Raw genomic sequence first — 44,780 nt, forward strand, 5'->3', positions numbered from 1 at the left:
GTTCACTCTAAGCCCACACGATGAGGAGCGCCTCTGGCGACTTGTGCAGGCGGGATTCCGTGAGCGACGGAAGAAGTTGCGCAATGCACTCCCTCGCGCACTGCCAATTCTTGAGAGCGACATTATCGCGGCGCTTGGGCGCGCCAACCTCAGTCCCGATCAGCGCGCGCAGACGCTCTCGGTGAAAGACTGGATCGCCCTCTTGTCCGAACTTCCTGAACTTGATGCGGGTGTGCCGACGAACGCCGCTCGTGCCGCAGTCGCTCGGCGAAGCACCAGCGGAGGATCGGAGGTGCGCGAGCGGAACGCGACACGCTCGCAGCCAGCACCAGATCCAACGGTTGAGATCGTCGCACACGGCAAGATCAATCTGACGCTCGCCATCGTCGGCAAGCGCTCAGATGGGTACCACGAGCTCCACTCCGTGGTGGCGCAGTTCGAAGCAGGCGACCGCCTCTATCTGCGTCGATCAACTGACGGGGTGGATTCGATTCGGCTCGCTGGTGTGCCGCTGAATCTCGATGGGGAGAACCTCTGCGCCGTGGCGCTCGCGGCGCTGCGCCGAGCCTGTGAGGTTCCGCCAGTGGAGATCGTTCTCGAGAAGCGCCTCCCCGTTGCCGCTGGGCTGGGGGGCGGCTCAAGCGATGCCGCGGCAACGCTACTCGGTGTCATCGAGCTCTTCGATCTGGACATTGATGACGAAACCTTGAACGCGGTCGCAGCCGAAGTGGGCTCCGACGTCCCACTCTTCCTCGTCGGCTCGCCAGCGCTGATGGAGGGGCGTGGGGAGTCGGTGACCCCGCTCGCCCCCTGGAAGGGCGAGCCCCTGGGGCTCCTCCTGATTACCGCCGGCCTGCCGCTGCGCACCCCAGAGGTGTTTGCCGCATTTGCCGCGGGGCTCCGCGGCTCGGCGCAGGGGGCGGCCCTGGTCAGCTCCCAGCACCTTGCGGCGGAACTCACGGTCGGCATGAGCGGGGAGGGGCTCCTGCAGCGGGCTGCCGCCCTGGCCTCGGCAAATGACCTTCTGGCCCCCGCCCGGGCTGTGGCGCCGTGGCTCCGCCCCTTCGATCACGCCCTTCGTCGCCTCCTCGATCGCCCACTCTCGCTCTCAGGTTCGGGGCCAACCCTCTTCCTCCTCTATCCTTCCCAGCGAGAGGCAGAGGAGGGGGCAACCCTGATCGCCAACGCCCTCGCGAGCGGGGAGCTCGTGGCGCCGGAAGGCCTCACGCCCTCCGTGATCGCAACGAGGCTAATCGGGCCAGGTTCTGGCGAAAGGGGAGCAGCGTGAAGCGTTCGATTACTGGGGCGGGTATTCCTGCCGCCATCGGACCGTACAGCCCGGCTGCTGCCATGGGCGACGAGCTCTACTGCTCTGGGCAGCTCGGACTCCATCCTGAAACTGGCGCACTCGCTGATGGCGTTGCTGCACAGGCAGAGCAGGCGGTGACGAACCTCGGTGCCCTGTTGGCCGCTGCTGGCTATGGCTACAACGACATCGTTAAGACGACCATCTTCCTTGTTGACCTCGCCGACTTTGCCACCGTCAACGAGATCTACGGTCGGGCCTTCACCCAGCCGTACCCAGCACGCTCAACCATTCAGGTTGCAGCGTTGCCGAAGGGTGGCTTGGTAGAGATCGAAGCGATCGCCAAGCGAGGCGGCGCCGCAGGATGAGCCCGTCAAGTCGCGGGCCGGAGCGCCTTGAGGGCGTGACGGCCATCATCCTTGCCGCTGGAGTGGGATCGCGGATGCAGTCCCAGGTTCCCAAGGTGCTGCACCAACTGCTCGGCCGCCCAATGGCTGGCTGGGTCGTGGCGGCTGCCACTGAGGCGTTCTCTGAGAAGTCTGTCGTTGTCCTCTCGCCCGCGACCGCCGGGCTCGCCGAACTGCTGGGTGGAAGCGTCTCAATTGCTGAGCAGCCAAAGCCGCTCGGCACCGCCGATGCTGTTCGCTGCGCGCTTGCCGCGCTACCAGCCTCTGCAAAGGAGCTGCTCATCGCCTGCGGCGATACACCACTCATCACCGCCGCGCTGATGCGCGAGGTTGTTGCGGCACGTCGCGAGACGAACGCGCCGCTCGCGTTGGCCGCCTTTGATGCCGATGACCCTACGGGCTACGGACGGGTGATTGAATCAAGCGACGGCACAGCGGAGTGCGTGATCGAGGAGCGTGATGCCAGCGAAGAGCAGCGCGCCATCGGCACCGTTAACGCTGGGCTCTACGCCGTTGACCGAGCGTGGCTCACCGAGGCACTCGGCGCCATCACCCCGTCGAAGGCGAGTGGCGAGCTCTATCTCACCGATCTAGTCGCCGCGGCACACGACGCAGGTACCCCTGCGCCAATCGTCTATGGCCCGGAGATTGAGCTTGAGGGGGTGAACGACCGACACCAGTTCGCCGATGTCGCAGCCGCACTCCGCGAGCGCATCAACGAGGGGCATCTAGATCGTGGCGTGGCGTTGATTGACCCAACGACCGCGTGGATTGACGTGCAGGTTGAGATCGCTGCGGATGCCGTGATTGAGCCGGGCGTGACGCTTCTTGGGAGAACGAGCATTGGCGCGCGAACTCAAATTGGGAGCGGTTCACGGATTGAGGCGACATCCATCGGCGAAGACTGCACAGTTCGCTCCTCAGCGATTGAGGGATCAACCATCGCGTCGCACGTTGATGTTGGGCCGTTTGCGCACATTCGACCAGGGTGCACCATTGCGGCAAACTGTCACGTTGGAAACTTTGCTGAAATGAAAGCAACGAGTCTCGCCGCTGGCGCGAAGGTCGGCCATCACTCATATCTTGGTGATGCCGAAGTGGGGGAGCGTGCGAACATCGGCGCGGGCACCATCACGGCGAACTACAATGGGGTAGAGAAGGTCAAGACGCTGATTGGCGCAGACGCCTTCACAGGTGTGGGGACTTTGATTGTTGCCCCGGCGGGCATCGGTATCGGAGCCAAGACAGGGGCTGGCACGGTGGTGCTTGCGGATATCCCTGATGGCTGTACGGCGGTCGGCGTTCCGGCTCGCATCATTCGGGAGGCGTAACGATGCTCGGCACCGACATCCTGATCATTCTTCTACTGATCCTGATCAACGGCTTCTTCGTTGGTGCCGAGATCGCCTTTGTCTCTGTTCGCCGTACGCGCCTCGATGAGCTCGCCGAGGCGGGCGATCGCCGTGCGAAGCGCGCCCAGAAGCTGATGCGCGATCCAGGGCGCTTCCTCGCCGTGATCCAGGTTGCGATCACCTTCCTCGGGGCACTCGCCTCCGCCGTTGCTGCCGTCAGCATCGTGACCGTAGTTGCGGAGCCGCTGCGTGGGATCGCGCCCCTTGCCGACTATGCCGACACGATTGCGCTGCTCCTCGTCACCTTCATCGTCTCTGTGGTCTCCATCGTGCTTGGGGAGTTGATACCGAAGGGGTTTGCCCTCGCCAATCCGGACCGCATTGCCCTCGCAGTCTCTGGGCCGATCACCCTCTTCGCCAAGATTGTGAGCCCACTGGTGGCGGTGCTCGTGCTCCTCACCAAGATCATCTCGAAACCATTCGGCATTGACCCAACTCGTACCCCAGAGCTCTCCGCAGCCGAGATCCGCCTGATCGTGGAGCAGGGGAGCCAGCAGGGCGTACTTGAGGCCGAAGAGGAGCAGATGATCAGCGCTGTAATGTCGCTCAGCGACTCCAAGTTGCATGAGGTGATGGTGCCGCGCATTGATATCGCGGCGATCGACCAAGAGGCGAGCTTTGATGACGCCGTCACGCTAGTGCTCACCGAGGGACACAGTCGTACGCCGCTCTACAAGGAGTCGGTCGACCATATCGTTGGCATCCTCTACGCGAAGGACCTGCTGCGCATCATTGCTGCGGGCGGGCCGCGTCCACGACTGCGCGACATCATGCGTCCGGCACTCTTTGTTCCTGAGTCACAGGCGGTCGATGACTTGCTCAACGAACTACAGCGTCGCCGCGTGCACATGGCGATCGTGCTTGACGAATACGGCGGTACTGCGGGCCTCGTGACCATTGAAGACCTGCTCGAAGAGATCGTCGGTGAGATTCAGGACGAGTTTGACGAAGAGGAGCCGATGAAGGTGATGGTTCGCGAGGGCGAGGCGATCCTTGACGGCCGAGCCGATATTGATGAGATGGGCGAACTTGTCGACCCTCCGCTAGAGCTTGAGGATGATGAGGAGTACGACACCGTGGGCGGATTCGTCTATCACCGTATCGGCCGCGTCCCCGTTGTGGGCGACACGGTGGCAGTGGACCCATTCAAAATCACAGTGATCAAGGTGATTGGTCGCCGCGTCGGCAAGGTACGCGTGACCTGGGATACGGGGGTTGCGAAGCCGATCGCTGATTAGGCGGAGATCACCCGGTCAATAATCTCTTCGAGTTTCGCCACGGCGCGCGGGTTGAGCTGCGAGAGAGTGCGAATCTCACTGATCGCCTTAGCGCGCCACTCCTGTGCCTTCATGCGTGTGTACTCACGTGACCCGGTGCGCTCAAGTACCTGCAATCCTGCGGCGACTGAGTCGGCGCCTGGGTTCGTTTCGGCGTAGAGTTTTGTCAGCACCGCGCGGTCGGCGGGGCTCGCCTGCTCCATGGCATGAAGGACGGGGAGCGTCTTCTTGTGACGGGCCAGATCAGAGGCCTCCTTCCCTGTAGCCGCCTCGTCGCCCCAGATGCCGAGGAGGTCGTCGTTGATCTGGAAGGCGAGCCCGAGGGCCCAGCCGAAGTTTCGGAAGTGGCGGATGACCTCCTCGTCGTCACTGGCAAGGATCGCGCCAGACTCTACGGAGCCCGAGATGAGGGCGGCGGTCTTACGACCGATCATTTCAAAGTAGTGTTCAACGCTCTGCATCTCTGTGCGTGCGCTTGCGGCGATGTCGATGAATTGCCCTTCGCAGAGGCGCAGGCACGTCTCGTCGTAGAGCTTCATCAGGCGAATCACCTTGGCATCAGAGAAGCCGAGGGTGGTGAGGTGGTGCAGTGCTACGCGGCTGATCGTGAAGAGTGCATCGCCGGTGTTGATGGCCTGGGGAATACCATCTCGAACCCAGAGTGTCGGCCGGCCGCGTCGCTCGGCATCACCGTCCTCAATGTCGTCGTGGACGAGTGAGAAGTTGTGTCCGAGCTCTACTGCCGCAGCACCGGGGAGTGCGCGATCCCAGTCTGGCGAGATCGAGGCATAGGCGAGGAGGCCGAGGAGGGGGCGCATGCGCTTTCCGGGCCGCGCTGCGGGATCGTTGTACCCGAGGTGGTAGCGAATCTGCTCGTACATGGGGGCCGTAATCGGCTCCTCCCATTCGGCGAGCAGATCAAGGATGGTGCGATCGGTTGCCGCAACCAGTTCGTCGAGGTTCAGGCTCAGGAGATCTCCCGCCGCCCCTTGCTGCTGCTCGCTCACGCGCCCCCCTCACCTCTTGCCCGGCGCGTTTGAACGCGGCGCGGTTGTAGGGCAATGCTACCCTGCGCATCATGCCTGCACGTCAAAGCACTACGTCGCTGGCCGTCGTCACCTCCCGCTTCCGCCTCGGCGAAGCCGATCGCGTGCTCACCCTCCTCTCCGCGACACGCGGCAAGTTCAAAGCGATCGCCAAGGGGGTCCGTAAGCCAACCAGCCGGCTCGGGGGCGGGGTAGAGCCCTTCGCCGAGTTAGACCTCGCCCTCATCGCGGGGAGAACCTTCGATACCGTGACCCAGGTTCGCAGCGTACGAGTCTGGCTCGGACTACGCGGTCGACTCGGCAGTGCGGCGGTCGCCTGGTACGTCGCCGAGTTGGTCGAACGTGGAACGAGCGATGAGCAGCCCGAACCAGAACTGTACGAGCTGCTCATTCGCGCCTGGGATCTTCTCGAGTCCGGCGCACCCGATGCGCTCGTGGCGCGCTGGGCTGAGCTGGCACTCCTTGACGCCTCTGGGCAGGGCCCAGAGCTCGACGTCTGCCTTGAGTGCGGGCGGGCGCCCGTTGCGGGCGAGGGCCTCCGCTGGGATGAGGAGGGTGCGGGCATTCGCTGTGCATCGCATGCACTTGGGGGAGCGTTCTCCAGTGATGCGTTGCGGCTCATGCGAGCACTGCGACGCTTTGCGCCAGAGGAGCTGGTTTCTCTCGTGCTGCCTCCCGCCCCCCAACGAGAGGTGAGCTGGGCCCTGCGCCTCGCTGTGCATCTCCTCTTCGGCACTGAGCCGAAGAGTCGCAGCTTCATGGACGAGGTGTTGGCACCGTAAGCGGCGGAGGGTTGCGGCTCCGAACTAGGCGGCGACGAAGCCGGTTGTGGTCGCGACGAACCAGATTGCGGCAAGCAGTACGAGCATCGCGCCGTACGTCAGCAAGATGCGGCGAAGGTCTCGTTGCACGACGGGCATCTCTGCGGCGATCTCGGCGGTGAGTCGCTGTGTCGATGCGACCCGGCTACCAATTGGCGCAGAGGTGCCCGTAATGATGGTGCTCTTCGGGGCGACGAGCGTCGCCTCATAGGCGGCCGCAGCGGCCTCCTCGGCGGGAGTGAGACCACGCTTGGGCGCGTCGGCATGCGACTTCAGCTTCGGGCGCTGGTCGGGGCGGAAGCGCTTCTCGCGTTTAGCCATGACTCCTCCTTACAGGATTGTTGCCAGAGGATACCTGACCCAGGTTGAGGGGGCGGCGAGGGCTGATAGGATGCAGCCGTGGATAGCCAAGTGCTCCTTGCAATCGGCGTCGCCGGGGTGCTCGTTGCCCTGCTCGCGCTCCTCGTCGCCCTGATCTCGATCCGTAACCTACGCCGTCTCCGCGCCGACTACGCGGCGCTGGTCTCTGGGAATGAGGCACTCACCGCCGAGCAGCGATTCGCCCAGGTGCTTGAGCGGGTTGCCGAGCAGGGGGTCTCGTCGCAGGTGGCGGGGACGCGCCTCACCGCCCTTGAAACGGCCGCCCCTGGCGCAATGAGTCGCATGGGCCTCATCCAGTTCCAGGCCTTCGAAGATGTCGGCGGCGGCCAAAGCTCTGCGCTGGCGCTGCTTGATGCGGTGGGGAGTGGCGTCGTGATCACCGCGCTGCATGCTCGAGTCGGCACACGCATCTATGTGAAGCGCGTCATTGAGGGTCGGGGCGAGGGGACCCTTGGCGCTGAAGAGTCAGCGGCAATCGCTGCCGCCTTGGCACAGCCCGCCTACAGCGCTCCACAACGGTGACGTCGCGCGCCTCGGGTGCGGGCGAGCGCGAAGGGGGATCACAACTTCCAGTCTGGTCAGGGATTACGCCGAAACGTCCTACGGCACCAACGCCAACGATCGCCCACCTTGTTGATGATTTAAACGACGAGCAGTACGCCGCCGTGACGCACGGTGAGGGCCCGCTCCTCGTTGTCGCCGGTGCGGGCACAGGGAAGACCCAGGTCATCACGCGTCGCGTGGCCTGGCTCATCGCCGAGAAGCGTGCCGAGTCGGAAGAGATTCTGGCGCTCACCTTTACTGAGCGTGCGGCGGAGGAGATGCAGGGGCGCGTCGACCGCCTCGTTCCCTACGGATACGCCACGACCCCAATCAAAACCTTCCACGCCTGGGGCGATGAACTACTCCGCGCCAATGCACATCGGCTCGGCCTCTCCGGCGAGTTGCGTGTTCTTGGGCGCGCCGAGGTGGTGCTCCTGCTTCGTGAGCACCTCTTTGAACTCGGCCTCAAGCGATTCTTGCCGCTCGGAGATCCGACGCGTTTTCTCAGCGACATCGCCGGCTACTTCTCGCGTGCCAAAGATGAGGCCCTCGGTCCCGATGAGATTCAGAAGTTTGCTGCAGATCTTCAGGAGCGGGCTGGCGAAGCACGAAGCGCCGCCACCTCAACCGCCGACCTTGAACTCCAGCGGAAGCTTTCCTCGTATGCCGATGCGGTGGACCTCCTCGCCACCGAGCATGGGGAGCTGAGCGCGGCGCTGCGCACCTATCGAACAATTCTGAATGAGCGCGGCCTGCTCGATTTTGGGGATCAGGTGTTGCGCGCCTATGATCTGCTGCGTGATGACCCCCTAGTTGCCGCACGAGCACGGGAACAGCACCGTTGGATCTTGGTCGACGAATACCAGGATACGAATCGACTGCAGGGGGCGCTAGTTGATCTCCTCTCCGATGGACGGCGCAATCTCACCGTCGTCGGCGATGACGACCAGTCGATCTATCGCTTCCGTGGGGCGGCGATCAGCAACATCCTGAACTTCACCGAGCGGTACCCCGATGCGAGCAAAGTGGTCTTGACCAAGAACTACCGCAGCACGGGTTCCGTGCTCACAGCCGCACGACGCCTCATTCGCTTCAATGATCCGCATCGGCTCGAAGTTCGTCTCGGCATCTCAAAGGAGCTCACCCCAGAGGGGATGCCCGGCGATGCGCCACCAGTGACCTTCCGCCGATTCCGTACGACGGCGAACGAGGCCGATTGGATCGCGTCAGAGATCCGCGACTCCATCGCGGGGGGTCGGCGAGCCCGCGATCATGCGGTGCTCGTGCGCGCGAACGTCGACAGTGTGGAGGTTGGGCGCAGCCTCAACATGCTCGGTATTCCGTGGCGCTCGAGCGGCGCCGCCGGACTCTACGATCGCCCCGAGGTGCGCCTCCTCTTGGCGGGCCTACGCCATGCGGCCGACCCAGATGCCGCGGCACCACTCTTCCTGATCGTCGCAGAGTCGCGCTTCAAGGTGCCACCCACGATCCTGGCCGCTGCGGTCGGGAAGTCGCGCCGCGATCATCTCTCGCTGCGGGAGAGCCTCGCAACGGTTGGGGCAGGGCATGAGGCCACCGAGCGACTCCTTGAACGCCTCGCTGGGGTGGTGCAAGAGAGTGTCGAGCGCACGAGTGGCGAGGTGCTCTATCGCTGGCTGCGTGAGTCGGGCCTGCTCGCCGAGCTCACCCGCGAAGCAACGCCAGAGTCCGATGAGCGCATTCGCAACATCGGACGCCTCTTTGATGTGGTGCGCTCCCGCAGCCGACTGCTGGAGCTCGATCGCGCCCCATTCTTGGTGCGCTACCTCGAGGAGCTCGGTGAGGCGGGGGATGATCCTTCGGCTGCCGATGTTGATCCCGACCTTGATGCGGTCGCGCTCCTCACGATTCACCAGGCGAAGGGGCTGGAGTTCCCCGTCGTCTTCACTGCGAACCTCGTTGAGGGGCGCTTCCCGGCCAAGGGTCGACCGCCGCGTCTCGCGCTCGCGGCGGAGCTTGGCGGCTCTGATGATGTGGTGCCGCGCGACCCTCGTGCCCCAGATGGACCAACCGAGGCGGACGAAGAGGCGCTACGCGAGGAGCGACGCCTCGCCTATGTCGCACTGACTAGGGCGTGCGAACGCTTGGCCCTCACCGCTGCAGAGCGGAGCAGTGGTGGCGTCCGTCCGCGCAAGGTCAGCCGATTTGTTGCCGAGGCACTCGACCTCAGTCGAGAGCAACTTGAGGAGTTTCCGTTAACCGGTGAGCCGACCTCCAAAATTGATGACCTCGCGATTGTCGCTCCGCCACTTCCGGTTCTCCCCATGCGCGAACCTGGGGCGGGGGAGAGTGCGCCGCTCACCCTGAGCTTTACGGCGATTGAGGCCTTCATCGCCTGCCCGCTTCGCTACCACTATCAGCAACGCCTTCGCATTCCGCTGCCGCCGCATCACTCTGCAACGTACGGCGCTGCGATGCATGTCGCCGTCGCCGAGTTCCATCGCGGACAGATGGTGGGAGCACCTCCGCAACTCGACGAGCTTTATGCCGCACTTGAGCGCAGTTGGCAGAGTGCGGGCTTCCTTTCGCGCAGCCACGAAGAGGCGCGCCATACGGCGGCGCAGGAGGCGATCGCACGATTCCGCAGTGAGGAGATCGCAACAGGCCACGCGCCGGCCTACGTTGAGAAAGACTTCTCGTTTGAACTTGGCGGGCACAAGATTCGCGGCCGTTGGGATCGCGTCGATGTGCAGGCGCTCCCACCCGAGGGTCGCAGTGCGCCGATTCCGACCATTGATGTGCCAGGTGACGTCCTGCGCCCAACCCTGCCGCTCGGTGACGATGAGTGGGTGGTGGTCAGCGATTACAAGACCGGCGGACGCGATGATGATGACGCGAGCCGCAAGCGGGCGAAAGAGTCACTCCAGCTGCAGCTCTACGCGCTGGCATGGCGCGCTGTAACGGGGCGCCTCCCCGACGAGGTGAGCCTGCGCTTCCTCGACACCGGCCGTGTTGCCACCGTGCCCGTAGAGCCGAAGCGCATCGTGAAGGCGCGCGAACTGATCGTGGTTGCAGCGGAGGGGATCCTGGCTGGCGTCATAGATCCAAAGCCAGAGTTGATGACCTGCACCTACTGCTCGTACCGTGAGCTCTGCCCAGCATCGAAGGCTCCGGCGGGGCGGCCCGCATGACGCTCCGTGATGGAGAGCGGCGCAACGCTGCAGAGCAGCTTGAGCTGCCGCTCGATCAACAGCCGGCTACGCCGTTTGCGGGGAAGGTGTTGCGCACCGCCGCCGCAGCTCGCACACCACCACGCATCCCCACCGGAGATCAGCGGCTCATCCGCCTCCTCGGCCTAGGCGCGCTGATTGCGGCGCTGGTCACTATTGGCGGAGCGCTCACGATTGATCCCGTTGACGAACCGACGCGCGCCCTGGCCGTTGCGGGTGCGCTGGCTCTCACCGTGACGCTCGGGCTCACGGGGCTTCTTCTGCTGCGCTCCTTTCAGGGGCATCCAGGTGTCTGGCGGGTACGACGGCGGCGGTGCGTGCGGCGCGGGTTGTTCGCGGGGGCCCTGATCGGTGGCTACCTCGCCCTGCGCATCATTGGCCTCGGCGGACCGACCGGGCTGCTGATCGGCGTCGCTCTCGTGGTCGTGGCCGAGGCGGCAATTTCACGGAGTGAGATCGACTCGGTCTAGGTCTCAAATCGCCCCTGGAGGGGTGTAGGATTGGCACGCGCCCTGCTGGACGTCGGCTCGCACCGGCGGCGCATCTGAGCAAGATGGTGATCAATATGAGCCCGAATACCCCACCCTTCGCCGCCTCCCTCGCCGCGCTCGGCTGGAGCGGCACCCCAGAGCAGCGCGACCCACTCGATCGCCCCTCGTATGCGGGGCCGGTCAGCTTCGCTCAACTCCCGTGGGTTGAGGATGTGGCTGAGATCCGTCGTCGCAAGGCTGACATCGCCATCATCGGCGCACCGTTTGATGATGCGGTCACACATCGTCCCGGCACACGCTTTGGCCCTCGCGCCATCCGTGAGGCGCAATACCAAACTGGCACCCTGCACTCACTGCAGGTGGGCGTGGAGCCGTTTACGGCCCTCACCGCCGTTGATGCCGGTGACGCCCTGGTTTACCCAGGACGACTCGAGCACGGACACGGCGCCATCTACCGCAAGGTTCGTGAGGTTGCTGAGACTGGTGCGATCCCGATCGTGCTCGGTGGCGACCACTCGATTACGTGGCCGAATGCAACGGCGATTGCCGAGATGCGCTGGCCGCAGCGCATCGGCATCCTGCACTTTGATGCCCACGCCGACGCCTCCATTGATGGCTACGGATCGCTCCACAGCCACGGTTCGCCAATGCGGCGCCTGATCGAGTCTGGCGCGGTGCTCGGCAAGAACTTTGTGCAGGTCGGCCTGCGCGGCTACTTTCCTGATAAAGAGACGCTCGGATGGATGCGCGAGCATGGCATGCGCAGTCACTTCATGACCGAGATCGAGGAGCGTGGCTCAGAGGCGGTCATCGCAACCGCCATCGCCGAAGCTCTCGACGGCCCAGATGCGATCTGGATTAGCCTTGATATTGATGTGGTCGATCCGGGCCTCGCGCCAGGAACGGGCACACCAGAGCCAGGCGGGATGCTCTCTCGCGAGTTGCTCCGTGGGCTCCGCCAGATTGCGGCACAGGTCCCGATCGCAGGAATGGACGTCGTTGAGGTCTCACCACCGTATGACTGGGCTGAGTCGACGGCGATGATCGCTAACCGTGCCGCACTTGAGGTGATTAGCGCGCTGGCGAAGCGTAAGGAGTCCGGCGAGACGATTCGTTGGGAACCCTCCCGCTGAGCGAAACCGCATCCAGCGAAACTGCGTCTGAGGTACGAAGCCGCCTGCTCGCCGACGAACGCGACCTCACCTCAGCCGCCGACGGTGATCTGGCGTATTGGCGGAGGGTAGCGGCGGAGTCAACTGGTCCCATCCTGGAGATCGGCTGCGGGGCAGGTCGCGTCTTGACCGCTCTTGACTCCAGCGAACGGCAGCTGATCGGCATTGATCTCGATCTGGCCGCCCTCGCCCTGGCCGCGGAGCGCGCCGCTGCCGCCGAATGGATCGCTGCCGATGGACGAACCTGGCGTCGCGAAGCGACTGCGGTCAGCCTCGTGATTCTTGGCGGCGATCTGCTCTCGCTGATCACCGCGCCCGCTGACCTTGAAGCGCTCTTACGAACAGCAGCGCTGCACTGTGCGCCTGGTGGACAGGTGGGGCTCGACGCCACACTGATGGATCCACAGCTGTTCGCGGATGAGGTCGAGGGTGTGTGGAGCGTTGATCTGGAGCGAGCAGATGCCGACCTCGGCACGGTGCGCCGCGAGAGCCGCATCGCCCCAGACCCTCAGGCGCGCAGCAATACGGTCCATTTGGAGATTCGGCATCGGGCGGTGGGGGCCGACGGGCGCATCACGCCGATCTATCCAGACCGCGCCCCCTTCGCAATTCGTGCTTGGCAGCCGGATGAGGTGCGAGCCCTTGCCGCTGCCGCTGGCCTAGGCGTAATGAGCGTTGGTGACGACGACCGTCTGCGCTGGCTGCTACGGTCAGCGCATGAGTGACCCACGCCCAATCGGGCTCTTCGATTCAGGGATCGGCGGCCTCACCGTTCTGCGTGAAGTGCAGGCGCGCCTTCCAGCCGAATCCACCATCTACATCGGCGATAGCGCCCGTCATCCATACGGCACCCGGAGTGACGTTGAAGTGCGCACCTTTGCCGAAGAGCTCAGCGACGAACTGGTGGCACGCGGCGTAAAGGCGATCATCATCGCCTGCAATACCGCGACCGCCGTCGCGCTCGAGCATCTTCGTGAGCGGCACCCATCAACGCCGATCATTGGCGTGGTCCGATCGGGAGCGGCGGCGGCGGCGCTGGCGACACGCACCGGCCGGGTCGGCGTGTTGGCTACCATTGCAACCGTTCGGTCGCGTGCCTACTTCGCCGCCATCAAAGACGAGAACCCTGGCACGCGGGTGACTGAGCGAGCCGCCTCCGAACTTGTTCCGCTCATTGAGTCAGGTCTCACGAACACGCAAGAAATGAGCGACGCCATCCACGCGGCGATTGACCCGTTTCTGGCTGGCGAGCCGAGCGAACGCATCGACACCCTGCTGCTTGGTTGCACCCACTTCCCGTTGATTCGCGGTGCAATTGATGCGGCGCTCGGTGCCCCAATTGCTGTGGTTGATTCCGCCGCAGCAACGGCAAGCTTCCTTCAAGAGATCATCGCGGTGAATGGGCTTGAGGCTCCAGGATCGAGCCGCGGGACGGCGGCCGACCCCGGCCACCTTGGACACTCCGCGCCAGCGTCAGCGCCAATAGCCCCTGAGCATCAGATCTTCACGACAGGGGATCCTTCGGTGGTGGATGCGCTTGCTACCCGACTCTTTGGTGAGACTGCACCGCGCGCGCAGCAGATGACGCTGGGGGCGAAGCGCAGCTAGCGGCGCTCGAGCGCTGGCAGGATGGCGCGCACAATCTCAGCGGCGTTCTTTGAGGCGAGCGCGAGATACTCCCAGAAGCTCAGCGTGGCCCCGCCATCACCAGAGTCGCTTACGCTCCGAATCACCAGCCAGGGGATGCCGTGCGTGCGTGCCGCATAGGCGATGGCCGCCCCCTCCATCTCGACGAGGTCGGCTGAGCTGCGGGCGGCAATCGCATCGCGAACCTTCTGGTCGGCGACAAACCAGTCGCCGGTGGCGATGCGGCCGCGGCGGAGGCTGATCCCAAGTCGCGTTGTCGTCGGTGCCGCGGCATTGAACGCCGCGGTGACGAGTTCGGGCTCGGCAACTAAAAGTGGGTCGCCCTTTGATGGAATATCCGCGCCGTAGCCGAAGAGTCGAAAGCCATCGGCCTCTGCTGCGGCAAAGTCATGCTGCAAGACACTATCGGCGAGTAGGACGTCGCCGACGCGATATCCCGCATGCAGGGCGCCGGCGGAGCCGACCGAGATCACGCAGCGGGGCTCAACTGCCAGGGCGGCGGTGACTGCAACCACCGAGGCGACCTTGCCGACTCCACAGCGCAGCAGGGCGACCGGGTGTGTGTCGATGTGGCCGATGAGCAGTGCACCCTCTACAAGTCCTGGCAGTGTGTGCGGCACCAGATCAGTGGCGAGCGCCTCAAGGGCGGCGCGCTCCTCGCTGAGCGCGGCAGCGATGAGCGTTGGGCCTGATGGGCGGAAGTGTTGCAGCATGGGGCTAGGATAGCGGTGTGCATCTGCCCACTGTGACCCAGGCCCCGTTGCCGCGACGGCGCAGCCTCTTTACGCTCGCGCTCGCACTCCTGCTTGCCGCCGCGTGTGGCACCTCTGCTGCGCCGTCGGGGGCGAGCGGAGATCCTTCGGCTAGCGCAAGCCCCTCATCGACCAGCGACACACGGAGCCCGCTGATCCCCGTTGCCGGATACCGCAGCACCCTCACCGCGCTCACGAGCGTTGGGGTCGCGCGCCTCACTGAGGTCGGGGGGAAGCTACCGATCACCAAACTGATCCTGATTGCGCCGGAGTCGAGCGCCATCCTTGCGGCACTCGGCCTCTCGCCCACCTCAATCACATCTCGCCTGACACTCGTCGCGGACCGCACCGCCCTCAAGGCGGCACTCGCCGCCGATGAGAAGGCGGCAGGATTCGTGCGGCTCGCCGCCCTTGAGCCCGCGCTGCGCACCCTTACGTGGGAGGGGGCCGCAATCGTTGGCGTGCAGCGCGTTGCATCGCTGGCCGATTGGCCGCTGCGCGCCGAGCTTCCCCTCGACGCATCGATTCCTGCAGATTGGCTCTCCGGTCCGCTCGCGTACGATCCTGCAACCGCATGGACTCTGGCAGCTGGTGGCGACATCCTGCTTGACCGTGGCGTTTCAGCCAACGCGAAGCGCTCAAAGCGTGGGGCAGATTCGCTCTTTGATGGCGGATTTGCCGATATCACTGGCACAACCTGTTGCAGCCAATTTGGCGTGCCACGTGTCGCCGCGCGCTACGTAAGCGGTGGCGGCATCAACGGCCTGATGCGCTCACTCTTCCAGCAGGCAGATCTCTCGATCGCGAACCTTGAATCGCCAACACCGAAGAAGTGGCGCCAACACAACTCAGGTACAACCTTCACGGGAAACCCCGCGCTTCTGCGGGTGGTGAAAGAGGCGGGCTTTGATTTCCTCTCGCTGGCAAACAATCACATCGGCGATGGGGGCGTCTATCGCATCCCCGAGACTATTGCCGCTGTAAAAGCTGCCGGCATGGGCAGCGGTGGTGCGGGGGCAAACCTTGCTGAGGCGCAGCGCCCGTGGCTCACCGACGTTGGTGGCATCACCGTGGGCATCGTTGCAGTCGACCAGGTAAACCCGAGCACGCACGCGCGGGCAAACCGGCCGGGGAGTGCGCCGATTGGGGTCCTTGAGATGCGCGCCTCCATTGCGGCGGCTCGCGCCGCTGGTGCAGACGTCGTCATCGTTTTCCCGCACTGGGGCTTGGAGTTCCAGGCGCAGCCGACCGCCTCACAGCGTAGGTTTGCCAAGCGGGCTATCGAGGCTGGTGCCGACATGATCCTTGGATCGCACTCGCACTGGGCGAGTGCCATGGAGATCATCAGCGACAAGCCGGTCTTCTACTCCATGGGCAACTTCGTCTTTGACCAGAACTGGTCCGTTGAAACGTCCGAGGGGCTCGTTATTGAATCAACATTCGTGGGATCACGGCTGGTCAGCACACGCATGTTGCCGACGGTCATCCTCAATCAGTCGCAGCCAAACTTCGTCGATGTCGCCACCGATGGCGTACCGATCATGAATCGAGTCTGGAAGGGCTCAAAGGGCCTGCCTCGCTGGTAGCCCGAGCTCTACGTCTCTAAGAGTCGAGCGACTCGTTCTTCTCTAGGTCCACGACAGCGGTGCGCAGGCCGATCGGCTCACGTCCTGAGAGCAGCGCCTCAGCGATGGCAAGGTCGGGATCCTCCTCCTCGCCTTCGTCAGCGGCGTGGGCACCCGCCCCCTCGTGCGTTAGAAGGCGGGTCTCGCCCTCCTCAGAAGAGATGCCCACTGCGGCCACCAGGCGGGAATCCAGTGAGGCGGCAAAGTCGTGCTCGCGCTCGAGCTCAGCGGCGATCGCCTCAATGAGGGTCTCCTCGGTAAAGGTTTCCATCACCCGACTCCGGGCGGTCTCCACCATTGCCAAGAACTCGCTCGGGGCGAAAGCCTCGTCGTGGGCGAGGGTCATGCCGATAGCGAGTTCGTCGTCCGCCTCGTGAAGTTCATAGAAGTACACGCCGCGCAGGCTAGCACCCCGCGCAGCGCCCCTGCTTGACGCCGATGGATATGGCGCGGAGACTGGGGTCATGAGGGTCATGATTCGCCGACGCACCAGCACCACGCGCGGCGCCCTGATCTTCCTCGGGCAGGCCCTGCTGGTGACGCTCTTCGTCGTGGAGTTTGGGCGAAATCTGATCGGCGTGATTCAGGTGAATACGCGGTTGGCGCAGCTGCGCGACGAGACGGCGGCGCTCCAAGCTCGGGCCGACGCACTTACTGCGGAGCGGGTGCTCCTCGAGGACGCCGCCTTCCTCGAGTTGGTTGCGCGCGGCTACAGCCTCGGCTCCACTGTGGAACGCCCGTTCGTCTTAGCGGCTGATGCGGCACCACTTCCAGAGGATGCTCCGGGGTCTGGCGCACGGCGGTTCAGCCCTGATGCGCCAACTCGCTCGCCGCTCGACGCGTGGCTCGACCTGCTCCTCGGGAGCTAAGCCGAACTACCTCTTCGGGTCTCCGAAGATCGTCCAGTGCCAGCCCTTCTCGGCCTCGCCAGTGATCTCAATTGCTACGTGCTTGATCTGCGTGTACTCCTCAAAGGAGTAGCGGCTGAGGTCCTTGCCGAATCCCGACTGCTTGAAGCCACCATGCGGCATCTCGCTCAGGAAGGGGAGATGGTCGTTGATCAGCACCGAACCGAAGTTGAGCGCCGCCGCCATGCGATGGGCGCGCGCCACATCACTCGTCCAGCAGCTGGAGGCGAGGCCATACGGCGTGTCGTTTGCGAGGGCGATCGCTTCGGCCTCGTCGCTGAATGGGAGAGCCACGAGCACCGGACCGAAGACCTCCTGCTGCACAATCTCGCTGAACTGCTGCGCGCCGACGATGAGCGTTGGCGCGAAGTAGGCACCCTCGGCTGGGACGCCCTTCGGCTGCGCACTGCCGCCCACCACGATCCGCGCCCCTGCGGCAACGGCGCGGTCAACGTAGCCAGCGACTCGATCGCGATGCGTGCGCGAGATGAGCGAGCCGAGATCTGTCGCCGGATCAAAAGGGTCACCGATGCGCACCTGCGCGGTGAGCTCAGCAATGCGGGCCACGAGGCGGTCGAAGATGTCGCTTTGCGCGTAGAGGCGCGTGGCTGCGGTGCAGTCCTGACCAGCGTTGACGAAGGCCCCAGCGATCGCTCCTCGCGCGGCGGCCTCAATGTCGGCGTCGGTAAAGACAACGAACGGCGCCTTACCACCAAGCTCTAGATGCAGACGCTTCAGCGTTGGCGCGCCGGCAGCCATCAGCTCTCGACCAGTTGCGCTATCGCCCGTGAGGGCGATGATGTCGATGCGCGGATCTGCGGCGAATTGCGCGCCGATTTCGGCACCTGGTCCGGTGATGACATTGACGACGCCCGCCGGGAAGCCGACTTCGCGCGCCAACTCTGCCAGCCGTAGTGCTGCGAGCGGTGTGGCGCTGGCTGGCTTCATGACGACGGTGTTGCCGGCGGCCAGCGCGGGCGCCGCCTGCCAGACCGCCATGGCGAGCGGATAGTTCCACGGCGCGATCAGTGCGGCAACGCCGATCGGCTCCCGCCGAATCATGGAGGTGTGGTTGCCGGTGTATTCACCTGCGGCGATCCCGTCGGGGGTACGCAGGACGCCAGCGAAGTAGCGCAAATGGTCAACGACGGCAGGAATGTCGCCGTCGCGTCGCAGTTTGCGCGCGGTGCCCGTCTGCCACACCTCAAGATCGGCAAAGTGATCCGCCTCGCGTTCAACCGCGTCGGCCAGTGCGAGAAGGAGTCGCGCGCGCTCGGCTGGGAGCGTCGTGCGCCAGCCTCCAGTATCAAACGCACGTCGAGCTGCAGCGATGGCGGCGTCAACGTCGGTGGCCGAAGCGTGTGGGATTTCGCCGATCGCTGCGCCCGTGGCGGGGTGGCGCAGGGTGAAGGTTCGCCCGCCGGCAGCCCCACATGAGGCGCCGTCAATCAGCATCGTTGGGGTGAACGGGGGAGTTGCCCCTGGTGCGCGACTTGTCATGAGCGAAGGGTAGGCGATACGCCGCGTCGCTGGAAGTGGTGGGCGCGCTAGGATGCACCTATGCCTAGCGATCAGTCACCGAAGGGCGCCGCACCTCGACGGACCCCTACGCGCGCCGTCAGCGTAACGACCCCCGCCCCCGCAGCGATCGTGGCCCCTGCAAGTTCAGGTCTCGCCGGCAACAGCCCGTGGGCCTACGCCCCCGCCCCAGAGTCCCGCGAGATCGTCACGATTCGCCAGCGCTACGGCCTCTTCATCGACGGGAAGGAGCGCGCCCCCTCAGGCGGCGAGGTCACCATCACCTACAACCCGGCCACAGAGGAGCCCCTCGCCGAGATCGCGAAGGGGACCCCCGCCGACGCCGACCGCGCCATTGAGGCCGCCGATCGCGCCTATCGCAAGGTCTGGTCGAAGTTGCACCCACGCGAACGGGCGAAGTACCTCTACCGCATCAGCCGGATCCTGCAGGAGCGCAGCCGCGAGTTCGCCGTCACCGAGACGATGGACTCAGGGAAGCCGATCCGCGAGTCGCGTGACGTGGATGTGCCTCTCGCCGCCGCACACTTCTGGTACTACGCCGGCTGGGCCGACAAGCTTCAGTACGCCGTTCCTGGCCGTCGACCCGAGGCGCACGGCGTCGTTGGGCAGGTGATCCCGTGGAACTTCCCACTCCTCATGCTGGCGTGGAAGATCGCCCCGGCTCTTGCCGCGGGTAACACCGTGGTCCTGAAGCCCGCCTCAACGACGCCACTCACCGCGCTCCTCTTCGCCGATGTCTGCCGCCAGGCGGAACTCCCAGATGGGGTCGTCAACATCATCACCGGCCCTGGCAGCACGGGAATGTCGATCGTCACCGACCCACGTGTCGCGAAGGTCGCCTTCACCGGCAGCACCTCAGTCGGCGTCACGATTGCGAAGGGGATCGCCGGACAGGGAAAGGGGCTCACCCTCGAACTCGGTGGCAAGGCGGCCAACATCGTCTTCGAAGATGCGGCGCTCGATCAGGCGGTCGAGGGCGTCGTCAACGGCATCTTCTTCAACCAGGGTGAGGTCTGCTGCGCCGGCAGCCGCCTCCTCGTTCAGGAGTCCATTGCCGAAGAGTTCCTTGCGCGGCTGCGCGACCGCATGTCGATGCTGCGCATCGGCGATCCGATGGATAAGAACACCGACGTCGGCGCGATCAACTCGAAGGCCCAGATGGAGAGCATCGGTGAGCTCGTTGCGAGTGGCGTCGCCGAGGGGGCCCAGATTTGGCAGCCGGCCTGCGACCTACCAACGCGCGGCTGGTTCTACCGCCCAACCCTCTTCACCAATGTGGCGCAAAGCCATCGCATCGCCCGCGAAGAGATCTTCGGACCCGTCTTGGCCACCATCACCTTCCGCACCGTGGATGAGGCGATTGAGAAGGCGAACAACACGGCGTACGGACTCTCCGCCGGCATCTGGACCGAGAAGGGGAGCCGCATCCTGCAGGTCGCCAGCGCCCTCAAGGCGGGCGTGGTCTGGGCGAATACCTTCAACCGCTTCGATCCAACTGCGCCGTTCGGTGGCTACAAAGAGTCTGGGTACGGACGCGAGGGCGGCATGCAGGGCTTGCACGCCTATCTGAGGAGCTCCTAGTCATGGGGAAGAAGTCGAAGCGCACTGAGAAGCTCAACCTCCCGCTGGCGATTGAGTCAGAGAGCTCCGAGCGTCTTGAGGTGCGCCGCACCGCCAAGCTCTATATCGGCGGCGCATTCCCACGGAGCGAATCTGGTCGAAGCCAAGAGGTTCAACTCGCAAAGGGCGGCGTCGCCAACATTGCACGCGGCTCGCGCAAGGACCTGCGTGAAGCGGTGCGCGTTGCGCGAATCGCCGCCGAGCCGTGGGCCGCACGCACCGCAATGGTGCGCGGGCAGATCCTCTATCGCGTTGCCGAACTGATGGAGGGTCGCGCGGCGCAGTTCCGCGATGACCTGATCAGTCACGGCGCATCGAAGTCTGACGCGGCAGCAGAGGTCTCCGCCGCTATCGATCGCATGGTCTGGTACGCAGGCTGGCCCGACAAGCTCTCTGCCGTACTTGGCGGCACCAATCCCGTCGCCTCATCGCACTTCGTCTTCACCCTGCCAGAGCCGACCGGCGTTATCGCCTCCATCGCCCCTGAGGCATCGCCGCTCCTCGGCCTCGTCTCGCGTCTCGGCGGCATCCTCGCTGGAGCGAACGTGGCGATTGTGTTGGCGAGCGAATCGGCGCCGCTCCCCGCCGTCACCCTGGCTGAAACACTCGCCGTGAGCGATGTGCCGGCGGGCGTGGTGAACATCATCACCGCACGCCGAGCCGAACTGCTGCCGCACCTGGTGCGTCACGCCGATATCGATGGGTTCGACCTGTGGGGCTGCCCCGACGCACTGCTCGTCGAGGCGGAGCAGGGTGCCGCCGAGCACGTCGCCCGCGTCGCGCGTCGCCCGCATGGGGCGAAGGATCGCGCCGACGCCTTTGATGGCGAGCGCGGCGAGCGCATCGACGGCATCACCGCCTTCCTTGAAATGAAGACCGTCTGGCACCCAATCGGCTCCTAGCCGACGCCCCCGCGCCGGTGAGGCGCGCCGATCAGTACGTGCTAGTCGAGGGTGAAGTCGTCCGGATCGGCGTAGGCGCCCGTCACCTCTTTTTCGAGCTGCATCAGCAGGTCGTTCACCAGGCTCGATGCGCCGAAACGGAAGCGGTCGGGGGTGAGCCAGTCAGGGCCGAGCGTCTCGTGGACGACCACCAAGTATTGAATCGCCTCTTTCGCCGTTCGAATCCCTCCGGCCGGCTTCATGCCCACCACCTTGCCGGTGCGGTTCCAATGTTCGCGAATGGTCTCCAGCATGACGAGGGTCACCGGGAGCGTCGCCGCCGGTGTGACCTTGCCCGTTGAGGTCTTGATGAAGTCGCCGCCGGCGGCGATGGCGAGTGCAGATGCGCGCCGAACATCGTCATAGGTGCCCAGCTCGCCCGTCTCGAGGATGACCTTCAGATGCGCAGGGCCGCAGGCCTCTTTTACGGCGACGATCTCGTCCCACACCTTGGCGTAATCACCGGCAAGGAAGGCGCCGCGGTCGATGACCATGTCAATCTCGTCGGCACCAGCGGCAACCGCGTACTTCGTTTCGGCAATCTTGAGGTCGATCCACGAGCGCCCGCTCGGGAAGGCGGTGGCGACAGCGGCAACCTTGACGCCGCTCCCCTTGAGCGCCTCTTTCGCTACGCCAACGAGGTCTGGGTAGCAGCAGAGTGCCGCGACCGAGGGCATTGACGTATCGCCAGGGAGCGGGCGCATCGCCTTGGTCGCCAGCTGGCGGATCTTCCCAGGCGTGTCTCTCCCTTCGAGGGTGGTGAGGTCGCACATGCTTAGCGCTAGGCGCAGCGCCCACACCTTGGAAGACTTCTTAATGGAGCGCGTCTTGAGGGTGGCGACACGCTCCTCAATGCCAACACGGTCAACGGGGGTCGCGTCACGGAGCCAGGCCCCGAGCGCTCGCGAATCTGTAGCAACCGGTAGTGATGAGGTCATAGTGGGAGTATCCTCTCTCTCGCGGAGATGCGCACGCGGGTGCGCAGCCTGCGAGACAACGCGAGGGGAGGGGAGCAGTGGAGTTCCAGCGTGCCGATGATGCGCGTCGCCTCTTCTTTGAGATGCCGAAGCCTGAGCTTCATCTCCACCTTGATGGCTCACTGGATCCGGCCTTGGCCCTTGAACTTGCCGCAACGCGCAACGTTGATGCCCCGCGGGATTGGGCAGGGATGCGCGCCGCCCTCGTCGCCCCGGAGCGCTGCGCCGATCAGGCCGATCTCTTGCGCGCATTCGACCTGCCAATCGCCCTCCTGCAAGATGCCGAGGCGCTCGATCGCGCCGCTGAGCAGTTGGTGCGCGTCAAAGCTGCAGAGCACGTCGCCTACCTTGAAATGCGCTGGGGGCCACACCTCCACACCGCGAAAGGGCTCACGCAGTCGCAAGTGATCGCCGCCGTTGCGGCGGGCGCGCGACGCGCCTCCGCAGAAACTGGCATCGAGGTGCGCTTGATCGTCACCGCCCTTCGCTCGCACTCGCTGGAAGAGAATCGCAGCCTCGCAACTGCAGCAGTTGCCGCTCAAGACATCGGCGTCGTGGGGTTCGATCTTGCTGGTCGTGAGGCCGCCTTCCCTGACCCTCTCACATTCAAAGAGTCATTCGACATCGCGCGCAGCGGTGGACTCGCTATCACCCTCCATGCAGGGGAGTGGGGCGGCGCGGCGCAGGTGCGTCGCGCCCTAGAGGTGCAGCCGGCGCGCATCGCCCATGGCGGCGTCGCCGTTGATGACCCATCGCTCTGCGCCGAGCTCGCCGCGCGCAACGTCTCTCTCGACCTCTGTCCTACCAGCAATACGCAGGCCGCCATCGTTCCGGGCTACGGAGATTTCCCAATCGCCGAGCTGCGCCACCACGGCGTGCCAATCACCCTCAATACCGACGACCTGGTGGTGAGCGACATCACCCTCTCAGAGGAGTACCTCCATGTGCATCGTCGGCTGGGGCTCCCCGCGTCAGACCTGATTGCCCTGGCGCGAACCGGCTACGACTTCGCCTTCGCCGAGCAGGGAACCAAAACCCGCCTCAGGAACGCCCTGGAGACGTGGCTATCGCAGCGGGGTATGTAACAGAGCCGCAACCTTCCTCGCTACCCAATTGCAATGCGTGCGCATATCCCGCCGTTATGAGGCACAATGCCGCCACGGTCAGCGAATGGCTGACCTGCTCGGCGCCGTGGGCGTCTGAGCAAAAGAAAATAGCGGAGGGCTACATACATATGAAGACGCGAATGTTCGCGCTCCTCACCGTTCTCGCTCTTCTCGCCGCAGCGTGCGGTAGCTCGACGGCTTCGCCGTCAGCTTCCGTCGATGCCGGGAAGGCCGATTACAAGGCATGCCTCTCGTTGGACACGGGTGGACCTGCCGACAAGAACTTCAACCAGTCAGCCTTCGAGGGCCTCGAGGCACTCAAGGCTGAAGGGTTCCAGACGGCCTTGACGACCGCTGTTGATGATTCGTCGTACGCGCCGAACATTCAGCAGTTGATCGACGAGGGCTGCAATACCGTGATCGCGGTCGGCTACAACCAGGGCACCGCCCTGCAGGCAGCCGCCGTCGACGTAGCCAATGCAGACATTGCATTCGGCTGGGTAGACGCAACCTGGGCACTTGAGGATGGCACGATTCCGGCGAACTTCACCGGTATCGACTTCCAGATCGACGAGGCTTCGATGCTCGCCGCCTACTTGGCAGCTGGCATTTCGAAGACCCACGTGATCGCCACCTACGGTGGAGCCCCATACCCAGGCGTAACCAAGTTCATGGATGGCTGGGTCGCCGGCGCCAAGTACTACGCCGACAAGAAGGGCGTTGCAACCGATGTCTTGGGCTGGGATCCAGTCGCAGCCACCGGCACGTTCAACCCAAGCACCGCGCCGTTCAACGACGTGGACTTTGGTAAGACGACCGCTGACGCCTTCATGGGCCAGAGCGCTGACGTTGTGCACGCAGTTGCGGGCACCACGGGTAACGGCACGTATCAGGCAATGCTTGATGCAGGCAAGTACTCAGTCGGTGTGGACCTTGACCAGTGCATCAGCCTTCCTGAGTATTGTGGAACGCTCCTGACCTCAGCACAGAAGAACATCGGTGCTGCAGTGATCACGGCAGTGAACGACAACTTCGCAGGCAAGAAGGGTGGCACCAACTACATCGGTACGCTCGAGAACGGTGGCGTTCAGATCGCCACGCTCGATCGCACCGAGTCGGCTTGGACAGCCACCTTCGGCACGCTCGTAACCGCTGAGCTCAAGGCAGAGGTCGATGCCCTTAAGGCCGCGATCATTGACGGCTCAGTTAATGTCCTTGAGTGGGCAAAGAAGTAAGTACTTCTCCATCGTTTCGGCGATGAAGTAGTAGCTCTCCGCCCGGGTGCTTCGGCATCCGGGCGGAAGAGTATCTCCAGCAAAGCAGTGACAGAGTAGGGAGGGCACGCGTCGCATGAGGCTTGAACTGCAGAAGATTACGAAGCAGTTCCCTGGCGTTCTGGCGAACGATCGCATCTCTATCTCTGTCGATAAGGGTCAGGTTCTCGGCCTTCTCGGTGAGAACGGCGCAGGGAAGACCACCCTCATGAACATCCTCTCGGGCCTCTATCGGCCTGATTCCGGCAAAATTCTGATTGATGGCAAGGAGCGCATCTTCCGCGATCCTGCCCAGGCCATTGATGCGGGCATCGGCATGGTGCACCAGCACTTCATGCTCGTCCCCGTCTTCGACGTCACTGAATCCGTCGTGCTCGGCAACGAGCCAACCAAGGGCCCTCTCGGCAGCTTTGATCGGGCCACTGCACGCGCGCAGGTTGTTGAGCTCTCAAAGAGGCACGGCCTCCACGTTGACCCAGACGCAAAGATCGAATCACTCCCCGTTGGTGTACGTCAGCGCGTTGAGATCCTCAAGGCGCTCTATCGCAAGAGTGACATTCTCGTCCTCGATGAGCCATCAGCCGTGCTCACTCCGCAGGAGACGGAGGAACTCTTCGAGATTATTCGTGGCCTTGCAAAGGGCGGTACCTCGGTCATCTTCATCACCCACAAGCTGAACGAGGTCATCGCCGTTGCCGACAAGATCACCGTGCTGCGCCGCGGTGCTATCGCAGGCGAGACGACGCCGAAGAAGGCGACCGCCGCCAAGCTCGCGGAGATGATGGTGGGGCGCGAGGTGCAGCTCACGGTCAGCCGTTCCAAGTCCAAGGTTGCCGAGCCGATCTTGCAGGTGAAAGGGTTGAATGTTTTGAACGACGCGGGCGGCATTGCCGTGAACAACGCGACCTTTGAGGTTCGGAGCGGAGAGATCCTCGCTGTTGCGGGCGTGCAGGGGAATGGCCAAACAGAGCTCGTGGAAGCCCTGACCGGCTTGCGGCTCGTTGACTCAGGCACCGTCACCCTGGAGAAGAAGTCGCTGCATGCTGGTTCGCCACGTGAGATCGCGATGGCAGGAGTTGCCCACATTCCTGAAGATCGCAACCGCGACGGCATGGTGAAGGGCATGACGATCGCGGAGAACTACATCTTGAACACGTACCACCTGCCGCAGTACAGCAAGAACGGCCTGCTGAACCGCAAGGCGATCGCCGCCGCAACGGAGCAGGCGGTGAAAGACTTTGACATTCGCACCCCATCAATTAGCACAGACATTGCGTCGCTCTCCGGCGGCAATCAGCAGAAGGTGATTGTTGCGCGCGAATTTAGCCGCAATGTTCGTTTGGTCATTGCTGCGCAGCCAACGCGTGGTCTGGACGTCGGCTCGATCGAATACATCCACCGCCGCATCGTGGAGCAGCGCGATGCAGGCGCTGCCGTGTTGATTGTGAGTACGGAGCTTGATGAGGTGTTGGCACTTGGCGATCGCGTTGCCGTTATGTACGAGGGTCGGATTGTGGGAATCCTGGATGCCAAAGAGGCGACGCGTGAGCGGGTCGGCCTCCTCATGGGGGGTATCATCAAGTGAGCAGGTTGAAGAGGTTCGGCTCGAAGATTCGGGTTCCAGCGCTCTCCATCTCAGTGGCGCTGCTCGTTGGCGCGATCTTCATCATCTTCACCGACGTCGAAGTGCTCGGCGGGCTGCTCTCTGATCCAATTGGAGCGTTGGGCCTTGGCATTGGGCGAGCAGCAGCCTCCTACAGCGCCCTATTCCGCGGAGCGTTCGGCGATCCAGAGAATATCGGCAAGGCACTCGCCTCTGATGGCGACATCAAGCTGTGGGCGCGCGCACTACGCCCGCTGGTTGAGAGCGTAGTTGCCTCCGTACCCCTGATCTTCGTCGGACTGGGCGTTTCCGTTGCCTTCCGCACCGGCATCTTCAACATTGGCGGTGCTGGCCAGTACACCATGGGCGCCGTGGGCGGCACCATTGCAGCGCTCGTATTCGGCGCAGGCGTTACGCCAGCACCTATTGCAATCCTCCTCGTGATGATCTTTGGAATCATTGGGGGAGCAGCCTGGGCATTCCTGCCAGGCTATTTGAAGGCACGCGTCGGCGCAAGTGAGGTGATCACGACGATCATGCTCAACTTCATCGCTGGGCAGTTTGTCTTCTTCCTCGTATCAAACTTCGAATTTATCCAGAAGCCACCACGCATTCAGCCAGTATCGAAGGAGCTCAGCCAGTTCGTGGACCTCCCAGGAATCTTGCCGATCGCAGCCCTGCGGATGGACATCAGCATCATCATCGCGCTCCTCACCGCCGCTGCGGTCAGCTGGTTCCTCTTCCGGTCCACTCGTGGCTTTGAGCTTCGTGCAGCCGGCTTGAACCTTGCTGCAGCGAAATATGCAGGCATTGGCGCAAGTACTTCGATCATCACCGCGATGCTGATTTCAGGAGCCATCTCCGGTCTTGGTGGTGCGCTTGTGGCTGTCGGTACGATCAAGCAGCTCTCGCCTGGTATCGCGGGGAGCGTTGGCTTCACTGCGATCGCTATCGCCCTCGTCGGTGGTACCCGGCCGAGCGGCGTGGTTGCGACCGCCCTCGTCTTCGGCCTACTGCAGCACGGCGGTAGCCTGATGCAGGTTGAGACAAGCATCCCAATTGAAATGCTTCTCTTTATTCAGGCACTCGTTATCGCCTTCATCGCAGCCCCTGAGTTGACGCTCGGCATCTTGAAAAATCCGTTCCGACGACGACAACGTTCGGTGGGCAAATGAGCACGAAGGGAGGCAACGTGAGCAATAAGAAGAGGCCAGTGGCAGCGGCTCGCGCGAAGACCACCACGTCTGCCCCGGCAAAGCGATCAGGCTCGGCAGTAGACGGCGCAGATGCGCAGCAACAGCTCATCGCCTCGCGCGTCCGCGCGGTGCTCTTTGCGCTTTTCGCGCTCCTATCCCTTGCGATTACATCTGGCTCATCGGAAGTTGAGGGGAATTTCGCATTCTGGGTGGACAAGGTCGGCGGCACAGATATCTCGTTCTCAGTGCCGGTAGTTCTACTCTGGGCCGCCGTCACGGCCGGTTTTGGTGCGATGGCTGCCTTGCAATTTGTGCGCCGCGCCTCATTCAGGTGGCGCATTGCAATCGGTCTCGTCTCGCCCGTCTTGGTGTTTGCCCTCCTGGCCCGCCTCCTTGACGGTACGACTGCGAATCTGACCGTCTTCCTCACCAGCACGTTGACGTACGCCATCCCCGTCGGGATTGGCGCTCTTGCCGGCATTATTGCGGAGCGCAGCGGGTTCCTGAACATTGCGATTGAAGGGAAGCTGTTGTTCGGCGCCATGGTTGGATCAATTGCTTCGAGCATTACGGGAGTCGCAATCGCGGGCCCTCTCGCAGGCGCAATCTTCGGCGCAGGTGTGAGCCTCTTCCTCGCATGGCTCGGGATTCGCTACAAGGTCGACCAGATTATTGCCGGCACAGTGATCAACATCGGCGCGCTCGGCATCACTAGCTTCGCGTACCTTCGTATCCTGGCGCCATACAGCGAATTCAACAGGCCGATCGGTATCATGCCGATTCAGATTCCTTTCCTTTCTGACATCCCTGTGATCGGACCGATCCTCTTCTCGCTGAGCCCCTACTTCTACATCTCCGTTGGGCTGGTGCTCCTCTTCACCTACATGATCTTCCGCACCCGTTGGGGACTGCGTCTGCGTGCGTCTGGTGAGCAGCCGAACGCCGCCGGAACAGTGGGCATTGACGTGGTGAAGCTGCGCTATCGCGCAATGCTGATCGCTGGTCTGCTTGCAGGCTTTGCTGGCAGTTACATCGCACTGAGCGGTACTGGCGGCTTCGGCATCAACACCAGCGCGGGTAAGGGCTTTATTGCACTCGCCGCGGTGATCTTTGGCGCGTGGAATCCCGTCTACGCTTTCGGAGCGTCGCTGATCTTCGGTATGACGAGTGCGGCAACAACGCTCCTCTCAGGGCTCGGCGTTTCGGTGCCACCGCAAATCCTGCTCTCGATGCCGTACATCGTCACGATCATCGTTGTGGCGGGCCTTATTGGTCGAGTGCGCGCTCCGGCTTCGGCTGGCCGTCCGTACGACCAGGGATAGGGCGCTGGCGCTGTGAGCAACCCGTCGGTGCTCGGTTCGCCGACCTTCCATCACGCGAAGCTCACTCCTCGAACGGCACCGTTTGGCACCGTCGCCAAGCCGCTGCCGCTGATCATCGATAGTGATCCAGGGCTTGATGACGCGTTAGCGATTGCGTGCGCGGTGGTGCGGCCCGAGATCAACCTGCTTGCGGTGACAAGCGTTGGCGGCAATGCCGACGTGCGGCACTGCACGGAGAACGCACTGCGCCTGCTGCAGCTCTACGGTGCTGGTGATGTGCCAGTTGCCGAAGGTGCGGTCGGACCGCTCTCTGGGCCCCTTGAGCGCGCCACCGAAGTCCATGGCGAGGGAGGCCTTGGCAACACCAAGCTGCCGAAGGCTCCGCGCACAGCCGAACCAGAAGGGGCTGTGGCACTGATGGCGCGCATCCTGGAGGCATCACCAGAGCCGGTGGCGATTGCCCCAGTGGGCCCACTCACCAATATCGCGCTGCTGATTCGTTCATACCCACATCTCGCACCAAAGATCTCGCACATCTGCCTGATGGGCGGCTCGGTAGGGGAGGGGAACTCCTCTGCATCGGCGGAGTTCAATATCTATGCAGATCCAACCGCGGCCGAGATTGTGTTCAACAGTGGCCTGCCAATCACGATGATTGGCCTCGACGTTACCCATCATGCAATCCTCGACCGAACGATCCTTGATCGATTCGCGGCACTCCCTGGTGCATCGGCGAAGGTTGCCGCAGAACTGCTGAAGTTCTCGTTTGACCGCTCCGCCGCCTGGGGCCAGGGCGAGAAGATGGCCATTCACGACGCCGTCGCCGTGCTGCACCTCGCGATTCCAGATCTCGTCGGCGTATCGCCTTATCACGTGGTGGTAGATGCAACGCAGGGACCGGCGCGCGGTCGCACGATTGGAGATGCGAATCCATACCGCCTCAAGCGTGACAAGTTGGAGCCGAATTGCGACGTGGGGCTCACCATCGACAGCAAGCGATTCGCAGACGAGATGGTAGATATCTACTCGAAGCTGCCATGAGCGAGCTGAGGCCGAACCCGCTCCCGCTCTCGACGCCGTTCCCGCCGTCGCCACGCCGCGCACCACTCGGCACCGTTGCGAAGCCACTGCCGATCATCATCGACTGTGATCCTGGCCATGACGATGCAATGGCGCTCGCCGTTGCCTTTGCCCGCCCAGAGCTGAAGGTGCTCGGCGTCACCGCTGTTGCTGGCAACGCATCGCTGCCAAAGACCTACGAGAACCTGCGCCGCACCCTAGCCCTGCTTGGCGCCAACGAGGTGCGTGTTGCCGCTGGCGCTGCTGTGCCACTCGTGCGACCACTCTGGGTTGCGCCGTATGTGCACGGTGACTCGGGGCTCGACGGCGCTGAGCTTCCAGAGCCAACAGGCCTTGAGCACGCAGCGGGCGCCGTCGACCTGATTGCGACGCTGCTGCGTGAGGCGAGCGAGCGGGTGACACTTGTACCGCTCGGCCCACTGACGAACATTGCGATCCTGCTCCGAGATCACCCAGAACTGAAGGCGAAGATCGCCCACATCTGCTGGATGGGCGGCGCAATCGCCGAGGGGAATGTGACCGCATCGGCGGAGTTCAATTCGTATGTTGATCCTGACGCTGCAGCGATCGTCTTTGCTTCCGGGATCCCGATCACGATGGTCTGCCTCGACGCAACGCACCGCGCCCTTACGGGCGAAGCGGCGATGAAGCGGCTTGATGCGGCGGGAACGCTGCCGGCAAAGATCTTTGCCGACCTGCTGCGCTTCTACGCCATCTTCCACAAGGACCGCTACGACTGGCCAGCATCCGCCGTACATGATGCCGTGGCGGTCGCGCACCTTGCGGTCCCGAACCTGCTGGCGCTGGTACATGCCGCCGTTGATGTTGAGCTCGGCGACCTTGCACGTGGGCGAACGATTACCGACTGGTATGGCGATCGCCTGAAGCAGCGCGGACGCACCCCCGACGTGGATGTGGCGGTTGGTGTTGATGCCGACGCCTTCGACCGTGTTCTCGTGGACGCGATCCTCTCGTTTAAGTAGCGCTAGATCCGGTCGCGGAGCTCCGCGAGTAGGCCTGGGATCGCCGCCGTAATCTCCGTGGCGGTACGTTCGTACTCTGTTGGCGGGTGCCCCCACGGGTCGTCGAGATCGCGACCAACGGCGGTTGGGTCAAAGTCCCTGAGCAGACGGATCTCTGGCTGCCGCTCTGCCATGCGGATGGTGCTGCGCCCGTATCGCAGGTTTGTCTGATCTGCGGCGAGCACCAGATCAAGGGTCGCAGCGAGGGCCGGCGTAAAGAGGCGCGCATGGTGGCTACTTCGCAGGCCGCGTGCGCTCAAGATGGCGGCGCTATTCGCATGCATCTCCTCGCCGGCATGCTCATCGGAAGTACCACCGCTTGAGACCACCACGCGCCCAGCGAGGAGCGGGTCGGCGCTGATCGCCGCCTCAATGAGCACCTCAGCGAGAGGGGAGCGGCAGATGTTGCCGTGGCAGAGGATAAGGATTCGCAACATCCTTGGAGCCTAGCCGATCACCTCCTTTGCAGGCTCCAGGCTCGTGGTGCGTGAGGGAGCCCCGTTCGGTATCCTATGGAAGGGCACGGCGGGGTAGCTCACCGGTAGAGCAGGGGATTCATAAGCCCTTGGTAGCAGGTTCGATTCCTGCCCTCGCTACCATGAACCTTTAGGGAAGACGGAGAATGGAGGGGACCTAATGATTCCAAAGGCTCTGCGAAACGGTGCAGTCATGCTGATCCTGCTTCTCGGCACCGTTGTGCTCCTCGGTAGCGTCCTCCTAACCCCTGTGCCAGCCGCAACGAAGGACTACTCGGCATTCCTGGCCGAAGTCCGTGGGGGCAGCGTCGCCACCGTTATGCAGCAGGAGCAGATCCTGACCATCACCAAGATCGGCACCCCACCAGAGAGCTACCAGGTGCAGGTCCCTACGCAGCTGACCGATGTTTACAACGATGTCCGCGCCGCCGCCGTTGCTGGTGGCCGCAACCCTGACAGCGTGACGTTCGGCGCCAAGAAGCCCGACGGCTCCGGCCAGCTCTTTACCTTACTGATCAGCGCCCTTCTGCCAGTCCTTCTGATCGGTGGCCTTTTCCTCTTCATGATGCGCAGCGCCCAAGGCCAGAACAACCAGGCGATGAGTTTCGGCAAGAGCAAGGCGAAGATGTTTATTGCGAACAAGACCCCCGTCACCTTTGCCGACGTCGCAGGCGTCGAGGAGGCGAAGGTTGAGCTGGAAGAAGTTGTTGAGTTCCTGAAGTTCCCTGAGCGCTTTGAAGCGCTCGGCGCAAAGATTCCGAAGGGCGTCCTCCTGATCGGCTCACCAGGCACCGGGAAGACCCTGCTTGCCCGTGCTGTCGCCGGCGAGGCTGGCGTGCCATTCTTCAGCATCTCTGGCTCCGAATTCGTTGAGATGTTTGTTGGCGTTGGCGCTTCACGCGTGCGCGACCTCTTCGATCAGGCGAAGCGCAACTCGCCGTGCATCGTCTTCATTGACGAGATTGATGCCGTCGGTCGCCAGCGCGGTGCTGGGATTGGTGGATCAAACGACGAGCGCGAGCAGACGCTGAACCAGATCCTCGTGGAGATGGACGGCTTCGAGACGGGCACCAACGTGATCATCATCGCGGCCACCAACCGCCCCGACGTGCTTGACCCGGCGCTGCTGCGCCCAGGCCGCTTCGATCGCCAGGTGATCCTTGACCGCCCCGACCTGAAGGGCCGCGTTGCGATCTTGAAGGTGCACGTGAAGGGGAAGCCGCTCGACAAGACGGTGAACCTTGAAGAGATTGGGCGACGCTCGGCAGGATTCTCGGGAGCTGATCTGGCTAACCTCATGAATGAAGCTGCGATCCTCGCCGCACGTCGCAGCAAGCGCACCATCGGCATGGATGAGTTTGCCGAAGCGCTTGATCGCGTGATGGCTGGCCCACAGCGTAAGAGCCGCCTCATCACCGATGCAGAGAAGCAGATCATCGCCTACCACGAGGGTGGTCACGCGGTGGTTGGGCGCATCCTTGCGAAGTGCGATCCGGTCAGCAAGGTAACCGTGATCAGCCGCGGCATGGCGCTCGGCTACACCATGAACCTGCCGACCGAAGACCGCTACCTGCAGAGCAAGAGCGAATTTGAAGACAAGATCGCCGCGATGCTCGGTGGCAACGTTGCCGAGCAGCTCGTCTTTGGTGATACGACGACCGGTGCATCGAACGACATTGAGAAGGCGACCGATCTTGCGCGCAAGATGGTGACGCGCTTCGGCATGTCCGAGAAGCTGGGCACCGTCACGCTCGGGCGACAAGACGAGATGATCTTCCTGGGCCGCGAGATGTCGGAGCAGAAGAACTACTCCGAGGCCGTCGCAAAGCAGATTGATGAAGAGGTTCGCGCGATCATCGACCGTGGCGCCGTGCGCGCACGCGAAGTGCTCACCAAGCATCGCGATCGCTTGGACGCGCTTGCTGCGAAGCTGATTGCCGAAGAGACGGTTGAGGGAGACGCCTTTGAGACGCTCTTCGCCGATCTCCCTGCGAAGCCAGCCGCATACGCGGGCCTCCTTGATCGCCTTCGCGCCGCGGGAGTTTCGATTCCAACCGCGAGCGTCGAGCCGAAGAGCGAACCGGTCGTAAAGCCAGGTCCTGGCGGCGCGGCGGCGGGGCAGCCAGCCTGATGGCCTACGCCCCAACGCTCGCCTGGAAGGGGCTTGAGGGGCCAGAGGAGGCGCATCTCGTCGTCACCGCCACCTCACGGATGGCGAAGTACGCGGAGTTCCTGAAGATCCCGAGCGTCTCTGCCCTCCCTGAGCATGCTCCGGATTGCCGGGCAGCCGCCGAGTGGCTCGCCACTGAGCTCCGTCGCATCGGCGCAGAGCGCGTTGAGGTGAGTGAGACGGGTGGTCACCCCATCGTTGTTGCCGAGAAGATCGTCAATAGCTCGCTACCGACCGTGGTGATCTACGGCCACTACGATGTACAGCCTGGGGATCCGCTCGACCTTTGGAAGACGAGCCCATTCGAGCCGATCGTTCGCGACGGCCGCATGCTCGGTCGCGGCTCTGCCGACGATAAGGGCCAGATCGTGATCCACCTCAGCGCACTTGAGGCGCTCGTCACCACGCGCGGCACTCTGCCAGTGAACGTGAAGTACGTGTTTGAAGGCGAAGAGGAGTCGAGCTCCGTGAACCTTGAGGCGTGGATGGCGGCGAACCCAGACCGCTGCAGCGGCGACGCCGTGATCATCAGCGACTCCGGCTTCTTTGACGGCAACCGCCCCGCACTGACGGTTGGGCTCCGTGGCATCACCTATCTTCAGATCAATGCGCGCGCCTCCGATGTGGACCTGCACTCGGGGAGTTACGGCGGCTCCGTCGTCAATCCCGCCAACGCTCTCGCCGCCATGATCGCCTCGCTGCATGACGCGAACGGCCACATCACCGTTCCCGGCTTCTACGACGATGTCGTTGCGCTCACACCAGCTGATCGCGCCGCATTTGCTGCGCTGCCATTCGATGAGCCCGGCTATCTTGCTGGGATCGGGGCCACCGCCACGGCGGGGGAGAGCGGCTACTCCACGGTCGAGCGACGCGGTGGGCGCCCAACACTCGACGTGAATGGGATCTGGGGCGGCTTTATGGGTGACGGCTCCAAGACGATCATCCCTGCGCATGCGCACGCCAAGATCTCGTGCCGCCTTGTGACCGCACAGGACCCCGCGAAGATCGGTCGACAGGTTGAGGCGGCACTGCGCGCTGCCGCCCCTGCCGGGCTGCAGGTCGAGGTGCAGAACCTTGGCAACGGTGACGCCTTCCTCACCCCACTTGGCGACCCGTACCTCAACGCAGCGGCGGGAGCCCTTGAGGCTACCTTTGGTGTGCCGCCGCTCTATATCCGCGAAGGCGGCTCCATTCCGATCGCCGCACTCTTCCAGAAGGAGCTTGGCCTGCCAGTGGTCTTGCTCGGCTTCACGCCACCAGACGACAATGCGCACGCGCCAAATGAATCGATGGACCTTGGCAATTTTGAGGGCGGCATCCGCGCCGTCATTCGCGCACTCGACGCTATCGCCGCCGTTGGCTGACCGCCTGTGAAGGTAGCGCTGCTCGGCCTCGGCCTCATCGGCGGCTCCATCGCGCGAGCACTGCGTGAAGATCCCGCTGGGGTTGGCCCCTTTGATGAGAGTGGCCTGGAGATTGCCGCATGGACACCAACGCAGACGGGCCCGCGAGAGGCGCTGGCGGCGGGAGTCATTGACACCGTTGGTCGCTCGATCGCCGAAACGGTTGATGGTGCAGCGCTCGTGGTTCTCTGCGCACCACCAATCGCCATGACCGCAATTCTCGACGAGCTGGTGATCTGTCGCCGCTCTGGTCGCCTCGCTGATGGGGCGATCGTGACCGACGTTGCCTCAACGAAGGTGTGGATCGCGCGAGAGGCGGCGGCGCGCAACATTCGCTTCTGCGGGGGCCATCCGATGGCGGGGAGCCACGAGACTGGTTTCACCGCGGCAGATGCCAATCTCTTCCTTGGTCGCCCTTGGGTGATTGTTCCCCGCTCCAATGGTGGTGGCGCGGCCGCACTCGTCGAGCGACTCGCAACCAGCTGCGGTGCGCGTCCAGTGATCCTTGAGGCGGAGCTGCACGACGCCGCCACCGCCGCGGTCAGCCACCTCCCACTCCTCCTGGCTGCAGCACTCGTGGAGACCGTGGCACTCGGTGAGGCTGCCGATGCCCCTGACGGCTGGAAGATCTCGCACCTGCTCGCCGGTACCGGTTGGCTCTCCGCCACGCGGCTTGCACGTGGCTCTGAGGCGATGGGCGCCGACATCTTGGCGACGAACGCACGCGAGGTTCGCCGCCAGCTGAAGAGGCTACGACTCGTCTTGGAGCAGTGGGATGCGCGCTTGGCCGCCGCAGAGAACGACCCAATTATTGGTCGCACGGACCTGGAGGGGCGCCTCGCCGCTGCGCGCGCGGTGCTCACGGAGAGCGAGTGAGCGTTGATCCGTTGGCAACGGGCGCCGACGAGGAGATCGTTGGCATCCCTCGCGACCTTGCGCTCCCTGCAGGCGCCTGGACTGGGATCCGCGCCTTTAGCAGCTCGGAGGAGGGGGAGCGTGAGATTAGACGCCTCGACGGGTTGGCCCAGGCGCGTCCGCGGCGCGAGCTCGAGTCGGATCCCTCCTGGAAGCAGCCGATCCCCTATGCGGTGGCCCTTTATCGCCCCGAGGGGACCCCTGCGGGCGACGTGCAGCTCTTCTGGATGGATCGCCTTGCTGGTGGCAGTGACAAGCGACTGCACGGTCGCGCCTCGTTCGGCGTGGGTGGCCACATCTCGCCCAGCGATGGCGGCATTCGTGCCGCGCTCGCTCGAGAGTGGGTCGAGGAGGTTGCCACGTCAACCCTCCCGCACTTCACGCCGCTCGGGTTGCTGAACGACGATGGTGACGATGTTGGTCGTGTGCACCTTGGCGTAGTCTTCATTGCCACGCTGACCACGCCCGCTATTCACATTCGTGAGACGCATAAGCTTGCAGGTTCTCTCGTGCCGGTGAGCGAGGCACTCCGCCGCAGGGACGAACTTGAGGGATGGTCGGCGCGCCTGATTGACACGATCGCAAAGGTTGCAGCAAGCCTCTAGACCTCGCTACGTGAGCGGTATGTTGCCGCTGTGATCGTCTCTCCATGCCAACCTCAGTCGCCTCTACCGCGCTCGTTGGCATTGAGGGGGTTCCCGTTGAGGTCGAGGTTGACGTTGCCCCTGGTATCCCTGCGACACGAATCGTGGGACTCCCCGATACCGCTGTAGGGGAGGCGCGCGAGCGAATACGCTCCGCCATCCGTGCGGCCGGTTACACCTGGCCCGCTCGTCGCATCACCATCAATCTAGCGCCAGCCGATCTACGCAAGAGTGGCGGCTCGTTTGATCTCGCCATCGCGATCGGCATTCTGCTTGCCAGCGGCCAGATTCGTCATCGTGGCAAAGGAACGCTGGCAGCGATCGGTGAGCTAGCGCTCGACGGCAGAGTGCGCAACGTTCCCGGTGCGCTGCCACTCGCCCTGCCACTCCTATCAGCTGGGCATCGCGTGCTACTACCAGCGAGCGTGGCGGCGCTGCTGGGGCCGTGCCGCGGCGAGGCGATTCCCGTTGCAACGCTCGCGGATGCTGCATCGGCGGTCGACGGCAGAGTCGCAGGTCCGCCCTCCTTGCCAGAGATCGCTCTGATGCCAGCACCGAGCGAAGAGGTGGCGTGCGAGCTCGCAAGCATTCGCGGCCAACCGATTGCATCGCGTGCAGTCTTGATTGCAGCATGCGGTCGTTTTCCAATTCTGCTCGAGGGTCCGCCAGGCGTGGGCAAGTCGATGCTCGCTCGGGCACTGCATGAGATCCTCCCAGACCTTGCTGTGGAGGAGCGCAGTGAGGTTGCATCCATCGCCTCTGCAGGTGGCCACGCTGTAGGGCTCTCCTTGAGACCGCCGTTACGGGCACCGCATCACGACATAACGGTGGCGGGGCTCATCGGCGGAGGCCCGCGCATGACTCCAGGCGAGCTGACGTGGGCACATCGCGGACTCCTGCTGCTCGATGAAATCGGTGAATTCCGGCGCGACGCGCTTGAGGCGTTGCGCGAACCACTTGAACGGGGGAGTGTTGACTTAGTTCGAGCGGGGCGCGCGGTGCGCTTTCCTGCGGATGCGATCGTGGCGGCCACGGGGAATCCCTGCGGCTGCGGCGAGTTGGAGCATCCGAGTGGCACCTGTCGCTGTCTCCTTAGCGCGCGGCGGCGAGGGAGCCTCTCGCTCTCCGCACCGATTCGTGATCGATTCCCGCTACGCGTGCGGCTTGCCCGACCGAGCACGCCTCTTGCTGCGCTCCCGCGCGGCGAACTCACCACGCTGGCGGCTCGCGAGCGCGCAACATCGGTCCGCGCCGCCCTACTGCAGCGATCCGACGGTGGCGACGTAATGACCCCTGCGACGCGCCGCACGATTGAGGGTCTCGGCGTACGCGCATGGAATCAGATTGAGCGGATCGCGATGGTGGTGGCCCTCCTTGATGGCCGCGAGGTTGTTGGCGACGCTGATGTGGCGGAGGCGATCCACCTGCACGGCGATCACTGGTGAGCGCCGTGATGTTGAACCCAGGCGACCCGCGAATCCCTGAGCGGCGCAGCGAGCCGCTCGGGCTCGCCCCCGATGCAGATCGGCGGCGCCCACTCTGGGCGCAGGGGCGGGTGGAGGTGCTGGGGAGGCCATCCATTGGGATCGTCGGCACGCGGCGCCCCTCGCCCCACGGCATATCGGCCGCTCGGCGCATCGCCTTTGAGGTTGCGCGATCGGGGTGGTGCGTCGTCTCAGGGCTCGCCCTGGGGATCGACGAAGCGGCCCATTTGGCAGCCGTAGAGGCGGGAGGGGAGACGATCGCCGTACTTCCTAGTCCCGCCCCGCTCGGGCTGCGCTACGGAGCGCGGCGCCTTGCTGAGCAGATCCAGCAGGCCGGCCTCCTTCTCTCTGATCGACCGGTCGGCACTCCGCCTGCCGCCTGGAGCTTTGCCGCCCGCAACCACCTCCTGGCGGCCCTCTGCGACGGGCTAATCGTCGTTGAAGCACCTGAGGGCTCTGGGGCGCTGATCACCGCAGAATCGGCGGCAGGGCTTGGGCTCCCGATCGCCATCGTCAGCGCCCCGTACGGTGCAGCGACAGCGGAGGGGGGCCTGCGCTGGCTGCAACGGGCACAAGAGTTGTCTTTGCGTCTCACAGAAGAGCGCTCGCCCGTGCTCATTTCAGGGGAGGCCGACCTCCGCGCGTGGCTTGCTGTCTGTGCGTTGTCCTTGCGTGGTCATTTCGCTGCGCCTCCGGAGGTGGCCTTCGTAGCAACGAGCGCCGGCGCGGGTGAGGCCTCCGGTTTGCAGCGTGAAATCCTTCAGAGAGTCGATGCAGCTGGTGCTGAGGGGGTCGTAGAGGGCGATCTAAGCGGCCTCTCGCGGGAGTTGCCAGGGGCACTCGTGGCGGCCCTGACCCTCTTGAGCCTGCGCGGGCTGATCGAGCAGCGCGGTGGCCGTTGGCGGCGCGTTCTGGGGTCGGTGCTACGCTCTCGCCCATGACGAAGGCAGCCACCAACCTCGTGATCGTCGAGTCGCCGGCCAAGGCCCAGACGATCGAGCGGTATCTCGGCCCCGATTACACCGTGCTCGCCTCCTATGGGCACATTCGAGATCTCCCCCAGAAGACGAAGAAGGGGAGCATGGCGGTGGACGTGGAGAACGGCTTCACCCCAGTCTACGAGATTATTGAAGATAAGCAGAAGCGCCTCGATGACATCACTCGTGCCGCCAAGAAGGCAACCTCCGTCTGGTTGGCAACCGACCTTGACCGTGAGGGGGAGGCGATTGCCTGGCATGTGGCGGAGGCCCTCGGTATCCCCGAGGCGGACCGACGCCGGGTTACCTTCAGCGAGATCACCAAGGGGGCCATCCTCGAGGCGTTTGCCCACCCCCGCGCGATCAACCTGGATCTTGTTAACGCTCAGCAGGCGCGCCGCATCCTGGATCGCCTCGTCGGCTATCGCCTTTCGCCGCTCCTCTCGCGACTCGTAAAGCCGAAGCTCTCGGCGGGGCGGGTGCAGTCGGTGGCACTCCGCCTCGTTGTGGAGCGCGAGCGCGTCATCCGCGCCTTTATCCCGCGTCATTACACCACCGTTGAAATTGGGATTCGCCCAGCCACCGCTGTCGACCTGATCGTCCCAGCCACCCTCATCGGCGAGAAGGGGGAGATCCTTGAGCTCGATCCAGAGGTAGCAGCAGCGGCGGTAGCTCGACTCGAGGGTGCCGACGCGGTCGTCGTGGATCGCAGTGAGGGGACGCGCAAGCAGCGCCCCGTTCCGCCATTCACCACATCGACACTGCAGCAAGAGGCGGGTCGCAAGCACGGCTTCCGCTCGCGCGTCACGATGCAGCTCGCCCAGAAGCTCTACGAGGGTGTGGAGATCGGCGGCGAGCGCACCGGCCTCATTACCTATATGCGCACCGATTCGCCAACGCTGAGCCAGCAGGCCATCAGCGACGCCTCGGCAGTGATCCGTGAACGATTCGGCCCAGAGATGATCGTTGAGGGCGGCCGCCAGTACGCCTCGAAGTCAAAGAACGCACAAGAGGCCCACGAAGCGATTCGCCCAACCAATCTCGCCCTCACCCCCGAACTCGCCGCGCCATACATTGACGAACGCGAACTGAAGGTCTACACGCTGATCTGGCGCCGCACGATTGCGTCGCAGATGCCCGACAAGCTCTCCGCCTCGACGACGTTGATTTGGAGCGCGGGGAGTGATCGCCTGAAGACTGTTGCGACGCGAACACTCGAGCCAGGCTTCACCGCGGTCTATCTCGAGGGTCGCGATGACGAAGACGAAGATGCTGAGGCGAAGGTTCCCGATCTGCCAGAGGGTTCGAAGGGGAGCGTTGCAACCGTGGAAGGTGTGGCGCATGCCACAAAGTCCGAGCCACGCTTTACCGAGCCGACGCTCGTCAAGGAGCTCGAGAAGTACGGCATCGGGCGACCATCTACCTACGCCGCCATCATCGAGCGCATTCAAGAGCGGGAATATGTCGACCGCGACAAAGATAATCGCCTTCGCGCCACGCGCCTCGGCGAAACGGTATGCGACCTACTCACGACGCACTTCACCGCCTTCGTTGACCTCGGCTTCACCGCCGGCATGGAGGAGGAGCTTGATGCTGTGGCAGAGGGGCGCGCGAATTGGCGCGATGTCTTGCAGAAGTTCTGGAGCACCTTCGACCCACTCGTTCTTGAGAAGGCGCAGTCAATCGGTGCTGGAGAGTTCCGTAACCGCGCCAGCGAAGAGGAGTGCTCAGAGGGGCATCCGATGGAGGAGCGCCTCGGGCGATTCGGTTGGTATCTCGCCTGCACCCTCTACCCAGAGCATGCCGAGCGCAAGTCGCTATCAAAGGTCATTGGCGACGACACGCCATCCGGCGACACGCCGACCCTTGAGGGTGCGGGTCTCCCGTGTCCAATGTGCGGCGCTGAACACGGTGGAAAGATGGCGCAGCGACGGAGCCGCTTCGGCTGGTTCCTCGGCTGCGATCGGTATCCAGAGTGCAAATACATTCCGAAGGCCGAGGTTCCCGCAGAGTTCAAGCTGGAGTTTGACGCGCTCTGCCCGGTCTGTGGCACCGAGCACGGCGGCAAGCTCGGCCCGAAGAAGAACAATAAGAGGGGCACCTACTTCTATTCGTGTAACCGCTACCCCGATTGCAAGACGATTCGACCGCGTCCGTCGGGTGCGACACATGCCGAGTGTGGCTCCGTCATCGGTAAAGACGATGAGGGCGGCATCTGCACGAAGTGTGGCGCGCGCGTGACGCTGCCAGAGGTGGTTGCCGTTGGTTCGGTGATTGCGGGTGGCGAGCCTGATCCGCTCGCCTGGGTGCCGAAGCGCCCACGACGCGGTGCAGCAGCCTCAGTCGAGAGTGGCGCGAAGGCTGCATCAAAGAGCAAGGCGAAGCCGAAGACGAAGGCCAAGGCGAAGCCGAAGGGTAAGGCGAAGCCGAAGGCCAAGGCCAAGGCGAAGAGCAAGGATCCCGCGGCGGAGCCCGTCGCCGTTGAGCCGGTCGCGGAAGCACCGGCTGAACTGGTGGAAACGGCCTAATGAGTCGGGGCCGCGAACCGGCTCCCGTGGCGCAGCTCTCTTCTGCTGCGACTGACCCGCGAATTGCTCCGTTCATCATGCACCTGCGCGCACGCGCCCTCTCCGCTGCAACAGAACGTTCGTACCGCACGGCGGTAGAGCGGCTCACCGCCTGGTACGACGACGAGGGGATCGATTGGCGCACGCCAAGTCGCGCTGACCTGCGTCGCTACATCGCGCTCCTCAGTGAAGATGGTGAGCGCTCCACCGTGCAGCAGCGGCTCGCCGCTCTCGGCACCTTCTACCGATTCTGGGTGCGGCAGGGGAGTGTGGCGAAGGATCCGCTGCATGCGCTCGCCCGACCGAAGCGTGAGAAGCGGCTCCCCGATGTCTTGTCGCAAGCGCAGGTGGAGCAGCTCATCGCGCAGGCGGCGATTGGCAACTCAGCCTCGCTGGCGCTTCGCGATACGGCGCTGATTGAACTGCTCTATGGAGCCGGCCTACGCATTGCCGAAGTTGTGGCAATCAAGCTCGCCGACCTGCAGCTTGGACGTGGCGAAGTGAAGGTGACGGGGAAGGGTGACAAGCAGCGTGTTGGGCTCTTCGGCGCGCCGTGTCGTCGTGCCCTCGAAGCGTATCTCTCAGATGGTCGCCCGGTGCTTGCTGCACTCGCCGCCACTCCAGGCGCGGCACTCTTCTTGAATCGCAGCGGTGGATCGCTCGGAGAGCGTGGCGCGCGCGCGCGACTTGACGACATCGCACGTGCCGCCGGTCTGCCGGAGGCCTTTCACCCACACACGTTGCGCCACTCGTTTGCTACACACCTCCTTGATGGCGGCGCGGACCTGCGCGTCGTGCAAGAGCTGCTCGGACACGAGAGCCTCGGAACGACACAGGTCTACACCCATGTTTCAACGACGCGCCTACGCGGGCTATACAAGTCGGCGCACCCGCGCGCACGACGTGCAGGGGCTAAGCCATGAAGCCGCGTCGAGCGGTGCCAATTGCTCGTTCAAGCACTGCGCGTAGCAGCTCTATTCTCGCCGCCGGTGCACTCGCATCACGCATCGCTGGATGGGCGCGCATCACGGTCCTCATTGCCGTCTTTGGGGCGACCGGAACGCTCGACCCATTCCTCGCCGCATTCCGCATCCCCGATATCGTGTTCGCGCTGGTTGCCGCAGGTTCCATTGCAACCGTCCTCGTGCCGCAGTTGAGTGCTCTGCTTGAGAGGGGCGAACGTCGCAGAGCGCAGCGGCTCGTGGGCTCAGTGTTCGTCACCATGCTCCTCCTCCTCGGCCTCTTCTCGCTGGTCGTCATCATTGGTGCAAGCGCACTTAGCGGCCTCTTGATGGGTGGATTACCGAGCGCCCAGCAGCGCGAGGCGTCAGACCTCAGCGTCATCCTGCTGGTGGCCACGATTGCGCTGGCACTCTCCGCCATTTGCGCCAGTGCCGCCGCAGCGCGATCGCAGTTTGGCGTCACTGCCATTACCGGCTTGGTGTACAGCGCTGGAACGATCGCCGGCGCGCTGATCGGCGGCCGCGCCGCTGGAGGTTATGGACCAGCCATTGGTACGGCTGCTGGTGCGATTGCCGTACTGGTCATAACTGGCGTCGTGCTGATGCGAAGCGCCCTGCGTCCGGCACGGCCGAACTTCCGTGATCCACTCCTGCGGGATGCGCTTCGCTCGCTCCTGCCACGTGTCGGCTCGGTTGTGCTGGTCCAGCTGCTGCTCGCGTATCTCATTCTGCTCGCCGGAACCACTGGGCCGGGTGCGATCACGATTTGGTCGTACGCCTTCACCCTCCTGCAGGTGCCACTCGCCCTGGTCACCTCTTCGATTGGCATTGCGATTCTTCCGAAGGTGGCGGCCCAGGCGGCACGCGGAAATTTCGCGGTCGTACGCGCGCTGGCCGTTGCAAGCATCGGGGCCGTGATTTGGATGATGGCGCCCATCGCAACGCTTGGCGCACTCTTCTCGTATGACGCGGTGCGGCTCGTTGTTGGCGGGAACATCGATAACGCCTCTGCGGTCGCGACCGCAGATCTACTCCGGCTGCTCCTTATTGGCCTCGTCGCGCACGGCGTGATCTCGGTCGCGGTGCGCCTCTTCTACGGTTTGCGCGATACGGTGCGCCCCACTCTCGCGGAGCTTGGTGGGAATATCGTGATCTTCGCCCTGGCGACCCTCTGGGTCCCGCTCGTGGGAGTGACTGGCATTGCGACGTCACTCCCTCTCGGCACCTGGATTGAGGCGGTTGTCCTGCTTGCCCTGCTGGTTGCGCACAGGCAGATCCTCAACGCGGCCACGGTTGTTGGCATCGCTCTCTTTGCCGTCATTGCAGCACTCGTTTCGGCGGGGCTTGCGACCGCGATCACACTGCCACTCCTTGAGGGGGCACGCCTTTCGGGGGTAATGCCAGGTGCGGCGGTTGCGACACTCGGCACCGTCGTTGGACTTGCCGCCTATGTTGCCCTCACGATTCTGGCGCGCCGACGAGAGGCGCTCCCGCTGTTCCGCCGCATCGCACCACTCGCGCCAAAAGGGCTTCGGGCGCTTCTCCTGCGTGCCGAGGTGAGCGCATGACGATCCGCCGCGTTGATCTGGGCTCTCTTGAGGCACAACGCGCGTGGGATGCGCGCGCCGTCGATGCGCCTGGCGGTGACGTACACCAGGGGAGTGCCTGGCTCACCTATCGAGCCAGCCTCGGGCGCGAAGCGATCGCGCTAGAGGCTGATGACGCCCCAATCGGCATCCTCTTGAATCGCGCTCCACTCTTCGGCCTCCCCAAAGGGCATGCGCCGCGTGGGCCACTCGCTCCGTGGGGCGCCACGGTCGCTCAGGCGGTGGCTGTTGCAGAGCGCATTCAGCGCGTCGCCACCTGGCTTGGAGCGGAGTACGGCCTCGTCGCACTAGATGCTGATCCGTGGCTGCCGGCTGGCGAGGCGACCGAGTCTGCGTTGCGTAACGCTGGACTCCAAAAAACCGACGAGATCTTTCCCAGCCAACATGCGATGGTGCTGCGCGCCAGCGCGACCGGAACATCGGAGGCTGACCTCTTTGAGGGGATCACCAAGAGCACTCGCCAGCGCATCACGCTCGCCGAGCGTGCAGGGTTCGTTGCCGAACGGATCACGCACCTCACTCCTGCTCCTGAGCGCACGGCACTCTGGGACCAAGTGCAGCTTTTACTCGAGGCCACGGCGCAGCGCAAATCGTTCGCGCTCGGCTCATCGGCATCGATGATCCGCTGGTGGGATCAACTCGTTGCAACGGAACGCGCTGAGATCCTCGCCGTCCGCGGCACCGCCGGCGCACTTGTCGCCTTCATCGTGATCTTGCGACATGGTGAACGCATCACCACCGACGCATCGGGTGACGATCCCATCGCGCGGAGGGAGACCCCTGGTGCGCTTGCCCTGCTGCGTTGGACGGCGATCAAGATTGCTGCGGGGGAGCGCCGTATCACCGATCTCGGCGGCGTGGATGTTGCTGGACATCGGGATGTTCCGGTTGAGGG

The 44,780-nt window shown here is 63.9% G+C and carries 39 protein-coding genes and 1 tRNA gene (1 of these 40 running past the window's edge); 33 read left to right on the forward strand and 7 right to left on the reverse strand.

Annotated features, from left to right (window positions below; translation table 11 throughout):
• The 4 genes in view from rsmA to AC3LB0_RS00365 are tightly spaced (at most 2 nt apart) and all read left to right on the forward strand, a layout consistent with a single transcriptional unit that may run on beyond the window.
• On the forward strand, positions 1 to 1,288 hold the 3' portion of the coding sequence (gene rsmA / locus AC3LB0_RS00350) for a 16S rRNA (adenine(1518)-N(6)/adenine(1519)-N(6))-dimethyltransferase RsmA (RefSeq protein WP_488649191.1). The gene continues 629 nt to the left of window position 1, outside the view; 1,288 of the gene's 1,917 nt are visible here — the last part of the coding sequence; the start codon falls outside the window, past its left edge; its stop codon occupies positions 1,286 to 1,288.
• The gene (locus tag AC3LB0_RS00355) at positions 1,285 to 1,674 is read left to right on the forward strand and encodes a Rid family detoxifying hydrolase (RefSeq protein WP_488649192.1); all 390 of its coding nucleotides are present in this window, start codon (positions 1,285 to 1,287) and stop codon (positions 1,672 to 1,674) included. The genes rsmA and AC3LB0_RS00355 overlap by 4 nt, the downstream gene beginning before the upstream one ends.
• A complete protein-coding gene (gene glmU, locus AC3LB0_RS00360; RefSeq protein ID WP_488649193.1) occupies positions 1,671 to 3,044 on the forward strand; it encodes a bifunctional UDP-N-acetylglucosamine diphosphorylase/glucosamine-1-phosphate N-acetyltransferase GlmU in 1,374 nt (457 codons plus the stop codon). The genes AC3LB0_RS00355 and glmU overlap by 4 nt, the downstream gene beginning before the upstream one ends.
• Positions 3,045 to 3,046: 2 nt before the next feature.
• Complete coding sequence (locus AC3LB0_RS00365) at positions 3,047 to 4,363, forward strand: hemolysin family protein (RefSeq protein WP_488649194.1); 1,317 nt, start codon at positions 3,047 to 3,049, stop codon at positions 4,361 to 4,363.
• Here AC3LB0_RS00365 and AC3LB0_RS00370 read toward each other — a convergent pair.
• Positions 4,360 to 5,409, reverse strand: coding sequence for a polyprenyl synthetase family protein (locus AC3LB0_RS00370; RefSeq protein WP_488649195.1), 1,050 nt, complete (start codon positions 5,407 to 5,409; stop codon positions 4,360 to 4,362). The genes AC3LB0_RS00365 and AC3LB0_RS00370 overlap by 4 nt on opposite strands.
• A 71-nt stretch (positions 5,410 to 5,480) precedes the next feature.
• Between AC3LB0_RS00370 and recO the strand changes: the two genes are divergently transcribed.
• Positions 5,481 to 6,230 (forward strand): DNA repair protein RecO, encoded by a 750-nt coding sequence (recO, locus tag AC3LB0_RS00375; protein ID WP_488649196.1) that lies wholly within the window; start codon positions 5,481 to 5,483, stop codon positions 6,228 to 6,230.
• Positions 6,231 to 6,254: 24 nt separating this feature from the next.
• Here recO and AC3LB0_RS00380 read toward each other — a convergent pair whose 3' ends face one another.
• Positions 6,255 to 6,590 carry a hypothetical protein gene (locus tag AC3LB0_RS00380; RefSeq protein ID WP_488649197.1) on the reverse strand — a complete coding sequence of 112 codons (336 nt, stop codon included), beginning with the start codon at positions 6,588 to 6,590 and terminating at the stop codon, positions 6,255 to 6,257.
• 78 nt (positions 6,591 to 6,668) lie between these two features.
• Here AC3LB0_RS00380 and AC3LB0_RS00385 point away from each other — a divergent pair, with 78 nt between their 5' ends.
• The 6 genes from AC3LB0_RS00385 (at position 6,669) to murI (ending at position 13,673) form a co-directional block, all read left to right on the forward strand.
• Positions 6,669 to 7,172, forward strand: coding sequence for a DUF4446 family protein (locus tag AC3LB0_RS00385; protein WP_488649198.1), 504 nt, complete (start codon positions 6,669 to 6,671; stop codon positions 7,170 to 7,172).
• Positions 7,169 to 10,363 carry an ATP-dependent helicase gene (locus tag AC3LB0_RS00390; RefSeq protein WP_488649199.1) on the forward strand — a complete coding sequence of 1,065 codons (3,195 nt, stop codon included), beginning with the start codon at positions 7,169 to 7,171 and terminating at the stop codon, positions 10,361 to 10,363. Before AC3LB0_RS00385 ends, AC3LB0_RS00390 begins: the two co-directional genes overlap by 4 nt.
• The gene (locus tag AC3LB0_RS00395) at positions 10,360 to 10,872 is read left to right on the forward strand and encodes a hypothetical protein (protein WP_488649200.1); all 513 of its coding nucleotides are present in this window, start codon (positions 10,360 to 10,362) and stop codon (positions 10,870 to 10,872) included. Before AC3LB0_RS00390 ends, AC3LB0_RS00395 begins: the two co-directional genes overlap by 4 nt.
• Before the next feature lie 95 nt (positions 10,873 to 10,967).
• Positions 10,968 to 12,026 (forward strand): agmatinase, encoded by a 1,059-nt coding sequence (gene speB, locus AC3LB0_RS00400; protein ID WP_488649201.1) that lies wholly within the window; start codon positions 10,968 to 10,970, stop codon positions 12,024 to 12,026.
• Entirely contained in the window at positions 12,008 to 12,790 is a 783-nt protein-coding gene (locus AC3LB0_RS00405) for a methyltransferase domain-containing protein (RefSeq protein WP_488649202.1), read from the forward strand. The genes speB and AC3LB0_RS00405 overlap by 19 nt, the downstream gene beginning before the upstream one ends.
• Positions 12,783 to 13,673 carry a glutamate racemase gene (murI, locus tag AC3LB0_RS00410; protein ID WP_488649203.1) on the forward strand — a complete coding sequence of 297 codons (891 nt, stop codon included), beginning with the start codon at positions 12,783 to 12,785 and terminating at the stop codon, positions 13,671 to 13,673. The genes AC3LB0_RS00405 and murI overlap by 8 nt, the downstream gene beginning before the upstream one ends.
• Here the strand turns inward: murI and mtnN are convergent.
• Complete coding sequence (mtnN, locus tag AC3LB0_RS00415; protein WP_488649204.1) at positions 13,670 to 14,425, reverse strand: 5'-methylthioadenosine/S-adenosylhomocysteine nucleosidase; 756 nt, start codon at positions 14,423 to 14,425, stop codon at positions 13,670 to 13,672. The two genes, murI and mtnN, sit on opposite strands and share 4 nt — an antisense overlap.
• Before the next feature lie 17 nt (positions 14,426 to 14,442).
• Here mtnN and AC3LB0_RS00420 point away from each other — a divergent pair, with 17 nt between their 5' ends.
• The gene (locus AC3LB0_RS00420; protein WP_488649205.1) at positions 14,443 to 16,050 is read left to right on the forward strand and encodes a CapA family protein; all 1,608 of its coding nucleotides are present in this window, start codon (positions 14,443 to 14,445) and stop codon (positions 16,048 to 16,050) included.
• Between the two features lie 16 nt (positions 16,051 to 16,066).
• On the opposite strand, the gene AC3LB0_RS00425 is transcribed toward AC3LB0_RS00420, so the two are convergent.
• Complete coding sequence (locus AC3LB0_RS00425; protein WP_488649206.1) at positions 16,067 to 16,483, reverse strand: hypothetical protein; 417 nt, start codon at positions 16,481 to 16,483, stop codon at positions 16,067 to 16,069.
• Positions 16,484 to 16,553: 70 nt separating this feature from the next.
• Here AC3LB0_RS00425 and AC3LB0_RS00430 point away from each other — a divergent pair, with 70 nt between their 5' ends.
• The gene (locus tag AC3LB0_RS00430; protein WP_488649207.1) at positions 16,554 to 16,958 is read left to right on the forward strand and encodes a hypothetical protein; all 405 of its coding nucleotides are present in this window, start codon (positions 16,554 to 16,556) and stop codon (positions 16,956 to 16,958) included.
• A gap of 6 nt (positions 16,959 to 16,964) precedes the next feature.
• Here AC3LB0_RS00430 and AC3LB0_RS00435 read toward each other — a convergent pair whose 3' ends face one another.
• Entirely contained in the window at positions 16,965 to 18,497 is a 1,533-nt protein-coding gene (locus tag AC3LB0_RS00435) for an aminobutyraldehyde dehydrogenase (protein WP_488649208.1), read from the reverse strand.
• A 60-nt stretch (positions 18,498 to 18,557) separates the two neighbouring features.
• Between AC3LB0_RS00435 and AC3LB0_RS00440 the strand changes: the two genes are divergently transcribed.
• Both AC3LB0_RS00440 and AC3LB0_RS00445 read left to right on the forward strand, forming a co-directional pair.
• Positions 18,558 to 20,117, forward strand: coding sequence for an aldehyde dehydrogenase family protein (locus AC3LB0_RS00440; RefSeq protein ID WP_488649209.1), 1,560 nt, complete (start codon positions 18,558 to 18,560; stop codon positions 20,115 to 20,117).
• Positions 20,118 to 20,119: 2 nt separating this feature from the next.
• On the forward strand, positions 20,120 to 21,058 hold the full coding sequence (locus tag AC3LB0_RS00445; protein ID WP_488649210.1) for an aldehyde dehydrogenase family protein: 939 nt from the start codon (positions 20,120 to 20,122) through the stop codon (positions 21,056 to 21,058).
• Between the two features lie 41 nt (positions 21,059 to 21,099).
• Here AC3LB0_RS00445 and deoC read toward each other — a convergent pair whose 3' ends face one another.
• Positions 21,100 to 22,035 carry a deoxyribose-phosphate aldolase gene (gene deoC, locus AC3LB0_RS00450; RefSeq protein WP_488649211.1) on the reverse strand — a complete coding sequence of 312 codons (936 nt, stop codon included), beginning with the start codon at positions 22,033 to 22,035 and terminating at the stop codon, positions 21,100 to 21,102.
• A gap of 77 nt (positions 22,036 to 22,112) precedes the next feature.
• Here deoC and add point away from each other — a divergent pair, with 77 nt between their 5' ends.
• From add to AC3LB0_RS00485, 7 genes are all read left to right on the forward strand, one after another.
• Positions 22,113 to 23,159, forward strand: a complete 1,047-nt coding sequence (gene add, locus AC3LB0_RS00455) for an adenosine deaminase (protein ID WP_488649212.1) — start codon at positions 22,113 to 22,115, stop codon at positions 23,157 to 23,159.
• Positions 23,160 to 23,308: 149 nt separating this feature from the next.
• Positions 23,309 to 24,415, forward strand: coding sequence for a BMP family lipoprotein (locus AC3LB0_RS00460; protein WP_488649213.1), 1,107 nt, complete (start codon positions 23,309 to 23,311; stop codon positions 24,413 to 24,415).
• A gap of 115 nt (positions 24,416 to 24,530) precedes the next feature.
• Positions 24,531 to 26,039 carry an ABC transporter ATP-binding protein gene (locus tag AC3LB0_RS00465; RefSeq protein WP_488649214.1) on the forward strand — a complete coding sequence of 503 codons (1,509 nt, stop codon included), beginning with the start codon at positions 24,531 to 24,533 and terminating at the stop codon, positions 26,037 to 26,039.
• Positions 26,036 to 27,232, forward strand: coding sequence for an ABC transporter permease (locus tag AC3LB0_RS00470; protein ID WP_488649215.1), 1,197 nt, complete (start codon positions 26,036 to 26,038; stop codon positions 27,230 to 27,232). The genes AC3LB0_RS00465 and AC3LB0_RS00470 overlap by 4 nt, the downstream gene beginning before the upstream one ends.
• Positions 27,229 to 28,575, forward strand: a complete 1,347-nt coding sequence (locus tag AC3LB0_RS00475) for an ABC transporter permease (protein ID WP_488649216.1) — start codon at positions 27,229 to 27,231, stop codon at positions 28,573 to 28,575. Before AC3LB0_RS00470 ends, AC3LB0_RS00475 begins: the two co-directional genes overlap by 4 nt.
• Before the next feature lie 12 nt (positions 28,576 to 28,587).
• Complete coding sequence (locus AC3LB0_RS00480) at positions 28,588 to 29,616, forward strand: nucleoside hydrolase (RefSeq protein ID WP_488649217.1); 1,029 nt, start codon at positions 28,588 to 28,590, stop codon at positions 29,614 to 29,616.
• On the forward strand, positions 29,613 to 30,638 hold the full coding sequence (locus AC3LB0_RS00485; protein ID WP_488649218.1) for a nucleoside hydrolase: 1,026 nt from the start codon (positions 29,613 to 29,615) through the stop codon (positions 30,636 to 30,638). Before AC3LB0_RS00480 ends, AC3LB0_RS00485 begins: the two co-directional genes overlap by 4 nt.
• Positions 30,639 to 30,640: 2 nt before the next feature.
• Here AC3LB0_RS00485 and AC3LB0_RS00490 read toward each other — a convergent pair whose 3' ends face one another.
• Entirely contained in the window at positions 30,641 to 31,114 is a 474-nt protein-coding gene (locus AC3LB0_RS00490; protein ID WP_488649219.1) for an arsenate reductase/protein-tyrosine-phosphatase family protein, read from the reverse strand.
• An 87-nt stretch (positions 31,115 to 31,201) separates the two neighbouring features.
• Between AC3LB0_RS00490 and AC3LB0_RS00495 the strand changes: the two genes are divergently transcribed.
• From AC3LB0_RS00495 to AC3LB0_RS00545, 11 genes are all read left to right on the forward strand, one after another.
• A tRNA-Met gene (locus AC3LB0_RS00495) sits at positions 31,202 to 31,276 on the forward strand.
• Between the two features lie 37 nt (positions 31,277 to 31,313).
• On the forward strand, positions 31,314 to 33,284 hold the full coding sequence (ftsH, locus tag AC3LB0_RS00500; protein WP_488649220.1) for an ATP-dependent zinc metalloprotease FtsH: 1,971 nt from the start codon (positions 31,314 to 31,316) through the stop codon (positions 33,282 to 33,284).
• Entirely contained in the window at positions 33,284 to 34,690 is a 1,407-nt protein-coding gene (locus AC3LB0_RS00505) for a dipeptidase (RefSeq protein WP_488649221.1), read from the forward strand. Before ftsH ends, AC3LB0_RS00505 begins: the two co-directional genes overlap by 1 nt.
• Positions 34,691 to 34,696: 6 nt before the next feature.
• The gene (locus AC3LB0_RS00510; RefSeq protein WP_488649222.1) at positions 34,697 to 35,605 is read left to right on the forward strand and encodes a prephenate dehydrogenase; all 909 of its coding nucleotides are present in this window, start codon (positions 34,697 to 34,699) and stop codon (positions 35,603 to 35,605) included.
• The gene (locus AC3LB0_RS00515) at positions 35,602 to 36,249 is read left to right on the forward strand and encodes a hypothetical protein (RefSeq protein ID WP_488649223.1); all 648 of its coding nucleotides are present in this window, start codon (positions 35,602 to 35,604) and stop codon (positions 36,247 to 36,249) included. The genes AC3LB0_RS00510 and AC3LB0_RS00515 overlap by 4 nt, the downstream gene beginning before the upstream one ends.
• Before the next feature lie 44 nt (positions 36,250 to 36,293).
• Positions 36,294 to 37,733, forward strand: coding sequence for a YifB family Mg chelatase-like AAA ATPase (locus tag AC3LB0_RS00520; RefSeq protein ID WP_488649224.1), 1,440 nt, complete (start codon positions 36,294 to 36,296; stop codon positions 37,731 to 37,733).
• An 8-nt stretch (positions 37,734 to 37,741) separates the two neighbouring features.
• Positions 37,742 to 38,713 carry a DNA-processing protein DprA gene (locus tag AC3LB0_RS00525; RefSeq protein ID WP_488649225.1) on the forward strand — a complete coding sequence of 324 codons (972 nt, stop codon included), beginning with the start codon at positions 37,742 to 37,744 and terminating at the stop codon, positions 38,711 to 38,713.
• Positions 38,710 to 41,277, forward strand: coding sequence for a type I DNA topoisomerase (gene topA / locus AC3LB0_RS00530; protein WP_488649226.1), 2,568 nt, complete (start codon positions 38,710 to 38,712; stop codon positions 41,275 to 41,277). The genes AC3LB0_RS00525 and topA overlap by 4 nt, the downstream gene beginning before the upstream one ends.
• Positions 41,277 to 42,239 (forward strand): tyrosine recombinase, encoded by a 963-nt coding sequence (locus AC3LB0_RS00535; protein ID WP_488649227.1) that lies wholly within the window; start codon positions 41,277 to 41,279, stop codon positions 42,237 to 42,239. Before topA ends, AC3LB0_RS00535 begins: the two co-directional genes overlap by 1 nt.
• Positions 42,236 to 43,846: a murein biosynthesis integral membrane protein MurJ gene (gene murJ, locus AC3LB0_RS00540; protein WP_488649228.1), complete on the forward strand. Its 1,611-nt coding sequence runs from the start codon at positions 42,236 to 42,238 to the stop codon at positions 43,844 to 43,846. Before AC3LB0_RS00535 ends, murJ begins: the two co-directional genes overlap by 4 nt.
• On the forward strand, positions 43,843 to 44,780 hold a 938-nt coding region (locus AC3LB0_RS00545; RefSeq protein ID WP_488649229.1), incomplete at its 3' end, for a GNAT family N-acetyltransferase. The genes murJ and AC3LB0_RS00545, both read left to right, overlap by 4 nt.

It is taken from the genome of Candidatus Limnocylindrus sp. (assembly GCF_040397235.1).
Lineage (GTDB): Bacteria > Chloroflexota > Limnocylindria > Limnocylindrales > Limnocylindraceae > Limnocylindrus.

Excerpts from the sequence above, each read along its gene's own strand:
- glmU (WP_488649193.1), top strand. The coding sequence starts at position 1,671 with ATGAGCCCGTCAAGTCGCGGGCCGGAGCGCCTTGAGGGCGTGACGGCC.
- ftsH (WP_488649220.1), top strand. The coding sequence starts at position 31,314 with ATGATTCCAAAGGCTCTGCGAAACGGTGCAGTCATGCTGATCCTGCTT.
- AC3LB0_RS00435 (WP_488649208.1), bottom strand. The coding sequence starts at position 18,497 with ATGACAAGTCGCGCACCAGGGGCAACTCCCCCGTTCACCCCAACGATG.
- recO (WP_488649196.1), top strand. The coding sequence starts at position 5,481 with ATGCCTGCACGTCAAAGCACTACGTCGCTGGCCGTCGTCACCTCCCGC.
- AC3LB0_RS00485 (WP_488649218.1), top strand. The coding sequence starts at position 29,613 with ATGAGCGAGCTGAGGCCGAACCCGCTCCCGCTCTCGACGCCGTTCCCG.
- speB (WP_488649201.1), top strand. The coding sequence starts at position 10,968 with ATGAGCCCGAATACCCCACCCTTCGCCGCCTCCCTCGCCGCGCTCGGC.
- AC3LB0_RS00525 (WP_488649225.1), top strand. The coding sequence starts at position 37,742 with ATGTTGAACCCAGGCGACCCGCGAATCCCTGAGCGGCGCAGCGAGCCG.
- AC3LB0_RS00505 (WP_488649221.1), top strand. The coding sequence starts at position 33,284 with ATGGCCTACGCCCCAACGCTCGCCTGGAAGGGGCTTGAGGGGCCAGAG.
- AC3LB0_RS00430 (WP_488649207.1), top strand. The coding sequence starts at position 16,554 with ATGAGGGTCATGATTCGCCGACGCACCAGCACCACGCGCGGCGCCCTG.
- murI (WP_488649203.1), top strand. The coding sequence starts at position 12,783 with ATGAGTGACCCACGCCCAATCGGGCTCTTCGATTCAGGGATCGGCGGC.
- AC3LB0_RS00465 (WP_488649214.1), top strand. The coding sequence starts at position 24,531 with ATGAGGCTTGAACTGCAGAAGATTACGAAGCAGTTCCCTGGCGTTCTG.
- topA (WP_488649226.1), top strand. The coding sequence starts at position 38,710 with ATGACGAAGGCAGCCACCAACCTCGTGATCGTCGAGTCGCCGGCCAAG.
- AC3LB0_RS00475 (WP_488649216.1), top strand. The coding sequence starts at position 27,229 with ATGAGCACGAAGGGAGGCAACGTGAGCAATAAGAAGAGGCCAGTGGCA.
- AC3LB0_RS00520 (WP_488649224.1), top strand. The coding sequence starts at position 36,294 with ATGCCAACCTCAGTCGCCTCTACCGCGCTCGTTGGCATTGAGGGGGTT.
- AC3LB0_RS00395 (WP_488649200.1), top strand. The coding sequence starts at position 10,360 with ATGACGCTCCGTGATGGAGAGCGGCGCAACGCTGCAGAGCAGCTTGAG.
- deoC (WP_488649211.1), bottom strand. The coding sequence starts at position 22,035 with ATGACCTCATCACTACCGGTTGCTACAGATTCGCGAGCGCTCGGGGCC.
- AC3LB0_RS00460 (WP_488649213.1), top strand. The coding sequence starts at position 23,309 with ATGAAGACGCGAATGTTCGCGCTCCTCACCGTTCTCGCTCTTCTCGCC.
- AC3LB0_RS00365 (WP_488649194.1), top strand. The coding sequence starts at position 3,047 with ATGCTCGGCACCGACATCCTGATCATTCTTCTACTGATCCTGATCAAC.
- AC3LB0_RS00440 (WP_488649209.1), top strand. The coding sequence starts at position 18,558 with ATGCCTAGCGATCAGTCACCGAAGGGCGCCGCACCTCGACGGACCCCT.
- mtnN (WP_488649204.1), bottom strand. The coding sequence starts at position 14,425 with ATGCTGCAACACTTCCGCCCATCAGGCCCAACGCTCATCGCTGCCGCG.
- AC3LB0_RS00380 (WP_488649197.1), bottom strand. The coding sequence starts at position 6,590 with ATGGCTAAACGCGAGAAGCGCTTCCGCCCCGACCAGCGCCCGAAGCTG.
- AC3LB0_RS00535 (WP_488649227.1), top strand. The coding sequence starts at position 41,277 with ATGAGTCGGGGCCGCGAACCGGCTCCCGTGGCGCAGCTCTCTTCTGCT.
- AC3LB0_RS00490 (WP_488649219.1), bottom strand. The coding sequence starts at position 31,114 with ATGTTGCGAATCCTTATCCTCTGCCACGGCAACATCTGCCGCTCCCCT.
- murJ (WP_488649228.1), top strand. The coding sequence starts at position 42,236 with ATGAAGCCGCGTCGAGCGGTGCCAATTGCTCGTTCAAGCACTGCGCGT.
- AC3LB0_RS00445 (WP_488649210.1), top strand. The coding sequence starts at position 20,120 with ATGGGGAAGAAGTCGAAGCGCACTGAGAAGCTCAACCTCCCGCTGGCG.